The following is a 57,671-nucleotide window of genomic DNA, read 5'->3' as shown; positions in this document are numbered from 1 at the left end:
TGTTCGCCGCCAACGACCAGATGGCCCTTGGCCTGCTGCGCGCCTTCCACGAACGCGGCCGCTCCGTCCCCGAGGACGTCAGCGTCGTCGGCTTCGACGACATCCCCGACGCGGCGTTCTTCGTCCCGCCCCTCACCACCGTCCACCAGGACTTCGCCGAGGTGGGCCGCCGCTGCGTGCAGGGCGTCCTGCGCCAGATCCGCACGCAGGGCGGCCCGAGGGCCGGAACCGACCTGGTCCCGACGAGCCTGGTCGTCAGGAACAGCACGGCAGCGCCGCGCTGACGCTCAGGTCACTCCCCCTCGGGGGTCAGCCGCAGCGAGATCGAGTTGATGCAGTACCGCTGGTCGGTGGGGGTCGGGTAGCCCTCACCCTCGAACACGTGCCCGAGGTGCGACCCGCACCGGGCGCACCGCACCTCGGTGCGCACCATCCCGTGCGACCGGTCCTGGATGAGCTCGACCGCGTCCGAGTCGCGCGGGTCGTAGAAGCTCGGCCAGCCGCAGTGGGACTCGAACTTCGTGGTGGAGGTGAACAGTTCGGCTCCGCAGGCCCGGCAGGAGTAGACGCCCTCGGTCTTGGTGTCGGTGTACTCACCGACGAAAGCGGGCTCCGTACCGGCCTGCCGCAGCACGGCGTACTCCGCAGGGGTCAGCTCCGCGCGCCACTGCTCGTCCGGCTTCTCGATGTCGTACGACATGTCGGCCAACCCCTCTACTTCTGTGCGAGACGGTCCAGGATCCGCGGGCCGAGGTCCGTCACGTCACCCGCGCCCATGGTGAGAACGAGATCACCGGGCTTCGCCATTCCCGCGACGACGTCCGGGACCGCGCCCTTGTCGTGGACCGGTGTCACGTCCGCGCCCGCGGCCCGCGCCGCCTCGATGATCAGCTCGCTCGTCACGCCCGGGACCGGGTCCTCGCGGGCCGGATAGATGTCCAGGACGACCGACGCGTCCGCCAGGGACAGCGACCGGCCCATCTCCTCGCCGAGCTCCTGCGTCCGGGAGAAGAGGTGGGGCTGGAAGACGACCAGGATGCGGGCGTCACCGGCCGCCGCGCGCATCGCCTCCAGGTCCGCCGTCATCTCGGTCGGGTGATGGGCGTAGGAGTCGATGACCTGGACCCCCGCCGCCTCGCCCTTGAGCTGCAGGCGCCGCTTCACACCGGTGTACGCGGCCAGCGCCGGGGCCAGCTCGGCGGCCGGGACGCCCAGGGCCACGCCCGCCGCGAGCGCGGCCACCGCGTTGTGCGCGTAGTGACGGCCGGGCACGGAGACCGTGAAGGTGAGCTGCGCACCGTCCAGCAGGACGGCGACCTCGCTCTTCAGCCCCTGCGCCGTCACGGACAGGACGCGCACGTCGGCGTCCTCGGACTCGCCGTACGTCACCGTCCGCACCGACCCGGCCAGCCGCCGCGTCAGCTCCCGCGCGCCCTCCTGGTCCGCCGCGATCACCAGCGTGCCACCGGGCACGATCCTGCCCGCGAACGTCTCGAAGGACTCGTAGATCTCCTCCATGGAGGCGTAGTTGGCGTGGTGGTCGAGCTCGACGTTCAGGACGATCGCGACCTCGGGCGCGTACTTGTGGAAGCTGCGGTCCGACTCGTCCGCCTCGCCGACGAAGATCTCGCCCTCGCCGTGCAGGGCGTTGGAGCCGGGCGCGTCCAGGTCGCCGCCGATCGCGTACGACGGCTTCAGGCCCAGCTCGCTCAGCGACACGGCCAGCATCGACGTGGTCGTGGTCTTGCCGTGCGTGCCCGCGACCGCGATCGGCCTCAGGCCGTCCATCAGCCGGGCCAGGGCGTCCGAACGGTGGACGACCGGAATGCCGAGTCCGGCCGCCCGCGCCAGCTCGGGGTTGTCGGCCCGGATCGCCGACGAGACCACGACACAGCTCGCGTCGTTGGCCAGGTGCTCCGCCGCGTGCCCGATGTGCACGCTCGCCCCCAGTGCGCGCAGCGCCTCGGCGGTCTCGGACTCCTTGGCATCGCTGCCGGCCACCTTCGCCCCGCGCTGCGCGAGGATCTTGGCGATCCCCGACATTCCGGCGCCGCCGATGCCGATGAAGTGCGGTCGGTCCATGGCGGGGGGAAGGCCGGGTGCCATGCGGGTCTCCTGGGGTGGTACGGCGGACATTCAGGTACCGGCAAACCCTATGACACCCACGACGGGCCCCGGGGCGGACGTCAGGCCTTGCTGTGCGAGAAGAGCTTGAGCACCGGCACCCCCACCTTGTGCCGCGCCCGCGAGGCCCAGTCCCGGTGGAAGAACTCCTCCACGTAGTGGGGATCGGTCAGCACGATCACCTCGTCCGCGTCGGTCTCGCCGACCAGGGACGTGAGCGCGTCCAGGGGGTGGTCCTCGATCAGCCGCCCCACCGCATCGCTGCCGGCCGCCCGCAGGGCCCTCAGCGACACGTCGAGGGCCTGCTCCCCGAACCCCCTCGCCTCGTCGCCCTCCGGCATCTCCCGCTCCCGGGCCGCCTCGTCGAGTTCGCCGAGCGCGACGTCGTCGATGGCCCGCAGCAACCGGTCCGCCTGGTCGCCGCGCGGCTGCAGCAGGACGTGGAAGGCGACCCGCTCGTCCCCGTGCAAGGTGGTGACGAACTCCACGTCGGCGGACGTAAGGGCCTTCTCGATCATCAAAACGCTTGTGAACACCAGGCGCCCCTTCTCCTCCGAGGGCCGAGCGCCCTCTCTCCTCCGTGGGCCGTTCAGGCCCTGCGGAAACCATCCTGCCCCGAGATCGCACGGGTACTGCCGGTTTCAGTGTGCCCGTCGGAAGCTAAACGGAACGGGACATTCCACCGATGTCGGAGCCGGCGGTTCCGATCGATCCCGTTTCCGGCGCGGCCGGGCTCACGACCGCTGGTAGCGGCTGAAGAGGAAGCCCTCCTCCTCCAGCAGGGACGCCAGCGCGAACCGCTGCGGGACCGCCACCGCCGGTCCGCCCGCGATGCGCTGCGCGTCCCCGGCGGTGAGCATCGGGGCCACGGTCAGGCAGAGCTCGTCGAGCACTCCGGCGGCCACCAGCTGGCCGAGCAGCCGCGGGCCGCCCTCCGTGAGCAGCCGGGTGTGCCCGAGCTCCGCCAGGGCCCGGACGGCACGGGCGGGCTCGACACCGACGCCGTCACCGGCGACGACGACCCGGGCGCCCGCCTTCTCCGCCGCCGCGATCCGGTCCGGGGCCGCCGCGGCGCCCGTGAGGATCAGGGTGGGAACCAGGGGCGAGGTGAACAGCGGCAGGGTGAAGTCCAGGTTCAGGCTCGCGCTGACCACGGCGATCGCGGGGACGGGCCCCTGCCCGGCCGCCTGCCGCATCTGCGCGAACTCCGTACGCGCGCGTGCGGGTCGGTACCCCTCCTGGCGTACCGTTTCCGCGCCGGCGATCACCACGTCCGCGAGGGCCCGCAGGGTGCCGAAGATCCGCATGTCGGCGGCGCTGGAAATGGGCTTCGACCGGCCGTCGTGCTGGGCGGCTCCGTCGAGCGTGGAGACCATGTTGGCCCGCAGCCAGGCCCCCGGCCCGCCGGACCCGGCTCCGGCCGCGCCCTCGGGCCCGAGTTCGGGATACGCGTAGGCGGCGGCCAGCTCGGCCGGACTCCACTCCCGGTCCACGAGGTGAGCGCGCCCGACTCCCCCGGCGCCCTCACCCCCGGAGCCTTCGGGAACACCCCCCACCCCCTCCCCACCAGGTGCCTCACCCGGGGTCCGGGCCACGGTTTCGTCGGTCACAGGGAACAGGCGTCGCATGCCTTGCAGTGTGGCATGGGCGCCGGGGCGCACCAGGGGGCTGCCGGTGCCCCCTCGCCCCACCCCCGCCCACCCGGGCCGCCCGTCGCCGCAGGCAGGCCCTAGCATGGGTAACCGTGCCTACCTCCCCCGCCGCGTCCGGATTCGGTCCGACAGCCGATGCCGCCCCGCTGTCCCTGTGTGACCGTGAGCCGCGTGTCCCCGCGGACCGGCTGGTCGCCGAGATGGTGCCCCCGCCGCGGTTCGACTCGGTGCGCTTCGGGACGTACATCCCGGACCCGAACCAGCCCAGCCAGACCGAGGCCGTGCGGGTCCTCGAGGGCTTCGCCGCCGGGCTCGGCGGGGCGCACGCCTCCGGTGCCGGGAAGGTCAGGCGCGGTTTCCTGGGCCTGGGCAGGAGCAAGGGCCCGCAGACCCCGGCCGGGCCGCGTGGTGTCTACCTCGACGGCGGTTACGGCGTCGGCAAGACCCACCTGCTCGCCTCCCTCTGGCACGCCACCCCGGCCGAGCCCGAGCTCAAGGCGTTCGGCACCTTCGTGGAGCTGACGAACCTGGTCGGCGCCCTCGGCTTCCAGAAGACGGTGCAGACCCTTTCCGGTCACCGTCTGCTGTGCATCGACGAGTTCGAGCTGGACGACCCCGGCGACACCGTCCTCGTCTCCACCCTGCTCGGCAAACTCGTGGACGCGGGCGTCGCCCTCGCCGCCACCTCCAACACCCTGCCGGGCAAGCTCGGCGAGGGCCGGTTCGCCTCGGCGGACTTCCTGCGCGAGATACAGGGCCTGTCCGCGCACTTCCGCGCCCTGCGCATCGACGGCGAGGACTACCGCCACCGCGGCCTGCCCGAGGCACCGGCGCCGTTCACCGACGAGCAGGTCACCCGGGCCGCGCACCGCACGCCGGGCGCCTCGCTCGACGGCTTCCCGCAGCTCCTGGACCATCTCGCCCGCGTCCACCCCAGCCGCTACGGCGCCCTGACGGACGATCTGAAGGCGGTCTGCCTCACCGACGTCCGGCCGGTTCCCGACCAGTCGACGGCCCTCAGGCTCGTCGTGCTCGCGGACCGGCTCTACGACCGCGAAGTCCCGGTCCTGGCCTCCGGGCTGCCCTTCGACCGGCTGTTCAGCGAGGAGATGCTGAACGGGGGCTACCGCAAGAAGTACTTCCGGGCGATCTCCCGCCTCACCGCGCTGGCCCGGGACGCCAAGGGCCTGGTCGAGCCCTCCTAGAGCCCGCGCCCGCCCACCGGCTCTTCAAGATCAAGAGCCGGTTCCCGCCAACAACCCCGCACGCTTCAGCCTCTCTTCAGGTCGAAACGTTAAGTTAACCCTGCAAACAACTTTGCAGGGCTAATGTGTTTCTTGACCAGTCGTTGACCAACCGTTGGTGCGGACTAGAGACGTGAACTGCCTGAAGGGAGGCGCATGTTGCGAGGTACGACGGTACGCACCGTGCTGGCGGCCCTGGCCGCCGCCCTGCTCGCCCTCCAGTTCTTCGCACCGACCGCGTCCTTCGCATCCGCGCACACAGTCCGTCATACAGAGGCCAAAGCCCAGCCCGGAACCAAACCCTCCGGCAAGGCTCTGCGCGACGAGTCCGCCACACACCGCCAGTGCGACCCCGCCGGGGACCCGACCGGTCCCCTGCGCAGCCGCGACCGGCACCGCGCCGTCGACTTCGCCCCTGAGGGGCCCGAGCGCCCGCTGCTGGCTCAGGATCCGGCGGCCGTACGCACATTCGGCGTACCCGGTGCCTTCCGGCTGTCGAGATCCTCGACAGCCCATTCCCCGGCAGCACTTCAGGTCTTCCGCTGCTGACAGCAGAGCAGCTCTCTTCCCCCCACCTCTGTCATGTAAGCCCGACGCGCCCTTGGCGCGCCAGGAGGAGTCACCACACATGCAGCCCCTCATCGACAACGCCCGCACGTTCGGACAGCGCCCTGAGGAGTTCGCCAGGCTGGCCGAAGGCCAGTCTCCGCAGGTCCTGTTCATCACCTGCTCCGATTCCCGGGTCGTCCCGGCACTGATCACGGGCGCCCGCCCCGGTGAGCTCTTCGAGCTGCGCACCGCCGGCAACATCGTCCCGCCGTACGCCTCCGAGCACCCCACCAGCGAGGCCGCGACCATCGAGTACGCGGTGGAGGTGCTCGGCGTCAACGACATCGTGGTCTGCGGGCACTCGCACTGCGGCGCCGTCGGCGCCCTGGTCCGCGGTGACGACCTGACCGCCGTACCCGCCGTGCGCGACTGGCTCACGCACGCCGCCCCGCGCCCCTCGGGCGCGGCCGAGGACCCGACCGTGGCCGAGGGCGTGCAGAACCATGTCCTGACGCAGGTGCTGCGGCTGCGCTCGTACCCGTTCATCGACAAGAAGCTGACGGACGGGCAGCTGTCGCTGCACGCCTGGTACTACGAAGTGCACACCGGGGGCGTCCTGACCCACGAGGCCTCCTCCGACGCCTTCCGGGCGCTGTGAGGCCCGCCATGGAACAGCGAAGCAGGTTCCCTCATCTGCGGCAGGACTTCGCCGCCTCCCTCGTCGTCTTCCTCGTCGCGCTCCCGCTGTGCGTCGGCGTGGCCGTCGCCTCCGGCGTCCCGGCCGAGCTGGGGCTCGTCACCGGCATCGTCGGCGGCATCGTCACCGGCCTGATGCGGGGAAGCAGCCTCCAGGTCTCCGGACCGGCCGCCGGTCTGACGGTGCTGGTCTTCGAGGCCGTCCAGGAGTACGGCCTTGCCGGGCTCGGGGTCATCGTCCTCGCGACCGGTGTGCTCCAGATCCTCATGGGCGCCCTGAAGCTGGGGCGCTACTTCCGGGCCATCTCGGTCTCCGTGGTCGAGGGCATGCTGGCCGGCATCGGGCTCGTCCTGATCGCCGGACAGCTGTACTCCGTCACCGACGCCAAGGCCCCGGCCTCCGGCCTCGGCAAAATAGCCGGACTGCCCGGCGCCTTCGCCGACGCCGTCCAGAGCACCGCGGCGCTGGCCTCGCTCGGCCTCGGCGCGGGCACCATCGCCGTGCTCGTGCTGTGGAGGCGGATGCCGAAGCAGTTGCGCACGGTCCCCGGACCGCTCGCCGCCGTGGGCCTGGCGACCCTCGCCGCCCTGGTGTTCTCGCTGCCGGTCGCCACCGTCGAGGTGAAGGGGCTGCTGGGGTCCATCCAGCCGCCGTCGATGGACGCCTTCGGCGGCCTCGCGAGTGTCGGCCTGATCTCCACGATCGTCGCGTTCACCCTGATCGCGTCCGCCGAGTCGCTGTTCAGCGCGGCGGCCGTGGACCGGCTGCACGACGGTCCGCGCACCGAGTACGACAAGGAACTGGTCGCGCAGGGCACCGGCAACGCGATCTGCGGCATGCTCGGTGCGCTGCCGATGACCGCGGTGATCGTGCGCAGCGCGGCGAACGTGCAGGCGGGCGCGAAGACGAAGGCGTCCCGGGTCATGCACGGCGTCTGGCTGCTGCTGTTCGCGGCGCTGCTGCCGTCCGTCCTCGCCTACATCCCGATCCCCGCCCTGGCGGGCATCCTGGTGCACGCCGGCGCCAAGCTCATCCCCGTCCGGCAGATCGTGTCGCTGTGGCGCGAGCACCGCGGCGAGGCGCTGATCCTGGTCGTCACCGCCGTGTCGATCGTCGCGGTCAGCATGTTCGAGGGTGTGCTCATCGGTCTCGCGCTGGCGGTCGTCAAGACCGCCTGGGAGGCCTCGCACATCAAGCTGGAGGTCATCGACAAGGGCGCCGGGCCGGTCCAGGCGTACCTGTCGGGCAACGCGACCTTCCTCAGGCTGCCGAAGATCCTCGACAGCCTGGAGGCGCTGCCTCAGGACCGTCCGGTCGAGCTGGACCTGTCCGGGCTGCACCACCTCGACCACGCCTGCCGTACGGCGCTGGAGAACTGGGCCGAGCGGCACAGCGCGGTCGGCACGGAACCGGTGCGGATGACGACGCCGGAACCGGTGAAGGTCACCGCCTCCTGAGCACGCCCGGTGCCTGGTCCGGGGCCGCCCATGGCCCAGGGCCGGGCACCGGGCATATCGTTGCAGGAGCAGACAGAGAGGACCTCTCGACGAGGAGGTCGGGATGCTCCAGGAACTGTTGACGACGGCCGTCGCGGCCGGTACGGCGGGGATCGTCTACGTCGCCGCGGCGGCGCGGGTCGTCAAGCAGTACGAGCGCGGGGTGGTCTTCCGGCTCGGGCGGCTCGCCGGGGACGTGCGGCCGCCGGGCTTCACTCTGGTGATCCCGTTCGTGGACCGGCTGCACAAGGTGAACATGCAGATCGTCACGCTGCCGGTGCCGGCCCAGGAGGGCATCACCCGCGACAACGTGACCGTGCGGGTGGACGCCGTCGTCTACTTCAAGGTGGTCGACGCCGCGTACGCGCTCGTGAGGGTGGAGGACTACCGGTTCGCGGTCTCGCAGATGGCGCAGACCTCGCTGCGGTCCATCATCGGCAAGAGCGACCTGGACGACCTGCTCTCCAACCGCGAGAAGCTCAACCAGGGCCTGGAGCTGATGATCGACAGCCCGGCCGTGGAGTGGGGCGTCACCATCGACCGGGTCGAGATCAAGGACGTCTCGCTGCCCGAGACCATGAAGCGCTCCATGGCCCGGCAGGCCGAGGCCGACCGGGAGCGGCGGGCCCGGATCATCAACGCGGACGCCGAGCTCCAGGCGTCGAAGAAGCTGGCCGAGGCCGCCGGGGTGATGTCGGAGCAGCCCGCCGCGCTGCAACTGCGGCTGCTCCAGACGGTGGTCGCGGTCGCCGCCGAGAAGAACTCGACGCTGGTGCTGCCGTTCCCGGTGGAGCTGCTGCGCTTCCTGGAGAGGGCACAGCAGGCGCCGCCCGAGCAGTCGATCCAGAGGCCGCCGGAGACGTGACACGTTCTACGCGCGTGGTTCCCGCGGCCGTCGGTTGGTGATAGACACGGCGGGGTCACAGGTTCCTGTCCGCCAGCAGGAAGGTCGTCCCCCCATGTCCGAGACCGCTGCCACCTCCTCGACACGTCGTCAGATGCTCGCCCGCACGGGCGTGCTGGGCGTTTCGATCGCCTTCGCCGGAAACCTCTCCGAACTCTTCACGGGCACCGCCGCCGCGCAGTCCCTGGGCCACACCGGCTACGGCCCGCTCGTCCCCGACCCGAAGGGCCTGCTCGACCTGCCGAAAGGTTTCCGCTACCGGGTCCTCTCCCGCGAGGGCGACCCGCTGCGCTCCGGAGAGGGCACCGTCCCCTCCAACCACGACGGGATGTCGGCCTTCGCGGGCAGACACCAGCAGGTCCACCTGGTCCGCAACCACGAGAACCGCCACACCGCCACCCTCGCCGTCCCCACGGTCAGGGGCCTGACGTACGACCCGGCCGCCAAGGGCGGCTGTACGGCCCTGACCCTGGACTCCCGCGACCGGGTGCTGTCCGAGCGGGTCGCGATCGCCGGCACGGCCGTCAACTGCGCGGGCGGGCCGACCCCTTGGGGCACCTGGCTGACCTGCGAGGAGAACGAGGACAAGGCCGGCACCAACGGCTACACGAAGGACCACGGCTTCATCTTCGAGGTCCATCCGGCCGATCCGCTCCGCTCCGGTGCCGTACCGCTGACCGCGATGGGCCGCTTCCAGCACGAGGCGATCGCCGTCGACCCGAAGCGGGGCATCGTCTACGAGACCGAGGACGCCTTCCTCAAGCCCTTCGGCCTCTTCTACCGCTTCCTGCCCGAGAAGCCGCTGAGCGGTCTCGGTTCGCTGCGCGCGGGCGGCCGGCTCCAGGCGATGCGCGTGCCCGGCGTACCCGACCTGTCCTCCATCCAGGAGACGGGCGCCTGCTTCGACGGCGTCGAGTGGGTGGACGTACCGGACCCGCTCGCCGCCGAAACCCCCATCCGGCTCCAGGACTTCGGCCCGAAGGGCGTCACGCACGCGCAGAAGCTGGAGGGCTGTTACTGGGGCGGCCGGTCGGTGTACTTCGTGTCGTCGTTCGCGCGCAGCGCGGAGGGCTCGGCGGCCGACCACTTCGGGCAGATCTGGCGCTACGACCCGTCCGAGCGCCGCCTGACCCTCGTGATCGTCTTCGGCCCCGACACGGACGTCCAGCTCCCCGGGGAGTCCCCGGACAACATCTGTCTCGCCCCCAGCGGCGGCCTGATGGTCTGCGAGGACGGCAACGGCGCCCAGCACGTCTACGGTGTCACGCGGCGCGGCGAGGTCTACCCGATGGCCCGCGGCCGCCAGAACATCGGCACGCCCGAGGAACCCGAGTGGGGCGAGTTCGCCGGAGTGACCTTCTCCCCGGACGGCGAGACGATGTACGTCAACTGCTACACGCCCGGGACGACGTTCGCGGTGACGGGCCCGTGGCGTAGGTAGCCGAGCGGAAGGGGTGCCCCGTGGCCGAGAAGGACTCCGGGCACAGGTCCCGCAGGGGAAGGAAGGCCGGTCTGCGCGAACTGCTGCGCGTGCCGGGCGGCGAGCGGATCGACCTGTCCTCCTACGACACCGGCTCCGTCCCTCTCGGCCCCGGGGACAAGACCGCGGGCAAAGCGGCCACCACCCGCATCGGCGATGACCTCGCCGACCTGCAGGAACGCCTGTGGGCGGCGAGCACCGCCGGCGACCGGCGCCGGGTGCTGCTGGTTCTCCAGGGCATGGACACCAGCGGCAAGGGCGGCACGATCAAGCACGTCATCGGCTTCTGCAACCGTTCCTAATCAGTGAGCAGGAGTGAGTCTTGGACCCATACCTGGTCACTGCGGACCCCCCGAACGGTTTTGGATGTCCTGGTCGCCCGCGTACTCGCCGCGTCCGGCGGCACGGATCGTGTCCGTGGTCCGGGGATGCGGGGGCGGGGTCCCTCACGCCCGGGAGCACCTGGTCCGGCCTGGACGGTCCGATGCCCGTGCACATCGCTCTGGTGTGCACGGGGCGGTGTCGTCCGTCGCCGGATCCGGGGGGACCCCCATCGCGGCCGCTCCGGCGCCTTGCGATGCACGGCACCAGACCACGCGACCTGATCGGACGCTCATAGTGAAAGGACCCCTTACGCACCGCCCACGCCTGACCGGAATGCTCCAGGCCGTCCCGGCACCGCGTCTTGAGGTCCTTCGAGGCCAGCGACCCCAGATGCGCGCCCCCCATACGCAGCACGTTCTCATCACCGGGCGTCAGGTGCTTGAAACGGGCCCGGACGGTCACGCCATCAGGACCGGACACGACGAACGACGGCATCACACTCCTCAGCTCACCCACCCCGTCACACTCCCGCCCGGCCCCACCCGAAATCCCGTCACCATGACAAACGAACACCCCCCCAGGAAGGTCACGCATTCGATGAAGGAACGTCAGTTCCCTGCCGGAAAAACGACCCCACGGCCGAGGCGCACGACACGACACAGACCACCCACACTCACTCCCACGCACCAGAACGCTCATGACGCACTCCAGAGTCAGCAGCTCCAAACCCCTTCGGCTGCCGTGTCCGGGCGTTCCAGGCGCCCACTCCCGAGGAGCGGGCCCACCCCTTCCTGTGGCGCATCAGGAAGGCCCTCGCGCACCCCGGCGAGCTGGGCATCTTCGACCGCTCCCTCCCCCACGCTCGACTTCGCTCGCGCGGGGGGACCCCCATCGAGGACGTCCTGATCGCCCGCGTCCGCGAACTCGTCCCGCGCGACGAGATCAACCGCCGCTACGACGAGATCAACCAGTTCGAGAAGTCCCTCGCCGACGACGGCGTGACGGTGATCAAGTGCTTCCTGCACATCTCCTACGACGAGCAGCGGCGCCGTCTGCTCAAACGCCTGGACCGGCCGGACAAGCACGGGAAGTTCGACCGGTAGGACATCGACGACCGCGCGTTGTGGCCCGCGTACCAGGAGGCGTACGGGATCGCCCTGGAACTCTGCTCGACGCCGTACGCCCCCTGGTACGTGATCCCGTCGGACCACAAGTGGTACCGGAACTGGGCCGTGGGCCGGCTGCTCCTGGAGCATCTGCGGGAGCTGGACCCGCGGTATCCGAAGGCCGGCTTCGACGTGGCACGCTCCCGCGGGCGGCTGCTCGCGCAGTGAACCGGGCCGGACGGGGTACCCGGCCCGCATGACCGAGAACCCGCATGTCAGCGGCTCGTACTGGCTGGAGACCGCGCCGGGCCCGGACCACCGCGCACTCGCGGAGGACCTGGACGTCGACGTGGCCGTGATCGGCGCCGGAATCGCCGGGCTGAGCACGGCGTGGGAGCTGGCACGGGCCGGGCGGCGCGTGGCGCTGCTGGAGGCCGACCGGGTGGCCGCCGGTGTCACCGGGCACACCACCGCCAAGGTCACCGCCCTGCACACCCTGATCTACGACAAGCTGCGCCGCACCCGCGGCCCCGAGGGGGCACGGTTGTACGCCCGCTCGCAGTCCGAGGCGATCGAGCGGGCCGCGGAGATCGCGGACGAGCTGGGCGTCGACTGCGACTGGGAGCGCCGGAGCGCGTACACGTACGCCTGCGACCCGTCCCGCGTCGACGAACTGCGCGCCGAGGCCGCGGCCGCCCGGGAGGCGGGGCTGCCGGCCACGTTCGTGACGGAGACCGGGCTGCCGTTCCCCGTGGCGGGCGCGGTGAAGGTCACCGGACAGGCGCAGTTCCATCCCCGCAAGTACCTGCTGGCCCTCGTGGACGACCTGGTCGCGCGCGGCGCGCAGGTGTACGAGCACACGACGGTCGTGGGCCTGGAGGAGGGCGAGCCGTGCCGGCTGACCACCGACACGGGGGCCCGGGTGAGGGCCCGGGACGTCGTGGTCGCCACGCACTACCCGGTCTTCGACCGTGCCCTGCTCTTCACCCGGCTCTCCCCGCGCCGCGAGCTGGTCGTCGCCGGGACCATGGGCGCCGACCGGGATCCGGACGGCATGTACATCACGCCGGACGAGGGCACGCGGTCGGTCCGTACGGCACCGCACGGCGAGGACCGGCTGCTCGTCGTCACCGGGGAGCACTTCAAGCCCGGCACCGGTGACACCCGCGCCCGCTTCCAGCACCTGGCCGACTGGGCGGCCGACCACTTCCCCGACGTCACCCTCACGCACGCCTGGGCCACCCAGGACAACGACCCCACGGACACGGTCCCGCTGGTCGGCCCGATGCACCCCGGGGCGCACCACACCTACGTCGCCACCGGTTTCGGCGGCTGGGGCATGAGCGGCGGGATCATGGCGGGCCGCCTCCTCACGGCACTGATCACCGGCCAGGAGAGCGCGTGGGGCGAGCTGTACGACCCGCGCCGGCTGCGCTCGACCGTCCGCGAGGCCCCGTCGTTCCTGAAGCACCAGGCGCAGGTCGCCCGCCACTTCGTCGGCGACCGGCTGCGGCCCCCGCCGCCGGTCGAGGCGCTGCCGCGCGGCGAGGGCGCGGTCGTCCGCACCGAGGGCGGGCGGCTCGCGGTGTACCGGGACGAGGGCGGCCATGTGCACGCCCTGTCTCCGCGCTGCACCCACATGGGCTGCCTCGTCGCGTTCAACGCCGCCGAGCGCGCCTGGGAGTGCCCCTGCCACGGCTCCCGCTTCGACACGGACGGCAAGGTGGTCCAGGGACCGGCGACGCGGCCGTTGGAGCAGCGGGACATCTGAGCAGGGCACCGGGCGAGGCGCTGTGCGGGTGACACTCCAGCGCCGCTGACGCCGACACGTGAGTGATCACCATACTTTCGTACGGTGATCACTCTGGTACGACGCGTCACCGCCGCCTGCGCCCTCGGAGCCGCCCTCTCGGCCTGCGGCACCCCCCAACTCTCCCAGGCTCCCCGCCCCGCCCCCTCCGCCTCCGCGGCCACCCCGTCGGCCGTCCCCTCCCGGCCCCCGACGCTGGCGCCCGGCCCGGCCGGTCTGACCCCCGTGTTCGAGAACGGCCCCCGCCGCACCGCGGACAAGACCGTCGCCCTCACCTTCGACGCCGACATGACGGCCGGCCAGGGGCCACGGGCGGCGGCGGGCGAGCGCTTCGACCATCCACGGCTGATCGCGACACTGCGCGCGCTGAGCGTGCCGGCGACGGTGTTCATGACGGGCCGGTGGGCCGAGGAGTACCCGGCCCAGGCCCGCTCCATCGGCCGGGACCCGCTCTTCGAGGTCGCCAACCACTCCTACAGTCACCACGCCTTCACCGACGACTGCTACGGCCTTCCGACCGTCTCCGAGGACCGGATGCGCGCGGACGTGGAACGCGCGTACGCCGCGTTCCGCAGGGTCGGCGTGCCGGACCCGATGCCGTACTTCCGCTTTCCCGGCGGGTGCTACGACCGGCGGGCCCTGAAGGCGCTGACACCGGCCGGCATCACGGCCGTGCAGTGGGACGTGGTCAGCGGTGACGCGTTCGCCACGGACGCGGAGGCCGTGGCCCGGCAGGTGCTCGACGGGGTACGGCCGGGTTCGGTCGTCGTCATGCACTGCACGCGCAGCGCGGCCCCGGCGACCGAGCGGGCCGTGCGGGCGGTCGTGCCCGAGCTACGGAAGCGGGGATACCGGTTCGTGAAGGTGTCCGAGCTGATCGGGGACGCGGCGCTCACCCCGAGCAGGCCGTCCGCTGGGCCTCCTGCCACTCGCACACCGGGCACAGGGTGATCCCCTTGTACGACTCCGGATACTCCGTGGGCTTCTGGCACAGCACGCACTCCGCGTACGGCGGCCCGTCCGCCTTCGGCGGCGGCGTCGCCTCGCGGATCGTGCAGTAGTCCTCGCTCATACGTCCAGCGTAGGTTCTGTCCGGGTTGGCAGACTGTACGGGTGAGCAACGAGTCGACGCCCGAAAACGAGACCCCCTTCCGCTCCGAGCCCGGCACCCGCGACAGCGCGCCGCAGTACGTACTGCCGCTCGTCGTCCGTATCGAGCGCGGCGCCCCTCCGGCCCGCACGGACGCGCTGGAGACCGCCGCCCGCGCCGTGCTCGTCATGCTCAGCGACGAGCGGTCCCTCGGGGAGGGCGAATGGGCGCAGGCGATCCGCGCATGGCAGGACGCCCGGATCCGGAAGGTCGTGCGGCGGGCCCGCGGTGCCGAGTGGCGGCGGGCCGAGGCGCTGCCCGGCGTCACCGTCGCGGGCAGGTCCGCCGAGGTGCGGGTCTTCCCGCCCGTGCCGTTGGACGGCTGGCCCAAGGACCTCGCCCGGCTCCAGGTCTCCGGCACCGATCTCGACGACCCGGAACCGCCGGTGAACGCGGACGCGGGAGTACCCGTGCTGTGGATGAACCCGGACCTGGACATGTCGGCCGGCAAGGCGATGGCACAGGCCGGACACGGTGCCCAACTCGCCTGGTGGGAGCTGTCGCAGGAGGAGCGGGCCGGATGGCGCGACGCGGGTTTCCCGCTGGCCGTGCGCACCGCGGACCCCGGCCGCTGGGCCGAACTGATCACGAGCGGGCTGCCGTTGGTGCGGGACGCGGGGTTCACCGAGATCGCGCCCGGGCTGACGGTCGCGGTCGAGGGACACGGCCGCGTCGGCGCCTTGCGTCACTGACCTCCGCCCTCGCATCCCCCTCGTGGAGATCACCCGGTCCGATGGGTGGAGGCGGTCGCCACTCTCGTGGCACGGCCACGCCGGCCCCGAACCTCAAATGTTGCTCTGAAGGAGCGGGCGAAGGGGTTCGGGTCCGTGTGGCGGGGCCATACCCCCGTCACGCCCGGGGGGCGGCTCCGCGGAGCCGGAGGAAGCCGAGGAGGGGACCATGAAGCGACTGGGAACGGGCATCGGTTGGCGGCCCGAGATCGCGGACGCCGTCGAGCGCATGCCCGGCATCGACTGGGTCGAGGTCGTGGCCGAGAACGTGTGCCCCGGACACCTCCCCGACTCTCTGCTGCGGCTGCGCGAGCGCGGGGTCACCGTGATCCCGCACGGCGTCTCGCTCGGCCTCGGCGGCGCGGACCGCCCCGACGAGGGCCGGCTGACGGCCCTCGCCGAGCGCGCCCAGGCGCTGGGCTCGCCCCTGGTCACCGAGCACATCGCGTTCGTCCGGGCGGGCGGGCCGCTGACGGCGTCGCCGCGTCTGGAGGCGGGCCATCTGCTGCCCGTGCCGCGCACCCGGGACGCCCTCGACGTCCTGTGCGAGAACGTCCGTATCGCCCAGGACGCGCTGCCGGTGCCGCTCGCCGTCGAGAACATCGCCGCGCTCATCTCGTGGCCCGGCGAGGAGATGACCGAGGGACAGTTCCTGTACGAACTGGCCGACCGCACCGGCGTACGCCTGCTGATCGACGTGGCGAACCTGCACACCAACCACGTCAACCGCGGCGAGGACCCGGCCGACGCGTTCGCCGAACTGCCCTTGGAGGCCATCGCGTACGTCCATGTCGCCGGCGGCTTCGAACGCGACGGCGTCTGGCACGACAGTCACGCCCACCCCGTCCCCCGCCCGGTCCTGGACATCCTGACCGACCTCGCGTCCCGGGTGTCCCCGCCGGGGGTTCTCCTGGAGCGGGACGAGAACTTCCCCGAACCGGCGGAACTGGAAGGGGAGTTGGGGGCGATCCGGGAAGCCCTGGAGAAGGGCGGCGCGAAGGCCCCGCCCACCCGGACGTCCTCCGCCCGCGCCCTGTCCGCGCCGGCTCCGGCCGCCGACGACCTCACCCGCCAGCGCCTCGCCCTCCCTCAGACGGCGCTACTGTCCGCGCTGGTCGCGGGAACCCCCGTACCGGAGGGCTTCGACCGGGTGCGGCTGGGCGTACAGGCCCGGGCCCTCGCCGGAAAGCGGGCGGACGTCGTGGCCAAGGTCGCCCCGGAACTCCCGCGCATCCTCGGCACCGCCTACCGTCCCGCCTTCCTCGCCTACGCCCCCGGCCACCCGATGACCGGCGGCTACCGCCGGGACGCCCTGGACTTCGCCGAGCACCTGCTGCTCGCCGGACGCCCGCAGGACACGGCGGCGCGGCGGGCTCTGCGGGAGTGGTGGCTGGAACGGTCGGGACCGGCCCCGCGCTCGCACCGCCCGACGGTACGGCTGGCCCGAGCCACCCGCCGGGTCCTGCTACGCCGCTGACACTCCAGCCCGCCAACCCGCCGGCAATCGCCCCGCACGGCGGCACGGGCGGGCGCGGACGGCACCCCGTCACTCCACGGACAGCCCAGCCCGCCAACCCACCGGCAAGCACGCCACACAGCGGCACCCCGCTCTCGCCGGACCGCCCAACCGCCGCCAACTCGCGGGCAATCGTGCCGCCGGCACGCCACGAATGGGCGCGGGCGGCACCCACTCCACGGACTACCCAGGCCGTCAACCCGCGGGCAACCGTGCCGCCAGGGCGGCACGGGTTGGCGCGGGCGGCACCCCGCTCTCGCCGGGCTGCGCACCCCCACGCCCCAGCCGCAGCACCGGCCGGCCGCTCGACCGGCCTACGCCACACCCCGCCCCCCGACTAAGCGCACCCCCCGCCCCCGACTGTGCCGGGATTAACACCCCACGCCCGCAGCCCGGCAAGCGTGCCCCGTTTCGCGACTTTTCTCCGCCTATGCCAGCCCATCGCTCTCCCCCATTAACCTCGCATCGCCCCCGATACAGCCATTCACCCCCGTACGGCAGTTGACGTAGACCCCGAAGTAACATGTCAACCCCGCACCTGAAACCCACTAGCGTGCGGTGCCGCAAGCAGGAGGCACCATGCGATCCCGACCCCCCGTCAACGGCAGAGGCATCTTCACCGGCACCGGGCTCATCATCACCGGCCTGACCGCGACCCTCGTGGCGCTGATCTTCCCGATCTGGTCGTACGCCGACCGTTCCGGGACGGGGCTGGACGTGCTGAACGCCCAGACCGTGTCGACGAAGTACGGGCCCTTGTCCGCTCTCGACCGCGAGTTCGTCACGAAGGTACGGCTGGCCGGCCTGTGGGAGCTGCCCGCGGGACAGCAGGCGCAGCAGAAGGGCACCACCCCGGCCGTGAAGACGGCGGGACAGCACCTCATCGAGGGGCACATGTTCCTGGACGAACGAGTCCGTGACGTCGCGGCCAGACTCGGCCTCGAACTGCCCAACGAACCCAACGAGCAGCAGAGGCAGTGGCTCACGGCCCTGACCGCGGCTCAGGGCATCACCTACGACCGCGACTTCGCCAACATCCTGCGGCTGGCACACGGCAAGGTGTTCTCGGTCGTCGCCCAGGTCCGCGCCAGCACCCGCAACTCCCTCGTCCGGGCCCTCGCCGACGACGCGAACACGACCGTGCTGGACCACATCAAGGTCCTGGAGGCCACCGGCTACGTCGACTTCGACGCGCTCGCCCAGGACATGGCCGCCGGTTCCGTTCCCCCGCTCACCCACTCACCGGCGCCGCTCGGCACGACCGCCGACCAGGGCCCGGCGATCCCGGCGATCCCGGTGACCCCACCGGCCTCTCCGAGCTATCCGCTCCCCCCGCCCGCCACCAGCCCCCCGCCTTCCGTGGATCAGTGATCGCACACCCCCGGAACGTCACATACCGGCAACGCTCGGTCCGGATTGTGAACAAGGCATGGCGCTGCCCGGACCCGGTCGCATAGAAAATCCACATGTTGTGGGTCCTTCTCCTGCTGCTGGCCTGGGCCGCCGCCGGCACGGCGTGTACGCGGCTGTGCCTGGCCGCCGTACGTGCGGCGGCCGTCGACACGGACCCGGGCCGGGCACACGATCTGACGCTGTACGAGGCCGCGTTCCTGTCCGGCGGTCCCCGGCGGGTCGCCGATCTGACCCTCGTCTCCATGGCGCGCCAGCGGCGGCTGCTGCTCGCCCACACCGGCTGGGCGACCGTCGTCGACCCGCGCGGCCGGGACGACATCGAGCGGTCGGTGATAGGGGCGATCGGCCCCGAGGGGCAGTCCCCCCTGGCGCCGGTACGGGCCACCGCCGCCGCCACCGACGCGGTACGCGGCGTCGCCGACCGGCTGGTCAGCGCGGGGCTCGCCGTGCCCGACGGCGCCCGGGCGGGGGTCGCGGCCGGGGTCCGTCAGGTGCGGCTCGCCGTGGTGGCCGTCGTCGCGCTGGGCGCGACCGCGTTGCTGACGCCGGCTCAGTCGGACATGCCCCGGCACCTGGTCGCCCTCTGGTTCGGGCTGCCTCTCGCCCTCACCCTGAGCTGCCTCGCCATCGCGCGGATCGAGGTCCACCCCTACTCGCGCTGGGCCTCCCCGGCCGGCCGGCGGCTCCTCGGTGCCCTGACCAGGCGCTCCCGCGGGGACGACCGTACGGACCTCACCTCCGTCGCCGTCCACGGCATCCGCGCGATCGGCGAACCGGATCTGCGCGCCGCCTTCGCCCACGGCGAGCAGCAGCACTGGCGCGCATAGCCCGTCTCCAGGGGGCGCACGGAGGCATTGGGTCCGACACCGGCCGGGCGGTGCTTGCCTTCGCCCACTACCGAACGAAACATCCCTTTTGTTGCTGCCGTGCACCGAAGGGATACGCGATGAGAGCCCCTGCCCTCTACTCGGCTGCCGGGTCCTTGCTCCTGACCACGCTCGCCGCCGCGCCGGCCGACGGCGCCCCGGCCGTGCCGGGCGCGGCCGAGATGCGCGGGACCACGGTGGCCGCCGCGCGGGCCCGGGCCGCGGGCATCGACTTCGGTACCTGCCCCGAGGCGGAGGACCTGCCCGGCGGCATGCTGTGCGGCACGGTGTCCGTCCCGCTGGACTACGCGCATCCCGACGGCCGGCAGATCAGACTGACCGTCAGCCGGGCCCCGGCCACCCAGAAGGATCCGCACAACAGCAAGCGCCGGGTGCCGCGACAGGGCGCCCTCGTCTACAACCCGGGCGGGCCGGGCGCCTCCGGCATGGCCTTCCCCCTGGTCGGCGTGGTCCCCGAGTGGAAGCGGCTCGCGGCGGCGTACGACCTCGTCGGCTACGCCCCGCGCGGGGTGGGCCGTTCCGCTCCACTGTCCTGCAAGGACCCCGGGCAGTTCTTCAAGGCGCCCTCGCAGGCGCCGACGTACCCCTCGGAGTCGTACAAGAGGGAACGCATCGCGCAGGCGAAGGCGTACGCGCGCGGCTGCGCCGAGCGGGCGGGCGAGGCGCTCGGGCACTACACCTCCCTCAACAACGCCCGTGACCTGGACGTGCTGCGGGCCGCGCTGGGCGAGGAGAAGCTGACGTTCATGGGCGCGTCGTACGGCACCTACTTCGGGGCGCTGTACGCCACGCTGTTCCCCTCGCACGTACGGCGGATGGTGTTCGACTCGGCGGTGAACCCGGACCCCGAACAGATCTGGTACCGCAACAACCTCGACCAGTCGGCCGCGTTCGAGGGGCGCTGGGAGGACCTGCGGGAATGGATCGCCCGGCACGACGACGTGTACGGGCTCGGCGACACCGCCGGGGAGGTACTGCGCAGTTACGAGAAGGCGCGGGCGCGGCTGGCCGCGGAGCCGGCCGGCGGCAAGGTCGGGCCCGGGCAGCTGCAGGGGACGTTCCTGTCGGCCGGGTACTACGACGACCTCTGGCCGCACCGCGCGCAGGCGCTGTCGGCCTATCTGAAGGGCGACCCGAAGCCGCTGATCCAGCAGGCCGGTCCGCACCCGGAGGCGGCGGCCGAGGCGGAGAACGCGAACGCGGTCTACACGGCCGTCGAGTGCAACGACGCGCGCTGGCCGACCGAGTGGCGGGTGTGGGACCGGGACAACACGCGGCTCGCGCGCGTGGCACCCTTCGAGACCTGGGACAACGTGTGGACGAACCTGCCGTGCGCCTACTGGCCGGCGCCCCGGCAGCAGCCGCTCGACGTGCGGACCGGGCCGGGTGAGCTGCCGCCGACGCTGATCCTGGCCGCCGAGCGGGACGCGGCCACGCCGTACGAAGGTGCCCTGGAGATGCACCGGCGGCTGCCGGGTTCGGTCCTGGTGACCGAGCGGGACGCCGGTACGCACGGCATCGTCGGCGGGCCGAACCCCTGCGTCAACGGCCACGTGGACGCGTACCTGCTGGAGGGCCGGCTCCCGGCGCGGCGCGCGGCCTGCGCTCCGCGTCCACAACCGCAGCCGAGGCCGGTGGCCGGCACCCGGAAGGCGCCGGCCCCCAGGGCCGCCTCACGCTGAGCGCCGGGCCCTCGCACCGGTCAGGCGAGACCCGCGACCAGTTCGCCGATGTCCTTGCGACGGCCCGTGTAGAACGGCACCTCTTCGCGCACGTGCATCCGCGCCTCGGAGGCGCGCAGGTGGCGCATGAGGTCGACGATGCGGTACAGCTCGTCGGCCTCGAAGGCGAGAAGCCACTCGTAGTCGCCGAGGGAGAACGAGGCGACGGTGTTGGCGCGCACGTCCGGGTAGCCGCGGGCCATCTTGCCGTGGTCGGCGAGCATGCGGCGGCGGTCCTCGTCGGGCAGCAGGTACCAGTCGTAGGAGCGCACGAAGGGGTAGACGCTGATGTAGTTGCGCGGCGTCTCGTCGGCGAGGAACGCCGGGATGTGCGAGCGGTTGAACTCGGCGGGGCGGTGCAGCGCCATGTTCGACCACACCGGCTCCAGGGCGCGGCCCAGCCTGGTGCGGCGGAAGAGGTTGTACGCCTCCTGCAGCTGGTCGGCGGTCTCGGCGTGCCACCAGATCATGAGGTCGGCGTCGGCGCGCAGGCCCGAGACGTCGTAGGTGCCGCGGACCGTCACGTCCTTGGCGGCGAGCTGGTCGAACAGCTCCTGGACCTCGTCGGCGTAGCCCGTGCGGTCCTCGGGGAGCACGTCCTTCAGCTTGAAGACGGACCAGAGGGTGTAGCGGATGACCTCGTTCAGGTCCTTGGCCAGCTTGCCCTTGTTCGGGATCCTGGCGGACTCGGTGGTGGGGGCGTCGTCACTCATGGTCCTTATTCTCCTGCTCCTCCGTGCGGACTCCGCACCGGGTGGGCGGTGAGCTCCTGCACACCTCGCAGGTCACCCTGGATCCGGTCGACGGCGGCGTGGGCGCTCGCGATGCACGCCGGGATGCCGACACCGTCGTACACCGCGCCGCACACCGCGAGGCCGGGCAGCTTGCCGACGTGCTCGCGGATGCGGGCCACGCGCGCGTGGTGGCCGACCGGGTACTGCGGCAGGCCGTCGTTCCAGCGGGTGACGCGGGTGGCGACGGGGGTGGCGTCCAGGCCGGTGGCCGCTCGCAAATCGTGCCGCGAGACCTCGACGAGGCCGGCGTCCTCGCGCTGGAGGATCTCCGTCTCGCCGTACCGCCCGACGGAGGTGCGCAGGACGAGCAGGTCCGGGTTCTCGTCGGCGATCCAGCCCCACTTCTGGGAGGCGAAGGTCGACGCCTTGATGGTGCGTCCGTCGACGGGCGGCACGAGGAAGCCGCTGCCTTCGGGGAGGGTGAGGCCGGCTCGGCGGTAGGCGAGGGTGACCAGGGCCATGGAGGCGTACTCGACGGCGGTGAGCTCGGCGGCCGCCGCCGGGGACTCGGTGCGCAGCAGCGCGCCGGCGGCCGGGGCGGGCACGGCGATGACGACGGCGTCCGCGTACAGGGCACGATCACCGGCGAGGACGCGCCAGGTCGCGGGGGGCTGTGAGCGCGGGCCGTCGGCGGCATGCGGTCCGGCCGCGCCTTCCGGCTCCGGCGGCGCGACCCTGCGCAGCTCCGTCACCGGCATCCCGGTCAGGATCTCGCCGCCTCGCTTCCGCACCGACTCGGCGACGGCGAGCGGGAGGGTGCCCACGCCGCCCTCGATGCCCATGAACACCGGGCCGGTCTGCTGGTGGGCGGCGGCCCTGGCCTGGATGTCGCGGACCGCCTCCGTCAGGGAGTCGTGCGTCTGCGCGGCCTGGTACAGCTGCGGGACCGCCGAGCGCATCGAGATGCGGTACGCGTCGCCCGCGTAGACCCCGCCGAGCAGCGGCTCCACGAGGCGGTCGACGACCTCGCGGCCCAGCCGCGCCGCCACGTACTCCCCGACCGCCACGTCGTCGCCGACCTCCGTGCGGGGCAGGTCGGCGTCGCGCTCGATGCGCGCGAGGCCCTCGTCGGACAGCACGCCGGTCAGGGCGGCGGCGGTGCCGGGGACGCCCATGACGTGTCCCTTGGGCATGGGGCGCAGGGCGCCGCGGGTCCACAGGGAGGCGGTGGCGGTGGCGGGGGCCCGGAGGCGGTCGGTGAGGCCGGTCTCGCGGGCGAGGGCGACGGCCTCGGGGCGGCGGGCGAGCATCGACTCGGCGCCCAGGTCGACGCGCGCGCCCGCGATCTCGCCGGGCAGCAGCTTGCCGCCGACCCGGTCGGACGCCTCCAGCACGGTCACCCGCACGCCGCGCCGCACCAGCCGGTCGGCGGCGGCCAGCCCCGCGATCCCGGCTCCGATGACGACGACATGCCCGGTGCCCGTACCCGTTGCGCTCATGTGCCCACTTTCTCAGACCTCACTGACACGCCGGCGGCGGCCCGGTGTCCTTCACGAGTCCCGACCGTGACCGCATCGGGACCGTTTCCCGCCAACGTCCGGGCCGGGTCCGGCGTCGAAGGAACGTCAGTCGTCACAACCCTCGGGGGTACACGCACATGCGCACACGACGTTCCGTACGACCCGCCCGGACACTGGCCGGGGTCCTGCTGGCCGCGGGCCTGGTGCTGACCGGCTGCAGCGGTGGTGCCGACAGCAGTGATTCCGGTGCCGGCACGGCCAAGGACGAGGCCGCCGCGCAGAGCGAGGCGAGGGAGGCCGCTCCCGGCGGCGCCGCGGACGGCGACAGCGGCAGCGGCGCCAAGGCGACCGCCCCGCCCAAGATCTCCGCGAACCACATCATTCGTACCGCCTCCCTGACCGTGCAGGTCAAGGACGTGTCGAAGTCTCTCGCCGAGGCCCGTACCACCATCGAGAACGCGGGCGGCTATGTCGGCAACGAGACCACGTCCCGGGACGAGGAGGGCCGCGAGCAGACGCACGTGGTGCTGCGGGTGCCCGTCGAGGAGTACGAGGAGGTCCTCGCCGGCCTGGAGGGCTCGGGCAAGCTCCTGGAGCGCACGGCGAAGGCGCAGGACGTCACCGACCAGGTCGTCGACGTGGAGAGCCGCATCACCTCGCAGCGCGCGAGCGTGGCGCGGATCCGCGAGCTGATGGACCAGGCGACCAGGCTGAGCGACGTGGTGACGCTGGAGGGCGAGCTGAGCACGCGTCAGGCCGACCTGGAGTCGCTGCTGGCCCGGCAGGCGTCGCTGAAGGACCGCGCCGGCCTGGCGACCATCACCCTGAACCTGTCGGAGACGCCGGTGAAGGAGACCCCGAAGGAGGACGAGGATCCCGGGGTCCTCGACGCGCTGACGGGCGGCTGGGACACCCTCGTGACGATGCTGCGCTGGATCGTGGTGGCGATCGCCGCGGTGCTTCCGTTCGCGGCGGTCATCGTGCTGATCCTCCTCGTGTGGCTGCGTCTCGTCCGGCCCCGGATGCCCCGCCGTCCCGCCACGGCGCCCGCGACGACCGCGCTCGGCCCGCTGCCGACCGCGAGGACCGCGCCGGAGCCCACCGGCCCTCGGGAGGGCGGCGAGGAGAACTGATCCGGCCCGGAGAACCGGGCAGACCGAAATGCCCTGCCCCCGTAGCGTGTTCGCATGAGCATGAGCGGAGCGAGCCGTGGGACGGGCCGTAGGACGGGCCCTGGGGCCGAGCGTCTGGTGGTGATCGGCGGCGACGCCGCGGGCATGTCCGCGGCGTCGCAGGCCCGTCGCATGAAGGGGCCCGACGAGCTGGAGATCGTGGCCTTCGAGCGCGGTCACTTCACGTCCTACTCGGCGTGCGGCATTCCGTACTGGGTGGGCGGCGACGTGACCGACCGGGACCGGCTGATCGCCCGGACGCCCGAGGAGCACCGGGCCCGCGACATCGACCTGCGGATGCGCACCGAGGTCACGGAGATCGACGTCGAGCGGCGTCGGGTACGCGCGCGTGACGTCGATTCCGGGGCCGAGTCCTGGACGTCGTACGACAAACTCGTGATCGCGACCGGGGCGCGCCCGATCCGCCCGGACATGCCCGGCGTCGACGCTCCGGGCGTTCACGGCGTCCAGACCCTCGACGACGGGCAGGCGCTCCTGGACACGCTGGCACGCACGCGTGGCCGGCGCGCGGTGGTCGTCGGCGCGGGTTACATCGGCGTCGAGATGGCCGAGGCGCTCATCAACCGCGGCTACGAGGTGACGGTCGTCAACCGGGGCAGCGAGCCGATGTCCACGCTCGACCCGGACATGGGCCGTCTGGTGCACGAGGCGATGGAGGGCCTGGGCGTCACCATGGTCAACGACGCCGCGGTGACCAAGCTGCTGACGGGCGACGACGGTCGCGTGCGGGCGGTGGTCACGGACGACGCCGAGTACCCGGCGGACGTGGTCGTGCTCGGCATCGGCGTACGCCCCGAGACGGAGCTCGCGAAGGCGGCCGGGCTGCCGCTCGGCACGCACGGCGGGCTGCTGACCGACCTGGCGATGCGGGTGCGGGGGCACGAGGACATCTGGGCCGGCGGCGACTGCGTCGAGGTCCTGGACCTGGTCTCCGGCCAGGAACGGCACATCGCCCTGGGCACCCACGCCAACAAGCACGGCCAGGTCATCGGCACCAACGCCGGCGGCGGCTACGCCACGTTCCCCGGCGTCGTCGGCACGGCGGTCAGCAAGGTCTGCGACCTGGAGATCGCCCGCACCGGCCTGCGCGAGAAGGACGCGCGCAGGGTGGGCCTGCAGTTCGAGTCCGTCACCGTCGAGTCGACCAGCCGCGCGGGCTACTACCCGGGGGCCTCCTCCATGACGGTGAAAATGCTCGCCGAGCGCCGCACGGGGCGGCTGCTCGGCGTGCAGATCGTGGGCAGGGAGGGGGCGGGCAAGCGGGTCGACATCGCCGCGGTGGCCCTGACGGCCGGTATGACGGTGGAACAGATGACGGCCCTGGACCTGGGCTACGCACCGCCGTTCTCACCGGTGTGGGACCCGGTGCTGGTCGCGGCCCGCAAGGCGGTGGCGAAGGTGCGGGCTTCTTGAAGCCCGCCGGGCCGCAGGGGGCTGCTACGCCGAGCCGTTGATCCGTTCGATGGCCTGCCGGGCCTGGTCGGCCGCAGGCCGCGGCGGCAGGGACGAGACGGACGCACTCGTGCTCGTCACGGCCGCAGGCTGCTCCCCCGCCGGCCTGGCGTGCGCGGCGGCCCGGGCGGACCGGAGCCGGTTGCTCACCGCCTCGTCCAGGGTCACCGGTCGCTGCATCTGGGCGGCCAGCCGGCCGGCCTCCTGGCCGAGCCGGGCCACGTCCTCCCACGGCAGGCGCACCACCAAGGAGATCTCGGCCTCGCCGTCCGGCAGGGCGTGCATCGGAGGAGTAACTCGGTCGTTCATCGCCTGTTCCTCACGTCGTCCCCGCGAGCGCCTTCCCCGTGCCGCGGGCGGTTGAGGAGACATACGCAACCGCGGTGGGCGGCGTTCACCGATTCGCCGTCCGCATCGGGGGCACTACTTCCCTGTGGTCATCCCCGTCCATGACGTGAACCCGGCGCGTCGCACCCCTGTGGTGACGTACGCGCTGATCGCCGCGAACGTCCTCGTGTTCCTGTTCATGCCGGGCCTCGCCGGTTCCGCGGCCGGGGACGGCAGCCTGGCCCAGCTGTGCCACCTCCAGGCCTTCCTGGATCACTACGCGGCGGTGCCGCAGGAGTTGATCCACCATCAGCTGCCGCGGGTGGTGCCGACGGGCGACGTCGGTGTGGGCCCGCAGGGCGCCGGCTGTGTGGTGGGCCCGCCGGGTTACGACAAGTCCCCCGAGCTGTCCGTCCTGACGGCGATGTTCCTGCACGGCGGCTGGCTGCACCTGCTGGGCAACATGCTCTTCCTGCTGATCTTCGGCAACAACATCGAGGACCGCATGGGGCACGTGCGGTTCGCGCTGTTCTACGTCCTGTGCGGCTACGCGGCGTCGTACGGCTTCGCGCTCCTCAACGCCGACTCGGCCGACCCGCTGATCGGCGCGTCGGGGGCGATCGCCGGGGTCCTGGGCGCCTACCTCGTGCTGTACCCGAAGGCCAGGGTGTGGGTCCTCGTCCCGTTCCTGGTCTTCCTGCCGCTCAGGCTGCCGGCGTGGCTGGTGCTGGGCTTCTGGTTCGTGCTGCAGGCCGTGTACTCGTCCGGCGAGGGTGTGTCCGCCGCCGGGACGGTGGCGTACGCGGCGCACATCGTCGGCTTCCTCGCGGGCATGCTGCTCGCCTGGCCGCTCAAGCCGGGCACGCCCCCGCCACCGGAACCGCGCGGCCTGCTCTTCGGCCGGCGGGCACGGCCCCGGCACACCTGGTGAGACCGGGGCGGCTCAGCGCACGGTCTGCGTGTGGACGTACTCGACGAGGCGGGTCAGCGCGTCCGGGTCGGTGGACGGCATGACGCCGTGACCGAGGTTGAAGACATGGCCTTCCAGGCCCGCCGCCGCGTCCAGGATGTCGCGCGTCCTGGTCTCGACGGCCTCCGTGCCGGCGAACAGGACGGTCGGGTCGAGGTTGCCCTGGAGCGCCTTGCCGGGGCCGACCCGGCGGACGGCCTCGTCGAGCGGGACACGCCAGTCGACGCCGACGACATCCGCGCCGGCCTCGCCCATGAGCCCCAGCAGCTCGCCCGTGCCGACGCCGAAGTGGATGCGCGGGACGCCGTAGCCCTCGACCGCCCGGAACACCTTCGCCGAGGCGGGCAGCACCGAGTGGCGGTAGTCCGCGGGAGCCAGCGCGCCGGCCCAGGAGTCGAAGAGCTGGACGGCGGAGGCGCCGGCCTCGATCTGCACCTTGAGGAAGGCGGCCGTGATGTCCGCGAGGCGGTCGAGCAGGTCGGCCCACAGCTGGGGGTCGCCGTACATCATCGCCTTGGCGTTCTCGTACGTGCGCGACGGTCCGCCCTCGACGAGGTAGCTCGCGAGGGTGAAAGGCGCGCCGGCGAATCCGATGAGCGGGGTGGCGCCGAGCTCGCGGGTCAGAAGGCCGATCGCCTCGGTGACGTAGGAGACGTCCTCGGGGGTCAGGTCACGCAGCCGGTCGAGGTCTGCCCGAGTGCGAACGGGGTTTTCGACGACCGGGCCGACGCCGGGCTTGATGTCGAGGTCGATGCCGATGGCCTTGAGCGGGACGACGATGTCGCTGAAGTAGATCGCCGCGTCCACGTTGTGCCGCCGCACCGGCTGCAGGGTGATCTCGGTGACCAGCTCGGGCCGCATGCAGGACTCGAGCATCGGGATGCCCTCGCGCACCTTGCGGTACTCGGGCAGTGAGCGCCCGGCCTGCCGCATGAACCACACGGGGGTGTGCGGCACGGGCTCGCGCCGGCAGGCCTTGAGGAAGGCGGACTCGTACGTGGCGGTCGGCTGCTGCGGCGTCACGGGGCTCTGGTTGGCACTCACGGGGCAAGTCTCGCACGGCTCCGCAGGGGGTCCGGACGGCAACCCCGACACCGGACAACAGGGTGTCCTCCCTGCACGAGGCCCCCGTTCCCCTTAATCTTCCCCGCATGGCTGCGGCTCAGGGACGACTGTCGGACGGCGCTGACGGAATGGACGACGCGAAGGAGGAGGACCTGCATACGAGCGGGACGGATCCGCTGCCCTTCCGGGCGGCTGTCGACGCGCTCAGGGCCGCGCGGCTCCGGCCGCAGGTCGAGGTCGAGCCGACGCGCGCGCCGCAGCGGCTCGCGCCCTACGCGTACGCGCTGGAGGCCGCCGTCGTCGACGGCGAGGAGGACCTGGCCGACGGCCGGCTGGTGCTGCTGCACGACCCGGCCGGCCACGACGCGTGGCGGGGCACCTTCCGGCTGGTGACGCTGGTGCGCGCGGAGCTGGAGCCGGAGATGGCGGCCGATCCGCTGCTGCCCGACGTGTGCTGGTCGTGGCTCACCGGTGCGCTCACGGCGCGCGGACTGGCGTGCGGCGAGCCGAGCGGCACCGTCACCCGGGCGAGCTCCCACTACTTCGGCGGCCTGTCCGAACGGCCGGCCGCCTCCCAGATCGAGATCCGCGCCTCCTGGACGCCCCGCGAGGGCCTGGGCGGCGTTCCGGACACGGCGGGGCACCTGGCCTCCTGGTGCGACCTGCTGGCCCAGATCGCCGGCCTGCCGCCGGCCGGGCCGGGCGACGCGTCGGTGGTCACCCTGCCGCAGCGGCGCGGCCCGCAGTCGCGCTGACCTCTTCGCACGCACAGCAGTACCTCACCAGTACCGCACCCGTACCCGAACCGGTTTCCGTCGTCGGCCCGCTGGCGCATTTTTGGCAATCACTTTGTCGATACGGCCACTTTCGGCCGCGTATCGACTCAGACCGAAGCCGTTCGGTCTTCGAATGATCGATCGCGTGTCCGAATTGCACGGATTGTTACTCACTAGATCGTGATCATTCTCTAAAGCCAAACGGGTTTGGTGCCGAAGACGACTGTGACCTGCCCCGTCCCCCACCCAGGAGGCCTGGTGTCCGTTCTCCTCGAGCAGCCCGCAAGCCTGGTCGCCTACCGCCCGAACAAGCCGACCGCCATGGTGGTCGTGGCCGACCCGCGCGTCCGCTCCACCGTCACCCGCCACCTGTGGGCGCTCGGTGTGCGCGACGTCATCGAGGCCTCGTCCATCGCGGAGGCTCGTCCCCGCATCGGCAACCCCCGCGACATCTGCGTCGCCGACGTCCATCTGCCCGACGGCTCCGGCCTCACCCTCCTGTCGGAAACCCGCGCCGCGGGCTGGCCCAACGGCCTCGCCCTCTCCGCCGCCGACGACATCGGCGCCGTGCGCAACGCCCTGGCCGGCGGCGTCAAGGGCTACGTCGTCACCGGCACCCGCACCAACGTCGGGCTCCCCACCCGGCCTGGTGCCGCCCCCATCGGAGCCGCCGCCGCCCGTATGCACCGCCGCCCCCCGGGTGCCCCGAGCCACCCGGGCGGCTACCGCGAACTGTCCGGCCGCGAGGTCGAGGTGCTGCGACTGGTCGCGGAGGGCCAGTCCAACAAGGCCATCGGTGTCTCGATGGGCCTTTCCGCCCTGACCGTCAAGAGCCACCTCGCCCGCATCGCCCGCAAGCTCGGCACCGGAGACCGCGCCGGAATGGTCGCCGTGGCCCTGCGTACCGGCATCATCCACTGACCCCCACCCTTCACGGCCGTGAACCGGATCGGCCCCTGATCCGCCGCCACCACCCCACCCGTCGTGAACCGGATCTTTCACCGAGCTGACTGGTTTACGACCCTCAGGCGCCCGCCGACGGAACGTTCCGTCGGCGGGCGCTGTCCATACACGGATACCCTTGACATGTGACCGACGCCCAAGACACCGCAGCAGACAGCACACTGCGAACCACCGGAGGCGCCCCTCCGGACGACGGCGGATCTTCTGCTACGGAGGCGCCGAACCCTGATCCGGGCCCTGACCCGGGTCCAGAGCCGATCCCTTTGCTCGAACCGCGCGAAGGGATCCCGCCCGTCGTCGCCGACGCGGACGCGCTCGCCGAGGTGATCGCCGCCTTCGCCGCCGGCTCCGGCCCCGTCGCCGTGGACGCCGAACGGGCGTCCGGCTACCGCTACGGCCAGCGCGCCTATCTCGTGCAGCTGCGTCGTGAGGGCGCGGGGACGGCCCTGATCGACCCGGTGGCCTGTCCCGACCTCTCCGGCCTGGGCGAGGCCCTGTCCGGCGTCGAGTGGGTCCTGCACGCGGCCACCCAGGACCTGCCGTGTCTGCGCGAAATAGGCATGGTTCCCACGCAGCTGTTCGACACCGAGCTGGCCGGCCGGATCGCCGGGTTCCCCCGGGTGGGCCTCGGCGCGATGGTCGAGGGCGTCCTGGGCTTCGTCCTGGAGAAGGGCCACTCGGCCGTCGACTGGTCCACCCGCCCGCTGCCCGAGCCGTGGCTGCGCTACGCCGCCCTGGACGTGGAGCTGCTGGTCGACCTGCGGGACGCGCTGGAGAAGGAGCTCGACCGGCAGGGCAAGCTGGAGTGGGCCCGCCAGGAGTTCGACGCGATCGCCTCGGCCCCGCCGCCGGAGCCCCGCAAGGACCCGTGGCGCCGGACGTCCGGCATGCACAAGGTGCGCAGGCGACGGCAGCTGGCCGTCGTACGGGAGCTGTGGCAGACCCGGGACCGGATCGCCCAGCGCCGGGACGTGTCGCCGGGCAAGGTGCTCGGCGACGCGGCCATCGTGGAGGCCGCGCTCTCCCTTCCGGCCGACGCGCAGGCACTCGCCGCCCTGAACGGGTTCGGGCATCGCATGGGCCGGCGGCAGCTGGAGCAGTGGCAGGCCGCGGTGGACCGGGCCAAGGCCCTGCCCGACGCGCAGTTGCCGCAGCCGGGGCAGGCCGTGACGGGGCCGCCGCCGCCGCGGGCCTGGGCCGACAAGGATCCGGAGGCTGCCGCGCGGCTGTCGGCGGCGCGCGCCGCGGTGTCCGCGCTGGCCGAGGCGCTCAACATGCCGCAGGAGAACCTGATCACGCCGGACACGGTTCGGCGGGTCTGCTGGGAACCGCCGGCGGTTGTCAGCGCCGAGTCCGTGGAGGCCGCGCTCGCGGGGTTCGGGGCGCGGGCCTGGCAGGTCGAGCAGGTGACGCCGGTTCTTGTTGCCGCGCTGTCCGCCTAGCCTGGTCCGCCTGGCCTGGTCCGCCTGGCCGCCGTAGGGCCTCTCTCGTACGGCGGCGGGCGGCCGTCTGTGGTTGCTCGCGCCCAGGCTGCGGAGCCGCACGTTGATACAGCCCCGCGCCCCTGGAGACGTCTCACCTTGTCGCGCCTCTCATGAAGCCGTTGTAGATGAACCTCTGCAGCGACAGGAACACGATCAGTGTGGGCAGGATGACCAGGACCGCTCCCGCCGAGATGACCTCCCAGTGGGCGCCGTAGGGGCCGCGGAAGCGGAAAAGGGACGTCGAGATCACGCCAAGATCTTCTGAGGGCAGGTAGAGGAAGGGGATGTAGAAGTCGTTGTAGACGGTGATCCCCTTCACGATGACGACCGTCGCGACCGCGGGCTTGAGCAGCGGGAAAATGATCTTCCGGTAGATCGTGAAGGCGTTGGCGCCCTCCAGGCGGGCCGATTCGTCGAGGGAGATCGGGATGGACCGTACGAACTGCAGGAAGATGTAGATCGAGACGATGTCCGTGCCCATGTAGAGCGCGATCGGCGCCCACAGGGAGTCGAACATCCCGAAGGTGTTGACGATCTGGAAGGTCGCCACCTGGGTGGTCACCCCGGGGACCAGCGCGGCGATCAGGAAGAGCGCGACCACCAGCTTCTTGAAGCGGAAGGTGAAGCGGTCGATGGCGTAGGCGGTCATCGAGCCGATGAGGACCGTGCCCCCGATGGCGACGATCAGGATGATCGCGGTGTTGCCGAACGCCGAGAGCATGCGGCCGTCCTGGAACGCCGTCACGTAGTTGTCGACGTTGAACAGGCTGTCCGGGAGCGAGAGCGCTCCGCTGCCGTTCGCCATCTCCTTCGAGGACTTGAGGGAGGTCAGCAGGACCACGCCGAGCGGGAGCAGGACGAGGGCCGTCGCGGCGATCAACGAGAGGTACACGAGCGTGCGGGCCACACTGCGGCGCGTCATGCGAGGTCCACCTTGTCGTCGGGGACGAGGCGGCGCTGCACCCAGGTCACCAGCAGGATGATCAGCAGCAGCACGACCGCGGCGGCCGAGGCGAGCCCCGTCTTGTTGAAGCGGAAGGCCAAATTCAGCGTCTGGATCACGAAGGTCTCGGTGCCGGTCGCCCCGCCGGTCATGATGTACGGGATCTCGAAGGCGGACAGCGAACCGGAGATCGACAGGATCACCGTCAGGGTGAGGACCGGCTTGATGCCGGGCGCGATGATGTGGCGGAACTGGTGCCAGCGGTTCGCGCCGTCCAGTTCGGCCGCCTCGTAGAGCTCGCCGGGGATGGACTGGATCGCGCCGAGGAACAGCACGAAGTTCAGGCCCAGGTAGCGCCAGATGGAGACGCCTGCGAGGGATGTGTTGGCGGAGACCGGTGTGCCCAGCCAGGCGTGGTCCGTGTGGACGCCGAAGAGGGACAGGACCGAGTCGAGGGTGCCGCCGTCCTGGAAGAAGTAGAGGAAGACGAACCCGATCGCGACCCCGTTGATCAGGTACGGGAAGAAGAGCACGCCCTTGAAGAAGTTCCGGAAGCGGACGTTGAAGCTGAGGACCGTCGCGAAGTAGAGCGCGGCGACGATCTGGACGGCGGAGGCGACGAGGTAGTAGCCGCTGACGAAGAAGACCTGGAAGAGGTCCTCCCTGGTGAAGATCTCCGTGTAGTTCTCGGCACCCGTGTAGTGCAGTTCCGGGCTCACGCCGTCCCAGTCGGTGAAGCTGTACGCGAGCATGTTGGCGATCGGCGCGTAGGTGAAGGTGACCAGCAGGGCGAGCGGGGCGATCAGGAAGAGCCAGGGCGTCACCCCACGCCATACGCGCGTCCTGCGTGGTGCGGGGGCCGGGGCGGGGGCGGCGGCCGCCGCCCCCGTGGCGGCCTTCACGGTCGCCTTCTGGGTGGTGTCCGTCATCAGGACCCCAGCGTCTGCTGCGTCTCGGTCCAGCGCTTGCTGAGGTCGGCGAAGAAGTCGTCCAGGCTGCCCTTCTTGGCGCCGCGGGCGAGGTCGACGAGGTTCTGGCGGTACTCGGGGGCGTAGATGCCGACCTCGGACTGGTTGTCGATCTGCTTGACCTTGGCTCCCGCGCTGTCGTCCAGCTCGATGAGCTTCACGCCCTCGTCCTCGTACGGCTTCAGCACCTCGGGCAGCGGTGCGTCCTTGAGGGGCGAGATGGCCAGGTTGTCCTTGTCGTAGCCGGACTTGTCGGTGAACCAGTCGATCCAGGCGCGGGCGGCCGGCTTGTTCTTGGAGTGGACGTTGACGGCCTGGTTGTAGTCGGGCGCGACCACCGCGCAGAACTTGCCGTCGACCTGGGTCGGGAAGGGCATGAACCCGATGTCGTCGGGGCCGGCCCCGGCCTGCCGGGCGGCGTCCTGGAACTGGATGATGGCCCAGGTGCCGAGCCACTGCGTGGCGAGCTCGCCCTTCGCCAGCCGGGGCTTGGACTCCTCCCAGTTGGTGGTGGTGGGGTCCTTCTCGATCAGGCCCTCGCGCACGGTGTCGTACAGGAGCTTGTCGCCGACGCGCAGGTCGGCGCCCTCGGCCCACGGGTCGCCCTCGGCGAGCTTCGTCGACGCCTGGGGGTCGCAGCTGACCGATCCGTTGACGGACGTCCACTGCGACAGCGGCCACTGGGCGGCGAAGTTGGTGTAGTACGGCACCGCGTCCGTCTTGGACTTGATCGCCTTGAGGGCGGTGAGGAACTCGGCCGGGGTGGTGGGCCATTCGGTGACGCCGGCCTCCTGCCAGACCTTCTTGTTGTAGAGGAAGCCGGGGATCACGCCGATCGGGCTCTGGCCGTAGACCTTGCCGTCGACAGTGGTGTAGTCGGTGAACAGGTACTTCTTGCCGCGCTCCGCCTCGGTGCCGAGCGAGGCGAAGAACCTCGGGTAGTCGTCCTTCTTGATGACCGCGGGGATCATCAGCACATCGCCGTAGTTCTCCGTGTTCATGCGGATCTTGACTTCGGTCTCGTAGTTCGTGAGGGCCTCGAACTCGACCTTGACCTTCGGGTACGTCTTGTTGAACTCGGCGGCGTACTTCTTCATCGTGCCGTCGGTGACCAGATCGGTGCGCTGGGTGAGGACCTTGATGGTTCCGGTGACCTTCGACGGGTCGTCGGGCGCTTTGGCGTCGGCGCCCTTCGAGGCACCTCCGGTGCCCGTGCAACCGGGGACCAGCAGGGCGGCTCCCACGACCATGGCGAGGATGTGACGGCGGTTCATGTGCATCAGCTCCGTTCTAGGGACGTTCCAGGGACGGAAGAGCACGTGCGGGTTGCTGGGTTGGCTGATTCGGCACTCTGTCAGCGCTTTCTTAACCGGTAAAGTCTCTATTTCGCCAAGGCTGCGACGATGTGAACGCCTGCTCCACTGAAACGGTTTAGGAGTGCGGATGCTGGAGGCCACACCGCTCACCGAGGGCTGGACCCTGAAGCACGAGGGGAATGCCCTCCCGGCCTCGGTGCCGGGCTGCGTGCACACCGATCTGCTGGCCGCCGGGGTGATCCCGGATCCCCTGCTCGGGCTGGGCGAGACCGAGGTCGCGTGGGTGGGGCGGCGGGAGTGGACGTACGAGACGGAGCTCGCGGCGGCGAACGGGCACGAGCAGACCGACCTCGTCTTCGACGGTCTGGACACCGCGGCCGAGATCCGGCTCGACGGCCGGCTCCTGGGCCGGACGAGGAACATGCACCGCTCGTACCGCTTCGACGTGACCGGGCTCGGCGGGCGGCTGTCGGTGCGGTTCGCCTCCGCCTACGCCGAGGCGGAGGCCGTGCGCGGGAAGCTGGGCGAGCGGCCCGCCGCCTACGCCGAGCCGTACCAGTACCTCCGCAAGATGGCCTGCTCCTTCGGCTGGGACTGGGGCCCGACCCTGGTGACGGCCGGGATCTGGCGGCCGGTCCGGGTGGAGCGGTGGTCGACGGCCAGGGTCGCGCGCGTACGGCCCCTGGTGACCGTCGAGGACGGCCTGGGACGGGTCGAGTTGCGGGTGGACGTCGAGCGGTCCCGGGTCGAGGCCGAGCTCTGGGTGGAGGCGACGGTCGGCGGGGTCCGGGCGCGCGCCCGGATCGACGGGACGGAGTCGGTCGTACGGCTTCAGGTGCCGGACGTGCGGTTGTGGTGGCCGCACGGGTACGGCGAACAGCCCCTGTACGACGTCGAGTTGAGGCTCGTGCACGAGGACCGCACGCTGGACGTGTGGCGGCGCCGGATCGGCTTCCGGACCGTCGGGCTGGACCGGAAGCCCGACGCGCACGGCAGCGGTTTCACCTTCGTCGTCAACGGCGAGCGGCTCTTCGCGCGGGGCGTGAACTGGATCCCGGACGACGTGTTCCCGTCCCGGATCGGCCGGGACCGGTACCGGGAGCGGCTGCGGCAGGCGGCCGACGCCGGCGTGGACCTCGTGCGGGTGTGGGGCGGCGGGATCTACGAGAGCGAGGACTTCTACGACGCCTGCGACGAGTTCGGGCTGCTGGTCTGGCAGGACTTCCCGTTCGCGTGCGCGGCCTACCCGGAGGAGCAGCCGCTGCGGGGCGAGGTCGAGGCGGAGGCACGCGAGAACGTCGTACGGCTGATGCCGCACCCCTCGCTGGCGCTGTGGAACGGCAACAACGAGAACCTGTGGGGGTTCCGGGACTGGGGCTGGGAGGAGCGGCTGGCCGGGGACTCCTGGGGCGAGGGGTACTACCTGGGCGTCCTGCCGCGGGCGGTGGCCGAGCTGGACCCGACGCGGCCGTACACGGCGGGCAGTCCGTGGTCAGGGTCGTGGGAGCACCATCCGAACGACCCGGCGCACGGCACCCACCACTCGTGGGAGGTGTGGAACGGGGAGGACTACGCCGAGTACCGCGCGAACGTGCCGCGTTTCGTCGCGGAGTTCGGCTGGCAGGCGCCACCCGCGCACGCCACGCTGCGGCGGGCGCTGCCGGGCGAGGAACTGGCGTCCGACTCCCCCGGCATGCTGCACCACCAGAAGGCGGACGACGGCAACGGCAAGCTGGAGAGGGGCCTGGCACGTCATTTCGCCGTGCCCGAGGGGGACTTCGACCGCTGGCACTACCTCATGCAGGTCAACCAGGCCCGTGCGGTCGCCGCCGGGATCGAGCACTGGCGCTCGCACTGGCCGGTGTGCGCGGGCACGGTGGTCTGGCAGCTCAACGACTGCTGGCCGGTCACCTCGTGGGCGGCGATCGACGGGGACGGGCGCGAGAAGCCGCTGTACCACGAGCTGCGCAGGGTGTACGCGGACCGGCTGCTCACCCTCCAGGTCCGGGAACGGGGGCTGGTGGCGGCCGCCGTGAACCAGTCGGCCGAGGAGTGGACGGGCACGCTGGTGCTGCGCCGGATGTCCGTCGAGGGTGGCGTGACCGGCTCGGCCCGGGTGGAGTTCGGCGCCGGGCGGCGGACCGTCGCCGATGTCCCGGTTCCGCGCGAGCTGGAGCCCGTCGGGCCCAAGGAGTTCCTGGTCGCGGACGCGGACGGGCTGCGCGCCGGGTACTTCCCGGTGCCGGATCGCGAAGTGCCGTATCCGCAGCCCGAGTTCGAGGTCGCGCTCGTGCCGGGCGGGATCGAGGTGAGGGCCCACACCCTCGTACGGGATCTGCTGCTCCAGGCCGACCGGCTGGATCCGGCGGCGCGGGCCGACCGGGGACTGGTCACGCTGCTGCCGGGCGAACGGGTCACCATCGGGGTGCGCGGCTGGCAGACTCCGGATGCCGAAAAGGCGCGTTCAGCCCTGTACTGCATGGAGCCCGGCCGATGACGGCAATGCCGACCCCCCGCGTCACCATCAAGGACGTCGCCGCGCGCGCCGGCGTGTCCAAGGGTGCCGTGTCCCTCGCCTTCAACCACAAGCCGGGGCTGGCGGAGGCGACCCGGGACCGGATCTTCCGGGCCGCGCGGGAGCTGGGGTGGGCACCGAGTCCGACCGCGCGGACCCTGGCCGGCTCGCGGGTGGACGTGGTGGGGCTGGCGATCTGCCGGCCGGCCCGGCTGCTCGGGCTCGAACCCTTCTACATGGAGTTCGTGTCGGGGGTGGAGAGCGTCCTGACCGAACATTCCTGCTCGCTGCTGCTGCGACTCGTCCGGAGTCTGGAGGAGGAGGTCGGGCTGCAGGAGTCGTGGTGGCGGGGGCGGCAGATCGGCGGGTCGATCCTCGTGGACTTCCGCGCGGACGACCCACGGGTGGCGGCGGTCGAGCGGCTCGGGATGCCGGTGGTCGCGGTCGGGCACCCGTCGCTGACCGGCAGTCTCACCTCGGTGTGGACCGAGGACGCCACCGCCGTGACGGAGGCGGTGCGCTACCTCGCCGCGCTCGGGCACCGGCGGATCGCCCGGGTGGGGGGCGCGGCGGCCCTCGGACACACCTCCATGCGGACCGCCGCCTTCGACCAGGCGGCCCGCGCCCTGGAGCTGTCCGGTGCCTGGCAGGTGGCCACGGACTACTCCGGGGAGGCGGGGGCCCGCGCGACGCGCTCGCTGCTGACGGCGGCGGCCCCGGACCGGCCGACGGCCATCGTGTACGACAACGACATCATGGCGGTGGCGGGGCTGTCGGTGGCGGCGGAGATGGGTTTGAGCGTGCCGGACGACGTCTCCCTGCTCGCCTGGGACGACTCCCAGCTGTGCCGGATCACGCATCCGCCCCTCTCGGCGATGAGCCACGACGTGCACGGATTCGGGGCCGAGGCGGCGCGGACGCTGTTCGGGGAGATCACGGGAGAGGGTCCGGGCTCGCATCCGGTGCCGACTCCGGTGCTGACTCCGCGGGGCTCGACGGCTCCTCCGAAGGTGTGACGTTCGCCGCTTGGGGCGGGGGGACTGGGCAGCTTGGTTACCCACAAGTAGCATGGGTTCTGAGCGCGCGCTCAGCGCATCGCAGCAGTAGAGCCGTCCCGCACCCTGGAGGAGAGCCATCGTGCCTCGTACCGTCAGGGACGTCGTCTTCGTAGACGGCGTCCGTACCCCGTTCGGCAAGGCGGGCCCGAAGGGCATCTACCACGAGACCCGTGCCGACGACCTTGTCGTGAAGGCGATCCGGGAGCTGCTGCGCCGCAACCCCGGTCTCGACCCGAAGAAGATCGACGAGGTCGCCATCGCGGCGACCACGCAGATCGGCGACCAGGGTCTGACGCTGGGCCGCACGGCCGGGATCCTGGCCGGGCTGCCGCAGTCCGTCCCGGGCTACTCGATCGACCGCATGTGCGCCGGTGCCCTCACGGCCGTCACCACCACCGCGGGCTCCATCGCCTTCGGCGCGTACGACGCCGTCATCGCCGGTGGTGTCGAGCACATGGGCCGCCACCCCATGGGCGAGGGTGTGGACCCGAACCCGCGGTTCGTCAGCGAGAAGCTGGTCGACGAGTCCGCCCTGTTCATGGGGATGACCGCCGAGAACCTGCACGACCGCTACCCCACGATCACCAAGCAGCGCGCCGACGAGTACGCGGTGCGTTCACAGGAGAAGGCCGCCAAGGCGTACGCCAACGGCAAGATCCAGGCCGACCTGGTGCCGATCTCGGTGCGCCGCACCAACGCGGAGGCCGGTGAGACGGGCTGGGGCCTGGTCACCGCCGACGAGCCGATGCGCCCGGGCACCACCCTGGAGAACCTCTCCGGTCTGAAGACCCCGTTCCGTGTGCACGGCCGGGTCACCGCCGGCAACGCGGCCGGTCTCAACGACGGCGCCACCGCGTCGATCATCGCGAGCGAGGACTTCGCCCGCGAGCACGGCCTGCCGGTCAAGATGCGCCTGGTCTCGTACGCCTTCGCGGGCGTCGAGCCGGAGGTCATGGGCTACGGCCCGATCCCGGCCACCGAGAAGGCCCTCGCCAAGGCGGGCCTGTCGATCGAGGACATCAACCTCTTCGAGATCAACGAGGCCTTCGCCGTCCAGGTGCTCGCCTTCCTGGAGCACTACGGCATCGCGGACGACGACGCGCGCGTCAACCAGTACGGCGGCGCGATCGCCTACGGTCACCCGCTCGCCTCCTCCGGCGTCCGTCTGATGACGCAGCTGGCCCGCCAGTTCGAGGAGCAGCCGGAGGTCCGTTACGGCCTCACCACCATGTGCGTCGGCTTCGGCATGGGCGCCACGGTGATCTGGGAGAACCCGCACCACAAGGACGCCGGAGGCGACAAGTGAGCACCGCTGAACTCCTCAAGACAGCGGCCGAGCTGTTCCCCGACGAGGTCGTGACGTCCGCGCACGTACGCCACCTCGACCTGCCGTTCGGTGCGGGCCGGTTCGCCCTGATCACCCTCGACAACGGCTTCGACCACACCAAGCCGACCACCTTCGGCCCGCAGTCCCTCGCGAACCTGAGCACCGCGATCGACCAGGTCGAGAAGGAGGCCGCGGCCGGCGAGATCGTCGGTGTCGGCATCACCGGCAAGCCGTTCATCTTCGCGGTCGGCGCCGACCTCAAGGGCGTCGAGCTGCTGAAGGAGCACAAGGACGCGCTCGCCATCGGCAAGGGCGGCCACGAGGTCTTCAAGCGGCTGTCCGGTCTCGGGGTCCCGAGCTTCGCGTACTACAACGGCGCGGCCATGGGCGGCGGCGTCGAGGTCGGCCTGCACTGCGCGTACCGCACCGTGTCCGCGGCCCTGCCCGCCTTCTCGCTTCCCGAGGTCTTCCTCGGTCTGGTACCGGGCTGGGGCGGCTGCACGATCCTGCCGAACCTGATCGGCGCGGACAAGGCCGTCTCGGTGATCATCGAGAACTCGCTCAACCAGAACAAGCAGCTCAAGGGCGCGCAGGTCTACGAGCTGGGCATCGCCGACGCCCTGTTCGAGGGCGCGGACTTCCTGGAGCAGTCGCTGCTGTGGACGGCGTCCGTCCTCAAGGGCGAGATCGTCATCGACCGCCCGGTGATCGACCGCGGCGAGGCCTGGGACCAGGCCGTCGCCAAGGGCCGCTTCATCGCGGACAGCAAGGTGCACGGGGCCGCTCCGGCCGCCTACCGCGCCCTCGACATCATCTCCGCCGCCAAGAACGGCGACCTCCAGCAGGGCTTCGACGCCGAGGACAAGGCCCTCGCCGACCTGATCATGGGTGGCGAGCTGCGCTCCGGCATCTACGCCTTCAACCTGGTCCAGAAGCGCGCCAAGCGCCCGGCCGGCGCGCCGGACAAGTCGCTGGCCCGCCCGGTCACCAAGGTCGGTGTCGTGGGCGCCGGTCTGATGGCCTCGCAGCTCGCGCTGCTGTTCCTGCGCCGCCTGGAGGTGCCGGTCGTGCTGACCGACATCGACCAGGAGCGCGTCGACAAGGGTGTCGGCTACGTCCACGCCGAGATCGACAAGCTGCTCGGCAAGGGCCGTGTCAACCAGGACAAGGCCAACCGCCTCAAGGCGCTGGTGAGCGGTGTGCTGGACAAGGCCGAGGGCTTCTCCGACGCGGACTTCATCATCGAGGCCGTGTTCGAGGAGATCGGTGTCAAGCAGCAGGTGTTCGCCGAGGTCGAGGCGGTCGCCCCGGCGCACGCGATCCTCGCCACCAACACCTCCTCGCTGTCGGTCACCGAGATGGCGTCGAAGCTGAAGAACCCGGAGCGGGTCGTCGGCTTCCACTTCTTCAACCCGGTCGCGATCCTCCCGCTGCTGGAGATCGTCCGCGGCGAGCAGACCGACGACGCCTCCCTCGCCACGGCGTTCGGCGTCGCCAAGAAGCTGAAGAAGACGGCGGTTCTGGTGAAGGACGCCCCGGCGTTCGTCGTGAACCGCATCCTCACCCGCTTCATGGGCGAGATCCAGAACGTCATCGACGAGGGCACGTCGGTCGAGGTCGCCGAGAAGGCCGTCGAGCCGCTCGGTCTGCCGATGTCCCCGCTCGTGCTCCTGGAGCTGGTCGGTCCCGCGATCGGTCTGCACGTCTCCGAGACCCTCAACCGGGCCTTCCCGGACCGCTTCACGGTCTCCCCGAACCTCGCGGCCGTCGTCAAGGCGGGCAAGCGCGGCTTCTACGTCTACTCCGCAGAGAACGGGTTCAAGCCGGAGCTGGACCCCGAGGTCGCCGCGCTGCTCAAGCAGGGCGACAGCGTCCTGACCGAGGAGCAGGTCCGGGACCGCGTCCTGGACGCGGTGGCGCAGGAGATCGGGCTCATGCTCGACGAGGGCGTCGTCGCCGAGGCCCAGGACATCGACCTCTGCCTGATCACGGGTGCCGGCTGGCCCTTCCACCTGGGCGGCATCACGCCGTACCTGGACCGCGAGGGCGTCTCCCAGCGGGTGAACGGGAAGCCGTTCCTGGCTCCCGGCGTGGCGAGCGTCCCGGCGTAACGCGTTACCCCTGAGGGGGGTGGGGTGCACGGTAACGATCCGTGCGCTCCGCCCCCTTTCGCATGCCTCTGCGGATAAGATCCTCACACAATCCGACCACTTTTTTACATTGCACTGCCGGTTCTGACCCACGAGCCGGCCGGTGTAGCGCAAAGGAGCATCCCGTGGCGTCAACCCGCCGCCGTACACCCCGACGTCGGGTTTGGCCCAAGATCAGGCTGCTCCTCCTGGTATGTGTGGTCGCCGCCGGTGCCACGGCCCTGTATCCCGTCTGGAAGGCCGCGAATCCCGAGCCGGCGGAACTCGTGGTCCGGTACCGGACCGGGACGCCGGCCACCGCGGCCGCGGCCGAGCCGTCCCTCGAGATCCTCAACGAGTCGAAGAAGCCGCTGCCGCTGAGCGATGTGACGCTCCGGTACTACTTCACCGCGGACACCACCTCCTCGTACGCCTACAACTGCGTGCAGGCCGCCGTCGGCTGCTCGAACATCGCCGGGACGGTGACGAAGCTCGACAAGTCCGCCGAGAAGGCCGACCACTACCTGGAACTGCGGTTCACCAAGGACGCGGGCACGCTGAAGCCCGGCGTCAACAGCAAGGGCATCGACGTCCAGCTGTACCGCACCGACCACGAGAAGCTGGCGCAGGCCAACGACCGCTCCTTCGACGCCGAGAAGTCGACCTACAAGGAGTCGAAGACGGTCACCGCGTACAAGCGGGGCGTCCTCGCCTGGGGCGACGAGCCGGACGGCGGCGACGAGAAGCAGGCCTCGGCGAAGGCGGACGCCGCGCCCGCCCCGGTGCCGGCCGCCCCCGCGGGCGTGCTGTTCGACAACTTCCACTACGTCGGCGCCAAGGACCCCGCGCTGTTCAAGCACGGCTGGCTGGTGCGCTCCAGCAAGGGCGGACCGGGCATCGACGACACCTGGAGGGCCGACGGGGTCACCTTCCCCGCCGGGAAGGACGCCCTCGGCGACGGCCAGGTGCTCAACCTGCGCGCCGCCACCGACGGCACCAAGTCCGGCACCGAGCAGGCGAGCCTCGGCACCGCGCGCCGCGAGTTCCGCGAGGGCACCTACGCCGCCCGCATCCACTTCTCCGACGACCCCACCGACGGCGAGGGCGGCGACCACGTCAACCAGACCTTCTACACCATCGGCGGCAGCGGGAAGACGTACAGCGAACTCGACAACGAGTACCTGCCGAACGGCGGTTGGGGCCGGCTCGGCCCCAAGCTCGACACCGTGAGCTGGTACGACCACGAGACGAACGACCGCGTCTACACCACGACGAACAAGAGCATGGCCGGCTGGCACACCATGATGATCACGGTCAAGGACGACGTGGTGACCTACCGCATGGACGGCAGGAAGCTGTTCGGCAGCAGCGGCAAGTACGCCCCGCGCGCGGGGATGTCCATCAACTTCAACCACTGGTTCGTCGACCTGCCGTTCAAGGGTGACCGCGCCTGGGACATGCAGGTGGACTGGCTGTACTACAACGCCAACGACGTCCTGTCCGACAAGGACGTCAATGCCGCCGTCAAGGAATACAGCGACAACGGCATGAACTACTTCGACACTGTCCAGGAGACGCGTTGAGCAGAGAGCAACCCCGTGTCTGGTCCCGTCCGCTGAGCCGACGCTCCGCCCTGCTCATGGGCGGCACGGGAGGCGTCGCGATGGCAGGCGCCGGTGCGTGGGTGGGCAAAGTGGCGGCCCAGCCCGCGGCCGCCCCGGCCGAGGCGGCCATCGGCGGCCTCACCACGCCCCCGTCCTACGCCCCCTCGGGGCGCCGGCCCAAGTACCGCCGGGCCACCTGGTCCCAGCAGTTCCAGGCCGCACACGGCTGGACTCCAGGGGGCACGGGCACCGCGTCGGCCGAGGCGAACGACACCACCGCCTTCGTGCGCGGGACACAGTCGGTGCGGGTCACCACCAACGGCACCGGCAAGCAGTCCTACGTCCGCAAGACCGGCATGACCGCGCAGAACCTGACCGGCAAGATGATCAGGCTCGTCCTGCGGGTCGATGACGTGACCAACCTGTCCAAGCTGGTCTTCTACCTGGGCAGCGGCTCCCTCGCGAACCACTTCTCCTGGACCCTGCACTCCCATTCGACGACGGCGGCCAACTACGTCCAGTCCGGGGAGTGGGTGACGGTCCATCTGCAGTGGGCCGACGTCACCGGCGCGGCCGGCACGTACTCGATCTCCGCCTCCGGCACGCCGTCCACCAAGACCGGCTTCACCGACATGTCGTTCGCCGTGTACGACAACGCGGGCGGGCCGGTGACCTACCGGCTGCAGGCCGTCGAGCTGATACCGGACACCGTCTCGGTCTTCCCGAAGGGCGTCGTCTCCATCACCTTCGACGACTCCCACAAGTCGATCCACGACCTGGCCCGGCCGGTGATGGACCAGTTCGGCTACTCGGGCACGGTCTACAACATCGCCGACGCGATCGGCACGGGCAGCTTCCTGACGATCGACCAGATGCGCTCGATGCAGAACTTCTCGGGCTGGGAGATGGCCGGGCACTCCTACGCGAACGCCACCCACACCGCCAGCTATCCCAAGCTGACCGCGGAACAGGCGGACGACGACTTCCGCAAGCTGCGCGAGTGGATGGTGGGCAACGGCTTCACCAGCGAGCACTTCGCCTACCCGCACGGGGCGTTCCAGAAGACGACGGACGGCGTTCCGGTGGACCAGATCGCGAGCCGGCACTTCACCACGGCCCGGTCGATCATCTCCGAGACCATCGAGTCCTTCGCCCCGGCGATGCCGTACCGCCTCAAGGCGCTGACCGGCATCAACGACGGCACGGGGATCGGCGGTACGGCGCTCACCAAGGTGACCGGCGCGGGCGGCAGGCTCGACCGCTGCGTGAACAGCGCCGACTGGCTCATCCTGTGCCTGCACAAGGTCGTCGAGGGCGCTCCGGCGACCAGCACGGAGATCGGCAAGGCCGGCCTCGCCGCGCTGATGAAGGCGATCGACGACCGGGGCATCCCGGTGCTCACGGTCGAGGAGGCGATGGCCTCCTACACGTGAGGCACGCCGACGCGTGAACGAGAAGGAGGGGCGGCCCCGGGGCCGCCCCTCCTTCTGCTTGCGTGCGTGCGTGGGGCCTACCAGCCCTGCCCGTTCCCCTGGCCATTGCCCTGCTGCCAGGAGGGGTCCACATAGCCGCCCTGGTGCTGGTGGGGGTCGTAGCCCTGCTGCTGGTACGGATCCTGGTGCCCGCCCTGCCACTGCTGCTGTCCGGCCGGGGCCGGCGTCCCCCAGGTGACGGCCTGCTGCGGCACGTGCGCGTGCTGCTCGTCGTAGCCGGGCAGCGGCTGCGGCTGGGTGGGGATGGGGCCGGAGGGGCGAGGCCGGGTGCGCAGAGCGACGCCTTCCAGACGCATCAGCTGGAGCGTCTCGGTGACCTTCTTGTCGGAGTACGGGTCCTCTTCCTCGAAGATCTCCGTCACGTCGGCCTCGTGGTCGCCGGCCACGGACACCTCGACGCCGCCCTGGCGGGTGCCCCAACTGCCCTTGTGCAGGGTGAACAGGGCGTAGAAGCGCAGCGGGGTGAGCAGGGTCAGCTGGATCACGCCGTAGATCGGCGCGAGCAGGAACATGCCGAACCGCTTGATGAAGCCCATGCCGCGGCGCGGGAAGTCGAGGTACCGCACGTTGCGGAGGTACCCCATGAGGACCATGAAGATCAGGTAGTCACCGATGTGGTTGACGAACTGGTCGGGCTTGATGATCGGCAGGATGACCATCGAGTAGAACATCGCCGAGCCGAAGACCAGCCACAGCGCCAGTTCCATGCAGGTCAGCCAGAAGGCGGGCCGGTACTTCTTCTGGTGCCGGAAGGCCCACAGGGACTCGCGGAAGAAGGACTTGTTCCAGCGGACCTGCTGGCGCAGGAAGTGCGGCAGCTTCTCGGGGACGGCCGTGTAGCCGACGGCGGTCTCCTGGAAGACGACCTGGCCTTCCATCAGGCAGTAGTTGGTCATGCGGCGGTCGTCGCCGAAGACGGCCGGCTTGCCCAGGAACTGCTGGTTGAGGAAGTCGGGGAGGTACTTGCGCACCAGCGTGCCGCGGTAGGCGGAGAGCGCGCCGCAGCAGCACAGGACCGACTTCAGGCGGGAGTAGGCGGCCCGCTCGAAGAGGAACGAGTTGCCGTACCGCAGGTCCTGCAGGCGCGTGAAGATGTTGCTGTCGTGGTTGAGCGCCAGGACCATGCCGGTGGAGGCCATGATCTTCTCGTCGGCCAGCGGCAGCAGCAGCTCGCGGACGGTGTCCCGGGACAGGACGGTGTCCGAGTCGACGCACAGGAAGATGTCGGAGTACGGGGCGGCCTCGAAGCCGAGGGCGAGGGCCTCGCGCTTGCCCTTGTTCTCGGGCTGCACGCTGACCGTGTACTTGACGCCCCTGGCCTCGAACTCGCGGCGGATCTTCTTCGCCGTCCGGATGCCGGAGTCGCTGGCGCTGGCGTCGTCGATGATGTGGATCTCGTTGGGCAGGCGGCTCTGCGCGAGGAGGCTGCGCATGCCCTGCTCGAACATCACCGGGTCCTCGTTGTAGATCGGGATGACCGCGGTGACCCAGGCGTTCTCCAGGTACTCCAGCTCCTCCCGCCCGGCCTTGGCCGGACGGTAGAAGAGGGCGCCGAACATCTTCAGGGCCAGCAGGCCCATCGCGCCCATCGAGTACAGGTGCAGGGAGCCTGCGTCGAGCCTCGTCGCGATCAGTGCGGCAAGGGCCAGGAAGACGAAGTACGAGACCTTCAGGTGCCGGCGTTTCCGGTGGCCCCGATGGCCGTCGGAGTCGACGGCTCCGGCTATGTACGTATCTTCGGAAGTCACAGCTTGACCACCCGCGGGTGGTCGGCGGACTTGCCCCGGGTGTCGAAGAGCGCGCGGGCGCGGTCGGCGAGCTCGGCCAGGTCGATCTCGCGGTGCGGCTGGAGCAGGATGGTGAGGTCGGCGGACTCGGCCGCGGCGAGGTAGTCGTCCGTCCGCTCGACGCTCGCGCCGCCGACCTTCCAGTCGTGGACGCGCGGGTCGAAGTAGACGAGTTCGGCACCGCGCTTGAGGAGGTTCTCCGCGACGGCCAGCGCCGGGCTCTCGCGCTGGTCGGAGATGTCCGGCTTGTACGTCACGCCGAGCAGCAGGACGCGCGAGCCGCGGACCGCCTTGCCCTGGTCGTTGAGCATGTCGGCCGCGCGGTTGACGACGTGCACCGGCATGCGCTGGTTGATCTCCTGCGCCAGCTCCACGAAGCGGAACGGGATGCCGAGCGAACGCACCTTGTACGACAGGTAGTTGGGGTCGATCGGGATGCAGTGACCGCCCACGCCCGGGCCCGGGTAGAAGGGCGCGAAGCCGAACGGCTTGGTGGAGGCGCAGCGGATCGCGTCCCAGAGGTCGACGCCGATCTCACGGCAGAACATCGACATCTCGTTGACGAGCGCGATGTTGACGTGCCGGTAGGTGTTCTCCAGGAGCTTGGCCATCTCGGCCTCGCGGGTGCCCTTGGCCTCGACGACCCGGTGCACGAAGCGCTCGTAGAGGGCGCGGGCGGCCTTGGTGCAGTCCGCGGTGATGCCGCCGACGACCTTGGGCGTGTTCTCCAGGCCGAACTCGGGGTTGCCCGGGTCGATGCGCTCCGGGGAGAAGGCGAGGTGGAAGTCCGTGCCGACGCGCAGTCCGCCGGCCTCCAGGCGCGGGCGGACGACCTCGTCGGTGGTGCCGGGATACGTCGTCGACTCCAGCACCACGAGCGTGCCGGGCCGCAGGTGCGCGGCGATGTCGTCCACGGCGGCGTGCACCGCGCCGAGGTCGGGGGCGCCGTGGTCGGTGAGCGGGGTCGGGACGCAGACGACGACCGCGGCGGCGTCGGCGATGACCTCGGCCCGGTCGACCGCCTCGAAGCCCTGGCCGAGCATGGCGCCGACCTCGGCGTCGGTGATGTCGTCCACGTGGGAACGACCGGCGTTCAGCCCGTCGACGACCCGTCGGCTGCGATCGAGACCCACCACCTTCAAGCCCGCGCCGGCGGCGGAACGGGCCAGCGGCAGCCCCACGTAACCGAGTCCGACAACGACAAGATCCACCGTGGAGGATCTGCTCACGACAACATTCCCAACCCCGTTTTACCGACCGCTCGGGCCGGGTGCCGGTGCTACGTCGGTCTCCCGATAAATTCGAACAAACGCAGTGAGGCTAGCAAGGGTTTTCACTTCTCAACCACAACTTCTTAACGTGCCCCTCGTCACGCGCGCATCCATACAACCCTCTGTGTGCTTCAGGTGTCCCTGGTCCCTGATTGCGTCAGGGACCACGGGACCACGGGCCGTCGGACCGGCCGTCAGACCTGCCGCCAGGCCTCCAGCGCGAGTCCCGGCTCGTCCTTGCGGCGGGTGAGGAGCAGGTGGCCGTCGGCCGGGGAGAGGGTGGCCGCGACGACCCGGTCGTCCTCGTCGACGGCCATCGACACCTCGGCGTCCGCGGGGAGTTGGGGACCCGACTCGGTCCACCAGGCGCCCGCCGACTCCTGCTCGGTGGGGTACGCGGCGAAGGCCACCCGGCCGCTCGCGGAACGCTGGGCGAGCAGGGTGCAGTCGTGGCCGTCGAGTTCGCAGCGGACGGCACAGACCGCGCCGGGGCCGGCGGAGGCGAGGAGCGTGACCGGCTTGGCGCCCACGCGCCAGGCGCACAGGTCGCCGGAGGTGTCGGCGAAGAAGAGGGTGGTGCTCTCGGGGGAGGTGGCGAGGGCCCGCAGGGTGCCCGGACGGACCGGCACCTCGATCGCCTCCTCCAGGACCGGCTGGGCGCCGGGCTCCTCCTGACGCCAGTGCAGGAGACCGCCGGCGGCCGCCGCGTACAGCTCGACGCGTCCGGACTCCCCCGTGACGGCCGCCAACTCCTCCTGTACGTCAGTCCCCTTGAGGTCGCACCAGGGGTTCCAGCCGCCCTTCTCCTTCTGTGCGGTCATGCTCACGCCACCGCTCTTGTTCCGTACGAAGACGTGGGCGCGGCCCTGGGCGTCGACGGCGACGGCGGGCGTGCCGGTGCGGGCGCCCTTCTTGTCGGGGTGCCCGATCGGCACCCAGTCGAGGGCCGCGAGCCGGGGCCGGAAGTGCGTGGAGTGCACCAGGCCGGCCTCGCCGGACGCGGTGGGCCGCCAGGAGACCAGATGGGCGTACCCGTCGCCGCCCTGCCCGATCGCGAGCACGGGGTGCAGCTTCTGGTCGCCGCCCACCTTGCGGGCGGGTTCCCACGGGCCGCCGGGCCCGCGCTCGGCCCGGCACCGGACGACGTCACCCGCGGGCAGATACACACTGAGCCGGCCGTCGCGGCCGCGTATGAGCCAGTCGCCGTTCACCGGTTCACTCTAAGCGGAGGGCATCACCCGGCGTGTCCGGCCCCCCGGTCCGGGGCTACGGACGTACAGGGCGGGCACGGCGAGGGGAGAGGTGGGTCCACAGCGGCTCTCAGGGGCCCGTCAGGCGCACGGGAGCGGTGTGGCGCACGGGGGCCCGGCACTGCCGCCCTCGGGAGGCGTCAGCGCGTCGAGCGGCGCGTCCGGCCCTCGGACCTCGCCCGCGGCCGTCTCGTCGTCGCCCCGCACTCGTCAGGCAGGCTGGTTCACAGCGACAGGCACGTACGAGGACAGGAAGTCGACGTCATGACCGACACCCGCACCGTGAGCGTTCTCGGCACCGGGATCATGGGGGCCGCGATGGCCCGCAACCTCGCCCGGGCCGGGCACACCGTCCGGGCCTGGAACCGCACCCGCGACAAGGCCGAACCCCTCGCCGCCGACGGCGCGTTGGTGGCCGACACGCCCGCCGAGGCCGTACGGGGCGCCGACGTGGTCCTGACGATGCTGTACGACGGTCCCGCCGCCCTGGACGTGATGCGCGAGGCGGTGCCCGGGCTGCGTCCCGGCGTCGTCTGGGCGCAGTCGACGACCGCGGGCCTCGAGGCGGTCGGCGAGCTGGCCGGCTTCGCCCGCGAGCACGAGCTCGTCTTCTTCGACGCGCCGGTGCTGGGCACCCGTCAGCCGGCGGAGGCCGGACAGCTGACCGTGCTGGCCGCAGGACCGGTCGAGGGCCGCGCCGCGGTGGCGCCGGTGTTCGACGCGGTCGGCGCCCGGACGGTGTGGACCGGCGAGGACGGCGCGGCCGGCTCCGCCACGCGTCTGAAGCTGGTCGCCAACAGCTGGGTCATCGCCGCCACGGCGGCGACCGGCGAGGTGCTGGCCCTCTCCCAGGCCCTCGGCGTCGACCCGCACAGCTTCTTCGGCCTCATCGCGGGCGGTCCGCTCGACATGGGCTACCTGCACGCCAAGGCCGCGCTCGTCCTCGACGGCCGGCTGACCCCGCCCCAGTTCGCGGTGGCCACCGCAGCGAAGGACGCCCGTCTCATCGTCGAGGCGGGTGAGCGCAACGGCGTACGGCTGGACGTGGCGCTCGCGAGCGCGGAGCGGCTGGAGCGGGCCGCCTCGCGGGGGCACGCCGACGAGGACATGGTGGCGGCGTACTTCGCGAGTTTCGACGAGAAGCGGGAGGACTGAACCGGAGCCCTGCTCCCCCATCGGCCGTGGGACCCTGGCCGGTATGGACGACAACGCCCCGCTGCTCGTGATCGTGGACGCCGCGAACGTCGTCGGGTCGGTGCCCGACGGGTGGTGGCGGGACCGGCGGGGGGCCGCGGAGCGGCTGCGGGACCGGCTGGCGGCGGACGGGCTGCCGGGGCACTTCGGGGCGGTGGAGATCGTCCTGGTGGTCGAGGGCGCGGCCCGCGGGGTGGAGTCGGTACCGGGGGTGCGGGTCGAGGCCGCACCGGGGAGTGGGGACGACCGGATGGTCGAGCTGGTCGCGGGCGCCGACGGGCGTCCGTGCCTGGTCGTGACGGCCGACCGGGAGCTGCGTCGCCGGGTGACGGAACTGGGGGCGGAGGTCACCGGACCGCGTACCGTGCGCGGCTAGGCCCTCGGTGCCGTGCCCCGTCCGGCCCCGCCAGGGGACCTTCTGCCCACGGGCCGACCCGCCAGAATAAGCATAAGCTGGCCTCGTTCGGTCAGAATTTCGACATTCTGGTCACTTTCCAGTGACGGGATGAAGCCGTCGCGAGAAGCTGAGTCGACGGGGCCCGTCGTTCTGAGAGGATTCCGGCACTCAGGACGGCCGGTGGACGGGAGGCAGGAGTGGCGCGTGCCGCTCGCAGCAGAGACGGGCGCGAGCTCGTTTTCGACTCCTGGGGTGATCCTCGAGGACACCCCGTCTTTTTGCTGCATGGAACCCCGGGCAGCCGTATGGGACCGCGCCCGCGGTCGATGGTGCTCTACCAGCTCGGCATCCATCTCATCGCCTACGACCGCCCCGGCTACGGCGGCTCCACCCGCAGGCCCGGCCGCCATGTGGTCGACGCCGCCGAGGACGTCGAGGACATCGCCGCGTTCCTGGAGCTGGACGACTTCTCCGTCGTCGGCCGGTCCGGAGGCGGCCCGCACGCTCTCGCCTGCGCCGCGCGACTGCCCGACAAGGTGCGCAGCGCCGCCGTGCTGGTGAGCCTCGCACCTCCGGACGCCGAGGAGCTGGACTGGTTCGAGGGGATGACGGAGTCCAACGTCCGCGAGTACCGCAACGCCCGCGAGAACCTCACGCTGCTGCAGAGCACCCTGGTACAGAACGCGGACGCCATGCGGTCCGACCCGATGGCCGTGCTGAAGGACCTGGACGATGAGCTGCCCGACGTCGACCGGCACGTCGTGGCGGACGCGGGCATCCGGCGGATGCTGCACAAGAACTTCCAGGCCGGGATCAAACAGAGCGCGGACGGCTGGATCGACGACGCCGTCGCCTTCAGCATGTCGTGGGGCTTCGATCCGAAGGAGATCACCGTGCCGACCCTGCTGTGGCACGGCGAGAAGGACGTGTTCTCCCCCGTCAACCACTTCACCTGGCTGGCCGGCAGGATCGAGCACGCCACCGTCGTCCTGCAGCCGTCGGCGGCGCACTTCGCGGCCGTTCCGGTGCTGCCCAAGGTGCTCGGCTGGCTCCGGGAACAGGCGAAGGCCGACGCCGCCGCCATCACGACGGCGTGAGCCCGCTGCCTCAGATCGGGTGCGGGTCGAGCTCCAGACCCACCCTCTGACCACTGCGCAGCCGCACCACCTTCGAATGCTGCCCGCCGAGCTTGGCACTCAGGACCTCGAGGGTCTCCCGGGCCAGTTGCTCGGCCTCGGCGGTACGGCCGGTCTCCCGGAGCAGGACCGAGAGGTTGCCCAGGCAGGTGAGGGCCGTGGGATGGTCCGCGCCGAGACGGTCGCGCAACTCCCGGTGCGCCTGGCGGTAGTTGCGCTCGGCCTTGCCGGCGTCACCGAGGGCTGCCTCGGTGTTCGCCAGGTTCATCTGGCAGTTCATGCTGAACGGGTGCTCGGGACCCAGTGTGGTCTGCAGCGCGGCACGGGCCTGCTCGCACACTTCCCGGGCCGCGGCGAGCCGGCCGGTCGACAGCAGGTTGATGCTGTGGTTGACCGCGCACGCCAGCGTGTTGGGGTGGGTCTCCCCGAGCGCGGCGCGGAACCGTTCGAGCAGGTCGGCGGTCTCCGTGCAGGCCTCCTCGTGGCGTTCCGCCGCCGCGAGATGGCCCGCGAGGCCGAGCCGGACCACCAGCGTCTCCGGCGAGGCCTCGCTCAGGCGCCGCCGGCAGATGTCCAGCACGGCCTGGCTGAGGTCGACGGCCTCGTCCAGCCGGTCGAGCCGGCGCAGGGTGATGGCGAGGGCCTTCGCGGCCTCCAGCGCGGGTGGTGACTCCGGACCGAGTTCGACGGCCGTCTCATGGACGCTGCGCAAAACCTCGGCCGAGGCCTCGTACTCACCACAGGAACGCAGATCGCGACCGAGGTTGATCAGGGAGAACAGGGTGTAGGGGTGCTTCGCGCCCAGCGTCAGGGCGCGCAGGTCGCAGTTGTCCTTGTCGACGGTCTGCGCCTCGAAGCAGTCCCCGGCCATGCGCATCGACACGGCCAGGTTGTTCGCCGCGAACAGGGTCCGGGGATGGTCGTCGCCCAGGAGGTCGACGGACCGCTCGTAGGTCTCGCGGTCGATCTCCAGTGCCCTGCCGACCCGGCCCACGGCCCGCAGGTCCGCCGTGAGGCCGCCCGCCGTCATCAGGGTGTGCGCGTCGTCGTCGCCCAGCGCCTCGCGCTGCCGCTCGTAGACGTCCTGGTCGATGTCGAGCGCCCTGCTGTACCAGCCCTGGAAGCGCAGCACGTTGGCGATCTCGAAGCGCAGGTGGAGGGTCCAGCGGTCGTTCGGTCCCGCCTCCTTCTGCCAGATGACCAGCAGCTCCTCCGCGAGCGACATGGCCTCCGCGTACTCGCCGCGGGCCCGCAGATACCGCAGCCACTCGGTCATCAGACGCCGGATCCGGTCGTCGAGCGAGTACTTGGTCCACGGTGTCTTGAGGTGGGGCCAGATCATGTTGTAGCGGGACCAGTTCCCCGGGCGTTCCACGTCGCCCTCGGACGGGCGCGCGCCGCTGAGCACGTTGCGCACGCAGCGCAGCGCCGACTCCTGTTCCTCGTCGGACATCGACGAACGCACCGCGGCCTGCACGAGCCGGTGCACCTGGATGCTGCGGCTCTTGCGGTCGACCTTGGCCAGGGCGTAGCGGTGCAGCTGCCGGATGGCCCGGGACACCAGCGCCGTGCCGTCGCTGCCCGGCTGGACCTCGCTGAGGGCTTCGGCCATCTCCTTGCCGTGCACCAGGTCGAAGGAGATGGGGTCCGCACCGAAATGGGCGCACAGCTGCAACAGCCGCCGGGCGACCGGCGAGTTGAGCTGCTGGATGGAGATGTTCCAGGTCGCGCCCACCTGCAGCGGGTAGGTCCGGACGTCCGCGGCCGCCTCCAGCGTCGCCAGCTGCGGCTGGAGCAGTTCGAGGTACTCGGCGGCGTCCTGTCCGGTCTCGTTCAGCCAGGCGGCCGCCTGGTCGACGGCCAGCGGCAGGTCGCCCAACGCCTCCGCGACCCGGTCCGCGTCCTCCGCGCTGATGGCGGACACCCGGTGCAGGAGGTGCTCGATGCTCTCGGCGCGGGAGAAGACGTCGACCTCGACCCGCTCGCCGATCTGCGCCCAGCCCTCGTTGCGCGTGGTGATCAGGACGTGGCCGACGGGGCTGTTGACCAGCAGGCGCTCGATGGACTCGGGAGTCGTCGCGTTGTCGAAGACCAGCAGCCAGCGGTCGTACGTCGTGCCTCTGCGCAGCGCGTTGCGCACCGCGTCGGCCGTTGCACTGATGCTGTCCCGTTCCTCGATGCCGAGATGGGGGGCGAGTTCGGAGTACTGGCGCAGCGCGAGGTCGCCGAACTCCGCCTCGATCCACCAGACCACGTCGTAGTTGCCGCGGTAGCGGTGCGCGTACTCGGTGGCCAGCTGGGTCTTGCCGACGCCTCCCATGCCATGCAGGAGGGTGGCGGTGCCGGAGTCCTCGAGCCGCAGCCGCAGGTTCTCCAGAACCTCGGCGCGTCCGGTGAAGGCCGCGTTGCGCACGGGAACGGACCATACGGGCGGCTCCGCTCCCGGGAAGCGCGGGCCGCCGGCGGAGGCGTCCGCGGGATGCTCGCCCTGGACCACCTGCGCGTCCAGGGCCCGCAGAAGGACACTCCTGGCCTGCGCCTCGGTCATGTTGGCCAGATGGATCGGCTTGCGGTCCGAGAACGGGTGTCCCAGCCGCACGTCGCTGACCTGGATCGGCACCAGGGTGCGCCGCGATCCCATCGGGTCGGCCGCGGCCACCGCCTCCCACACCGCCCTGGCCTGGGGGGATTTCTGGTAGGCGGCGGACAGCACGGCCACCGTGCGGGAGGCACCGCGCACATTGCTGTCGGTGTCGTCGCGGAGCAGGGCACCGGCGGCCGAGCCGTCCTCGGAACGGGCGTCGCCGACGGTGAAGCCCGCGTCGCTGAGGACCCGCCCGATCCAGTCCGCCCACATCCGGTCCTCGGGCACATGGCTCAGGAACACATGGGTGGGGTCCGGCGGCCGGCGGCGCACGACGGCCTTGAGGTAGCTCTGCCGCTCCTCGTCGGTCATCGGGGCGAGCCGGCTCACTTCGCCCTCCGTGATGACCGAGGTCAGCCGTTCGCAGGCCGCGAGCAGGGAGGCGGGGGTCTCCGGCTCGTCGCGGAAGGTCGCCAGGATCTCCTCGTAGGCGTACGTGGGCTTGTACGGCACCTCCACCTTGCCCCAGTAGCCGCGCGGATCGACGTGCGGGGTCCGCGCGAGCAGCTGGTCGAAGGTGCGCCGGACCTTGGCCCGCGCGGCCTCCAGCCGGTCCGCCTCGGAGTCCTCCACCCGCATGGGCACCGGCAGGATCCGGATGCGCCGGTCGCGGTAGGTGTCCTCCACCCTGCGGGCGACGGCCGCCGCGCCTTCGATGCTCTGGTCGTTGTGGGTGAAGCAGTTCACCAGCACGTCGGGGAAGTGGATGGTGCAGATGTCGGAGATGTCACTCAGGCCGGTACGGCTGTCGACGAGGACGTAGTCGTAGCCGCGCCGGAACTGGACGCACAGGGCGTCCAGGAACTGTCCGCCGTACTGCTCCTCGTAGAAGCGGTTCCAGTTGAACTGGGAGAAGATGGACGAGTAGTTGCGGTCCTGGCGGCCCGCCGAGACGTAGTCCAGCCGGCCCTCGCCGGGGAAGTTCCACTGCAGCGGGGAGACCGCCTTGCCGATGTCGGCCTGCTCGGTGATCCATCCCTCGTCGACCTGGGCACCGTGCAGGGACTCGACCTTCAGCATGTAGTCGTTGATGAGGTCCAGCACTCCGGGGCGGTCGCGCAACGCGTTCGGTTCCAGGAACGGGCTCAGGAAGCGGTCCAGTCCCGGCGCCTCCAGGTCCCAGTCGACCACCAGGACCCGCTTGCCCTGCGAGGCCGTGATCCAGGCGGAGTTGGCCAGCGTCATGGTGCGACCGGTGCCGCCCTTGTAGCTGTAGAACGTGACGATCTTGCCGCCGTCGGGGCTGGGGAGTACGCCGGTCACGGTTGGGCCTCCTGGTCACCCTGGGAATCGGCCTGGTCCAAGGCGGGGGCGACCGGTCCGCCGGACGCGGCCTGGGGCCGCTCCGTCGACGCCGAGGGCCTGGTCGAGGATCGTAGCGGAACGCGGTTGAGGTAGTGCTGGGCCGCGCTGTCGGCGAGCTCCATGAAACGGGAGTTGAACGCCTCCGAGTTGTCGATGCCGGCCACGGCGGCCCGCTGGATGGCCCGGCCCGTGCTCAGCCGCCTGGGCAGCGCGGACCTCAGCAGCGCGCCGAGTTCCCCGCGCGCGTGCCTGGTCTGCGGGTCGTCGGCCAGCGGGGTCAGCACGGTCACCCAGGGCAGGTCGCGGGCGTCGAAGGCGCGCAGCCGGTCCATGGCGGCGGGGTCGTGCAGGATCCAGGGGTCGAGGATGAGCACCCAGGGGCTCCTGGTCTCACGCTCCCCGAAGAAGACGGACTCGGCCTCGTCGTAGGTGCGGATCTCGGGGGAGAACCCGAGATTGCGGGCCAGTTCGGCGGTGCGTTCGGCCAGCGGGATGCTGACGCCGTCGCTGAAGGGCTGCCAGTCTCCTGGCTCGCGGCCGTACTTGGTGTCCCTGCGGTCGGGCGGCAGGTGGTGGATGTCCGGCGCGAGCACGGCGATGCCCAGCGGGTGCCAGGACGAGGCGGCGAACGCGTCCGGCACGGCGTCCAGATCGGCGAAGGTGTCCTCCTCCGGCAGGGGTTCGGGTGCGCGGCCGGCCGCCTGTACGACGCACTGGGCGATCCTGCGGACGCACTGGTCGTAGTACTCCGGGTGGTCGACGTCCTTTCGCAGCCCGTACAGGCCGCCCTCCGCGTAGAGGTTCAGGGCTTCGTCCTCCACCCGAAGCGGTGCCGCCGGCCGCTCGGGCACGGGCAGGTCCAGGTCGACGACGACGGGGCGCGCGGTGGTCGGCACCGGCGTCCACAACGCCGGTATGAGTCTGCCCCGAGGAGAGCGGTGGGTGAAGGCGTACCACTGCCGGCCGCAGTACACGTCGGTGAAGTAGCGGCGCGTGATCAGGGGAACGAAGCTGTGGCAACGGTGCAGGGCGCGCGCCGTGTCGGGCCCGCCACGGTCGGCTGCGTCCAGATAGCCGACGCAGCCTGCCGCGGAGGATCCGCTCATCGTGAGGACCGCCCTGGTCAGGTCGTTGTAGAACTCCTTCACGTTCTTGTCGGCCGCCGGGCGGTCGGTGTCTCCGCCTCCGCCAGGCGGGGGCACGGGGGCGTAGCTGAGAAAGAAGTGGGGCTCCCAGTCGCGCACGCCTTGTGTGAAACGGCTGCCAAGCATCAGCGCTCCTCCCCCGCGGAACCGGTCAGGGAGTCGAAGAGGTCGTCGAAGACGCCCGGATCGCACGGTTCCAGGCGAGCGCTCACCGCGACCTCGACGATTTTCTGGGCGAGTTGGAAAACCACCCTGGAGAAGGCCCCACGACGTCCGTGGGCCTGCAGGCCGAGCAGCCCCGCCCTCGCGTACTCGTCGCCGAAGTCCTGGTGGGTGTACTGCAGTTCGGAGTAGGGGCGGGGGATCTCATCGGGGCGCAGCGGGTTCCACAGGACGGGGACGATGGCGTTGCGGGTGAAGGTCCCCCGTTCGCGGTGGAGTTCCTGCCGCCGCTGGAAGCACTCCCATTCCAGGGCGCACCACTCGCTGGTGAACAGGCGACGGGACAGGACCGGAACGAGGACCTGGCACCGTGCGAGGCGGCCCTTGAGTTCGTCCTGCCAGGCGCTGCCCAGCGGAATGCGACGGTCGAGGTAGACCGCGGGGATCTTGGCGTCCAGGTCGGTGAGTTCCATCAGGTCGCCGGTCAGTTTGGTGTGGAAGCGCAGCAGTCGTTCGTCCGGCGGTCTGTCGCTCTCCGGTACGTGCGGGGTGCGGCCGTAGCTGAGGAACCCGTAGGGCTGCTGGACGCTGCTGCGCGGCTCGTCGCGGGTGCGGCTCTCATGCACGGTCGGCCTCCGCGGAGAGGCCTCGGGATGCGGGACGGCCCGCGGCCATCCGGTCGGCGGCGGCGTCGACGGCCCAGCGCAGCGGGAACAGCCGGCTGTCGGCCGCACCGATC

48 protein-coding genes and 3 pseudogenes (2 of these 51 only partly in view) are annotated in these 57,671 nt (G+C 71.2%); 31 read left to right on the top strand and 20 right to left on the bottom strand.

The features are described 5' to 3' along the window. Positions 1–284: the end of a LacI family DNA-binding transcriptional regulator gene (locus ACZ5XS_RS04395; protein ID WP_468647690.1), read on the top strand. 760 nt of this gene lie to the left of the window's left edge; only the last 284 of its 1,044 coding nucleotides appear in the window; its start codon lies off the left edge, out of view; its stop codon occupies positions 282–284. An 8-nt stretch (positions 285–292) separates the two neighbouring features. Here the strand turns inward: ACZ5XS_RS04395 and msrB are convergent, their stop codons facing one another. From msrB to ACZ5XS_RS04375, 4 genes are all read right to left on the bottom strand, one after another. Next, positions 293–700 carry a peptide-methionine (R)-S-oxide reductase MsrB gene (msrB, locus tag ACZ5XS_RS04390; protein ID WP_468647689.1) on the bottom strand — a complete coding sequence of 136 codons (408 nt, stop codon included), beginning with the start codon at positions 698–700 and terminating at the stop codon, positions 293–295. A gap of 14 nt (positions 701–714) precedes the next feature. Next, a complete protein-coding gene (murC, locus tag ACZ5XS_RS04385; protein ID WP_468647688.1) occupies positions 715–2,106 on the bottom strand; it encodes a UDP-N-acetylmuramate--L-alanine ligase in 1,392 nt (463 codons plus the stop codon). Positions 2,107–2,186: 80 nt separating this feature from the next. After that, entirely contained in the window at positions 2,187–2,660 is a 474-nt protein-coding gene (locus tag ACZ5XS_RS04380; RefSeq protein ID WP_217236625.1) for an indole-3-glycerol phosphate synthase, read from the bottom strand. Positions 2,661–2,858: 198 nt separating this feature from the next. Then, the gene (locus ACZ5XS_RS04375) at positions 2,859–3,752 is read right to left on the bottom strand and encodes a pyrimidine reductase family protein (RefSeq protein ID WP_468647687.1); all 894 of its coding nucleotides are present in this window, start codon (positions 3,750–3,752) and stop codon (positions 2,859–2,861) included. A 116-nt stretch (positions 3,753–3,868) separates the two neighbouring features. Between ACZ5XS_RS04375 and zapE the strand changes: the two genes are divergently transcribed. The 7 genes and pseudogenes from zapE to ACZ5XS_RS04340 form a co-directional block, all read left to right on the top strand. Further along, positions 3,869–4,981, top strand: coding sequence for a cell division protein ZapE (gene zapE, locus ACZ5XS_RS04370; protein WP_468647686.1), 1,113 nt, complete (start codon positions 3,869–3,871; stop codon positions 4,979–4,981). 195 nt (positions 4,982–5,176) lie between these two features. After that, positions 5,177–5,569: a hypothetical protein gene (locus tag ACZ5XS_RS04365; RefSeq protein ID WP_468647685.1), complete on the top strand. Its 393-nt coding sequence runs from the start codon at positions 5,177–5,179 to the stop codon at positions 5,567–5,569. Between the two features lie 79 nt (positions 5,570–5,648). Further along, complete coding sequence (locus tag ACZ5XS_RS04360; protein WP_468647684.1) at positions 5,649–6,227, top strand: carbonic anhydrase; 579 nt, start codon at positions 5,649–5,651, stop codon at positions 6,225–6,227. 8 nt (positions 6,228–6,235) lie between these two features. Continuing rightward, on the top strand, positions 6,236–7,723 hold the full coding sequence (locus ACZ5XS_RS04355) for a SulP family inorganic anion transporter (RefSeq protein WP_468647683.1): 1,488 nt from the start codon (positions 6,236–6,238) through the stop codon (positions 7,721–7,723). A 103-nt stretch (positions 7,724–7,826) separates the two neighbouring features. Beyond that, positions 7,827–8,627 (top strand): slipin family protein, encoded by an 801-nt coding sequence (locus ACZ5XS_RS04350; RefSeq protein WP_468647682.1) that lies wholly within the window; start codon positions 7,827–7,829, stop codon positions 8,625–8,627. 94 nt (positions 8,628–8,721) lie between these two features. Then, complete coding sequence (locus tag ACZ5XS_RS04345) at positions 8,722–10,107, top strand: PhoX family protein (protein ID WP_468647681.1); 1,386 nt, start codon at positions 8,722–8,724, stop codon at positions 10,105–10,107. A 20-nt stretch (positions 10,108–10,127) separates the two neighbouring features. After that, positions 10,128–10,445: pseudogene (locus ACZ5XS_RS04340) on the top strand (polyphosphate kinase 2 family protein); the annotation flags it as partial. On the opposite strand, the pseudogene ACZ5XS_RS04335 reads toward ACZ5XS_RS04340, so the two are convergent. After that, positions 10,445–10,744, bottom strand: a pseudogene (locus ACZ5XS_RS04335) (IS200/IS605 family accessory protein TnpB-related protein); the annotation flags it as partial. The pseudogenes ACZ5XS_RS04340 and ACZ5XS_RS04335 sit on opposite strands and share 1 nt — an antisense overlap. A 451-nt stretch (positions 10,745–11,195) precedes the next feature. Here ACZ5XS_RS04335 and ACZ5XS_RS04330 point away from each other — a divergent pair. From ACZ5XS_RS04330 to ACZ5XS_RS04320, 3 genes and pseudogenes are all read left to right on the top strand, one after another. Further along, a pseudogene (locus tag ACZ5XS_RS04330) lies at positions 11,196–11,804 on the top strand (polyphosphate kinase 2 family protein); the annotation flags it as partial. Between the two features lie 28 nt (positions 11,805–11,832). Next, a complete protein-coding gene (locus ACZ5XS_RS04325; protein ID WP_468647680.1) occupies positions 11,833–13,347 on the top strand; it encodes an FAD-dependent oxidoreductase in 1,515 nt (504 codons plus the stop codon). 84 nt (positions 13,348–13,431) lie between these two features. Beyond that, positions 13,432–14,337: a polysaccharide deacetylase family protein gene (locus ACZ5XS_RS04320; RefSeq protein WP_468647679.1), complete on the top strand. Its 906-nt coding sequence runs from the start codon at positions 13,432–13,434 to the stop codon at positions 14,335–14,337. On the opposite strand, the gene ACZ5XS_RS04315 is transcribed toward ACZ5XS_RS04320, so the two are convergent. After that, positions 14,279–14,458: a hypothetical protein gene (locus ACZ5XS_RS04315; protein WP_468647678.1), complete on the bottom strand. Its 180-nt coding sequence runs from the start codon at positions 14,456–14,458 to the stop codon at positions 14,279–14,281. The two genes, ACZ5XS_RS04320 and ACZ5XS_RS04315, sit on opposite strands and share 59 nt — an antisense overlap. Before the next feature lie 41 nt (positions 14,459–14,499). Between ACZ5XS_RS04315 and ACZ5XS_RS04310 the strand changes: the two genes are divergently transcribed. The 5 genes from ACZ5XS_RS04310 to ACZ5XS_RS04290 all read left to right on the top strand — a co-directional run bounded on the left by ACZ5XS_RS04310 (position 14,500) and on the right by ACZ5XS_RS04290 (position 20,765). Continuing rightward, entirely contained in the window at positions 14,500–15,228 is a 729-nt protein-coding gene (locus ACZ5XS_RS04310) for a peptidyl-tRNA hydrolase (protein ID WP_468647677.1), read from the top strand. A gap of 208 nt (positions 15,229–15,436) precedes the next feature. Beyond that, positions 15,437–16,744, top strand: coding sequence for an MbnB/TglH/ChrH family RiPP precursor modification enzyme (locus tag ACZ5XS_RS04305; RefSeq protein WP_468647676.1), 1,308 nt, complete (start codon positions 15,437–15,439; stop codon positions 16,742–16,744). A gap of 618 nt (positions 16,745–17,362) precedes the next feature. After that, positions 17,363–18,154, top strand: a complete 792-nt coding sequence (locus ACZ5XS_RS04300) for a DUF4142 domain-containing protein (protein ID WP_468647675.1) — start codon at positions 17,363–17,365, stop codon at positions 18,152–18,154. A 95-nt stretch (positions 18,155–18,249) separates the two neighbouring features. Next, positions 18,250–19,023: a TIGR04222 domain-containing membrane protein gene (locus ACZ5XS_RS04295; RefSeq protein ID WP_468647674.1), complete on the top strand. Its 774-nt coding sequence runs from the start codon at positions 18,250–18,252 to the stop codon at positions 19,021–19,023. 119 nt (positions 19,024–19,142) lie between these two features. Beyond that, positions 19,143–20,765 (top strand): alpha/beta hydrolase, encoded by a 1,623-nt coding sequence (locus ACZ5XS_RS04290; protein WP_468647673.1) that lies wholly within the window; start codon positions 19,143–19,145, stop codon positions 20,763–20,765. A 20-nt stretch (positions 20,766–20,785) separates the two neighbouring features. Here the strand turns inward: ACZ5XS_RS04290 and hemQ are convergent, their stop codons facing one another. Both hemQ and hemG read right to left on the bottom strand, forming a co-directional pair. After that, positions 20,786–21,517: a hydrogen peroxide-dependent heme synthase gene (gene hemQ, locus ACZ5XS_RS04285; protein ID WP_468647672.1), complete on the bottom strand. Its 732-nt coding sequence runs from the start codon at positions 21,515–21,517 to the stop codon at positions 20,786–20,788. A gap of 5 nt (positions 21,518–21,522) precedes the next feature. Further along, positions 21,523–23,037: a protoporphyrinogen oxidase gene (gene hemG, locus ACZ5XS_RS04280; protein ID WP_468647671.1), complete on the bottom strand. Its 1,515-nt coding sequence runs from the start codon at positions 23,035–23,037 to the stop codon at positions 21,523–21,525. Positions 23,038–23,195: 158 nt separating this feature from the next. On the opposite strand from hemG, the gene ACZ5XS_RS04275 reads away from it, so the two are divergent. Both ACZ5XS_RS04275 and ACZ5XS_RS04270 read left to right on the top strand, forming a co-directional pair. Further along, complete coding sequence (locus ACZ5XS_RS04275; RefSeq protein WP_468647670.1) at positions 23,196–24,191, top strand: DUF4349 domain-containing protein; 996 nt, start codon at positions 23,196–23,198, stop codon at positions 24,189–24,191. 54 nt (positions 24,192–24,245) lie between these two features. Continuing rightward, complete coding sequence (locus ACZ5XS_RS04270; RefSeq protein WP_468647669.1) at positions 24,246–25,664, top strand: FAD-dependent oxidoreductase; 1,419 nt, start codon at positions 24,246–24,248, stop codon at positions 25,662–25,664. A gap of 24 nt (positions 25,665–25,688) precedes the next feature. Here ACZ5XS_RS04270 and ACZ5XS_RS04265 read toward each other — a convergent pair whose 3' ends face one another. Next, positions 25,689–26,012, bottom strand: a complete 324-nt coding sequence (locus ACZ5XS_RS04265; protein ID WP_468647668.1) for a hypothetical protein — start codon at positions 26,010–26,012, stop codon at positions 25,689–25,691. A gap of 124 nt (positions 26,013–26,136) precedes the next feature. On the opposite strand from ACZ5XS_RS04265, the gene ACZ5XS_RS04260 reads away from it, so the two are divergent. After that, complete coding sequence (locus tag ACZ5XS_RS04260) at positions 26,137–26,961, top strand: rhomboid family intramembrane serine protease (protein WP_468647667.1); 825 nt, start codon at positions 26,137–26,139, stop codon at positions 26,959–26,961. A gap of 12 nt (positions 26,962–26,973) precedes the next feature. On the opposite strand, the gene hemE is transcribed toward ACZ5XS_RS04260, so the two are convergent. Continuing rightward, positions 26,974–28,044, bottom strand: coding sequence for a uroporphyrinogen decarboxylase (gene hemE, locus ACZ5XS_RS04255; protein WP_468647666.1), 1,071 nt, complete (start codon positions 28,042–28,044; stop codon positions 26,974–26,976). A 107-nt stretch (positions 28,045–28,151) separates the two neighbouring features. Between hemE and ACZ5XS_RS04250 the strand changes: the two genes are divergently transcribed. The 3 genes from ACZ5XS_RS04250 to ACZ5XS_RS04240 all read left to right on the top strand — a co-directional run bounded on the left by ACZ5XS_RS04250 (position 28,152) and on the right by ACZ5XS_RS04240 (position 31,246). Then, positions 28,152–28,820, top strand: a complete 669-nt coding sequence (locus ACZ5XS_RS04250) for a DUF3000 domain-containing protein (protein WP_217236169.1) — start codon at positions 28,152–28,154, stop codon at positions 28,818–28,820. 279 nt (positions 28,821–29,099) lie between these two features. After that, complete coding sequence (locus ACZ5XS_RS04245) at positions 29,100–29,762, top strand: response regulator transcription factor (RefSeq protein WP_128374800.1); 663 nt, start codon at positions 29,100–29,102, stop codon at positions 29,760–29,762. Positions 29,763–29,929: 167 nt separating this feature from the next. Continuing rightward, entirely contained in the window at positions 29,930–31,246 is a 1,317-nt protein-coding gene (locus ACZ5XS_RS04240) for an HRDC domain-containing protein (RefSeq protein WP_468647665.1), read from the top strand. A 133-nt stretch (positions 31,247–31,379) separates the two neighbouring features. On the opposite strand, the gene ACZ5XS_RS04235 is transcribed toward ACZ5XS_RS04240, so the two are convergent. From ACZ5XS_RS04235 to ACZ5XS_RS04225, 3 genes are read right to left on the bottom strand one after another with little or no spacing between them, the layout of a single operon-like run. Beyond that, positions 31,380–32,210, bottom strand: a complete 831-nt coding sequence (locus tag ACZ5XS_RS04235) for a carbohydrate ABC transporter permease (protein WP_468647664.1) — start codon at positions 32,208–32,210, stop codon at positions 31,380–31,382. Continuing rightward, complete coding sequence (locus ACZ5XS_RS04230; protein WP_468647663.1) at positions 32,207–33,160, bottom strand: carbohydrate ABC transporter permease; 954 nt, start codon at positions 33,158–33,160, stop codon at positions 32,207–32,209. The genes ACZ5XS_RS04235 and ACZ5XS_RS04230 overlap by 4 nt, the downstream gene beginning before the upstream one ends. Further along, a complete protein-coding gene (locus ACZ5XS_RS04225) occupies positions 33,160–34,473 on the bottom strand; it encodes an ABC transporter substrate-binding protein (protein ID WP_468647662.1) in 1,314 nt (437 codons plus the stop codon). The genes ACZ5XS_RS04230 and ACZ5XS_RS04225 overlap by 1 nt, the downstream gene beginning before the upstream one ends. Before the next feature lie 169 nt (positions 34,474–34,642). Here ACZ5XS_RS04225 and ACZ5XS_RS04220 point away from each other — a divergent pair, with 169 nt between their 5' ends. From ACZ5XS_RS04220 to ACZ5XS_RS04195, 6 genes are all read left to right on the top strand, one after another. Then, positions 34,643–37,012 carry a glycoside hydrolase family 2 protein gene (locus tag ACZ5XS_RS04220; protein WP_468647661.1) on the top strand — a complete coding sequence of 790 codons (2,370 nt, stop codon included), beginning with the start codon at positions 34,643–34,645 and terminating at the stop codon, positions 37,010–37,012. Beyond that, positions 37,009–38,046 (top strand): LacI family DNA-binding transcriptional regulator, encoded by a 1,038-nt coding sequence (locus ACZ5XS_RS04215; protein WP_468647660.1) that lies wholly within the window; start codon positions 37,009–37,011, stop codon positions 38,044–38,046. The genes ACZ5XS_RS04220 and ACZ5XS_RS04215 overlap by 4 nt, the downstream gene beginning before the upstream one ends. 121 nt (positions 38,047–38,167) lie before the next feature. After that, a complete protein-coding gene (locus ACZ5XS_RS04210; RefSeq protein WP_217236162.1) occupies positions 38,168–39,394 on the top strand; it encodes a thiolase family protein in 1,227 nt (408 codons plus the stop codon). Then, positions 39,391–41,526 carry a 3-hydroxyacyl-CoA dehydrogenase NAD-binding domain-containing protein gene (locus ACZ5XS_RS04205; protein ID WP_468647659.1) on the top strand — a complete coding sequence of 712 codons (2,136 nt, stop codon included), beginning with the start codon at positions 39,391–39,393 and terminating at the stop codon, positions 41,524–41,526. The genes ACZ5XS_RS04210 and ACZ5XS_RS04205 overlap by 4 nt, the downstream gene beginning before the upstream one ends. Before the next feature lie 236 nt (positions 41,527–41,762). After that, the gene (locus tag ACZ5XS_RS04200) at positions 41,763–43,127 is read left to right on the top strand and encodes a cellulose binding domain-containing protein (protein WP_468647658.1); all 1,365 of its coding nucleotides are present in this window, start codon (positions 41,763–41,765) and stop codon (positions 43,125–43,127) included. After that, a complete protein-coding gene (locus tag ACZ5XS_RS04195) occupies positions 43,124–44,581 on the top strand; it encodes a polysaccharide deacetylase family protein (RefSeq protein WP_468647657.1) in 1,458 nt (485 codons plus the stop codon). The genes ACZ5XS_RS04200 and ACZ5XS_RS04195 overlap by 4 nt, the downstream gene beginning before the upstream one ends. 77 nt (positions 44,582–44,658) lie before the next feature. Here ACZ5XS_RS04195 and ACZ5XS_RS04190 read toward each other — a convergent pair whose 3' ends face one another. From ACZ5XS_RS04190 to ACZ5XS_RS04180, 3 genes are all read right to left on the bottom strand, one after another. Continuing rightward, entirely contained in the window at positions 44,659–46,389 is a 1,731-nt protein-coding gene (locus tag ACZ5XS_RS04190; protein ID WP_468647656.1) for a glycosyltransferase, read from the bottom strand. Next, positions 46,386–47,657, bottom strand: coding sequence for a nucleotide sugar dehydrogenase (locus tag ACZ5XS_RS04185; protein ID WP_468647655.1), 1,272 nt, complete (start codon positions 47,655–47,657; stop codon positions 46,386–46,388). Before ACZ5XS_RS04185 ends, ACZ5XS_RS04190 begins: the two co-directional genes overlap by 4 nt. A gap of 236 nt (positions 47,658–47,893) precedes the next feature. Then, complete coding sequence (locus tag ACZ5XS_RS04180) at positions 47,894–48,910, bottom strand: hypothetical protein (protein ID WP_468647654.1); 1,017 nt, start codon at positions 48,908–48,910, stop codon at positions 47,894–47,896. Positions 48,911–49,213: 303 nt separating this feature from the next. Between ACZ5XS_RS04180 and ACZ5XS_RS04175 the strand changes: the two genes are divergently transcribed. From ACZ5XS_RS04175 to ACZ5XS_RS04165, 3 genes are all read left to right on the top strand, one after another. Continuing rightward, on the top strand, positions 49,214–50,104 hold the full coding sequence (locus tag ACZ5XS_RS04175; protein WP_468647653.1) for an NAD(P)-dependent oxidoreductase: 891 nt from the start codon (positions 49,214–49,216) through the stop codon (positions 50,102–50,104). 43 nt (positions 50,105–50,147) lie between these two features. Beyond that, on the top strand, positions 50,148–50,519 hold the full coding sequence (locus ACZ5XS_RS04170) for a PIN domain-containing protein (RefSeq protein WP_468647652.1): 372 nt from the start codon (positions 50,148–50,150) through the stop codon (positions 50,517–50,519). Positions 50,520–50,737: 218 nt separating this feature from the next. Next, positions 50,738–51,637 (top strand): alpha/beta fold hydrolase, encoded by a 900-nt coding sequence (locus tag ACZ5XS_RS04165; RefSeq protein WP_468647651.1) that lies wholly within the window; start codon positions 50,738–50,740, stop codon positions 51,635–51,637. A 10-nt stretch (positions 51,638–51,647) separates the two neighbouring features. Here ACZ5XS_RS04165 and fxsT read toward each other — a convergent pair whose 3' ends face one another. The 4 genes in view from fxsT to ACZ5XS_RS04145 are tightly spaced (each overlapping or abutting the next) and all read right to left on the bottom strand, a layout consistent with a single transcriptional unit that may run on beyond the window. Further along, the gene (fxsT, locus tag ACZ5XS_RS04160; protein WP_468647650.1) at positions 51,648–55,583 is read right to left on the bottom strand and encodes an FxSxx-COOH system tetratricopeptide repeat protein; all 3,936 of its coding nucleotides are present in this window, start codon (positions 55,581–55,583) and stop codon (positions 51,648–51,650) included. After that, complete coding sequence (fsxC, locus tag ACZ5XS_RS04155) at positions 55,580–56,896, bottom strand: FxsC protein (protein ID WP_468647649.1); 1,317 nt, start codon at positions 56,894–56,896, stop codon at positions 55,580–55,582. The genes fxsT and fsxC overlap by 4 nt, the downstream gene beginning before the upstream one ends. Then, positions 56,896–57,558, bottom strand: a complete 663-nt coding sequence (locus tag ACZ5XS_RS04150; RefSeq protein WP_468647648.1) for a TIR-like protein FxsC — start codon at positions 57,556–57,558, stop codon at positions 56,896–56,898. Before ACZ5XS_RS04150 ends, fsxC begins: the two co-directional genes overlap by 1 nt. Further along, positions 57,551–57,671, bottom strand: partial view of an AAC(3) family N-acetyltransferase gene (locus tag ACZ5XS_RS04145; protein WP_468647647.1) — the 3' portion only. The gene runs 710 nt beyond the window's last position; only the last 121 of its 831 coding nucleotides appear in the window; its start codon lies off the right edge, out of view; its stop codon occupies positions 57,551–57,553. The genes ACZ5XS_RS04150 and ACZ5XS_RS04145 overlap by 8 nt, the downstream gene beginning before the upstream one ends.

The sequence above is a fragment of the Streptomyces sp. NPDC033131 genome, from assembly GCF_055578365.1.
Note: the sequence above shows the minus strand (reverse complement) of the source record. Positions and strands in the feature narration are given on the sequence as shown.

Coding starts and splice junctions, on each gene's coding strand:
- msrB (WP_468647689.1), bottom strand. CDS start 700: ATGTCGTACGACATCGAGAAGCCGGACGAGCAGTGGCGCGCGGAGCTG.
- murC (WP_468647688.1), bottom strand. CDS start 2,106: ATGGCACCCGGCCTTCCCCCCGCCATGGACCGACCGCACTTCATCGGC.
- ACZ5XS_RS04375 (WP_468647687.1), bottom strand. CDS start 3,752: ATGCGACGCCTGTTCCCTGTGACCGACGAAACCGTGGCCCGGACCCCG.
- ACZ5XS_RS04365 (WP_468647685.1), top strand. CDS start 5,177: ATGTTGCGAGGTACGACGGTACGCACCGTGCTGGCGGCCCTGGCCGCC.
- ACZ5XS_RS04360 (WP_468647684.1), top strand. CDS start 5,649: ATGCAGCCCCTCATCGACAACGCCCGCACGTTCGGACAGCGCCCTGAG.
- ACZ5XS_RS04355 (WP_468647683.1), top strand. CDS start 6,236: ATGGAACAGCGAAGCAGGTTCCCTCATCTGCGGCAGGACTTCGCCGCC.
- ACZ5XS_RS04350 (WP_468647682.1), top strand. CDS start 7,827: ATGCTCCAGGAACTGTTGACGACGGCCGTCGCGGCCGGTACGGCGGGG.
- ACZ5XS_RS04345 (WP_468647681.1), top strand. CDS start 8,722: ATGTCCGAGACCGCTGCCACCTCCTCGACACGTCGTCAGATGCTCGCC.
- ACZ5XS_RS04325 (WP_468647680.1), top strand. CDS start 11,833: ATGACCGAGAACCCGCATGTCAGCGGCTCGTACTGGCTGGAGACCGCG.
- ACZ5XS_RS04315 (WP_468647678.1), bottom strand. CDS start 14,458: ATGAGCGAGGACTACTGCACGATCCGCGAGGCGACGCCGCCGCCGAAG.
- ACZ5XS_RS04305 (WP_468647676.1), top strand. CDS start 15,437: ATGAAGCGACTGGGAACGGGCATCGGTTGGCGGCCCGAGATCGCGGAC.
- ACZ5XS_RS04300 (WP_468647675.1), top strand. CDS start 17,363: ATGCGATCCCGACCCCCCGTCAACGGCAGAGGCATCTTCACCGGCACC.
- ACZ5XS_RS04295 (WP_468647674.1), top strand. CDS start 18,250: ATGTTGTGGGTCCTTCTCCTGCTGCTGGCCTGGGCCGCCGCCGGCACG.
- ACZ5XS_RS04290 (WP_468647673.1), top strand. CDS start 19,143: ATGAGAGCCCCTGCCCTCTACTCGGCTGCCGGGTCCTTGCTCCTGACC.
- hemQ (WP_468647672.1), bottom strand. CDS start 21,517: ATGAGTGACGACGCCCCCACCACCGAGTCCGCCAGGATCCCGAACAAG.
- hemG (WP_468647671.1), bottom strand. CDS start 23,037: ATGAGCGCAACGGGTACGGGCACCGGGCATGTCGTCGTCATCGGAGCC.
- ACZ5XS_RS04275 (WP_468647670.1), top strand. CDS start 23,196: ATGCGCACACGACGTTCCGTACGACCCGCCCGGACACTGGCCGGGGTC.
- ACZ5XS_RS04270 (WP_468647669.1), top strand. CDS start 24,246: ATGAGCATGAGCGGAGCGAGCCGTGGGACGGGCCGTAGGACGGGCCCT.
- ACZ5XS_RS04265 (WP_468647668.1), bottom strand. CDS start 26,012: ATGAACGACCGAGTTACTCCTCCGATGCACGCCCTGCCGGACGGCGAG.
- ACZ5XS_RS04250 (WP_217236169.1), top strand. CDS start 28,152: ATGGCTGCGGCTCAGGGACGACTGTCGGACGGCGCTGACGGAATGGAC.
- ACZ5XS_RS04235 (WP_468647664.1), bottom strand. CDS start 32,210: ATGACGCGCCGCAGTGTGGCCCGCACGCTCGTGTACCTCTCGTTGATC.
- ACZ5XS_RS04230 (WP_468647663.1), bottom strand. CDS start 33,160: ATGACGGACACCACCCAGAAGGCGACCGTGAAGGCCGCCACGGGGGCG.
- ACZ5XS_RS04225 (WP_468647662.1), bottom strand. CDS start 34,473: ATGAACCGCCGTCACATCCTCGCCATGGTCGTGGGAGCCGCCCTGCTG.
- ACZ5XS_RS04220 (WP_468647661.1), top strand. CDS start 34,643: ATGCTGGAGGCCACACCGCTCACCGAGGGCTGGACCCTGAAGCACGAG.
- ACZ5XS_RS04215 (WP_468647660.1), top strand. CDS start 37,009: ATGACGGCAATGCCGACCCCCCGCGTCACCATCAAGGACGTCGCCGCG.
- ACZ5XS_RS04175 (WP_468647653.1), top strand. CDS start 49,214: ATGACCGACACCCGCACCGTGAGCGTTCTCGGCACCGGGATCATGGGG.
- ACZ5XS_RS04170 (WP_468647652.1), top strand. CDS start 50,148: ATGGACGACAACGCCCCGCTGCTCGTGATCGTGGACGCCGCGAACGTC.
- fsxC (WP_468647649.1), bottom strand. CDS start 56,896: ATGCTTGGCAGCCGTTTCACACAAGGCGTGCGCGACTGGGAGCCCCAC.